At 63.4% G+C, this 55591-nt stretch carries 53 protein-coding genes and 2 pseudogenes (1 of these 55 cut by a window edge); 26 read left to right on the top strand and 29 right to left on the bottom strand.

Annotation, left to right across the window (positions count from 1 at the left end; translation table 11 throughout):
* Positions 1-273: the final stretch of a LytTR family DNA-binding domain-containing protein gene (locus DyAD56_RS04745; protein WP_102301603.1), read on the top strand. 432 nt of this gene lie to the left of the window's left edge; the window shows 273 of its 705 coding nt (coding positions 433-705); the start codon falls outside the window, past its left edge; the stop codon is at positions 271-273.
* A gap of 53 nt (positions 274-326) precedes the next feature.
* Here DyAD56_RS04745 and DyAD56_RS04740 read toward each other — a convergent pair whose 3' ends face one another.
* Positions 327-983, bottom strand: a complete 657-nt coding sequence (locus DyAD56_RS04740) for a hypothetical protein (RefSeq protein WP_102301602.1) — start codon at positions 981-983, stop codon at positions 327-329.
* 135 nt (positions 984-1118) lie between these two features.
* On the opposite strand from DyAD56_RS04740, the gene hemC reads away from it, so the two are divergent.
* Positions 1119-2036, top strand: a complete 918-nt coding sequence (gene hemC, locus DyAD56_RS04735; protein ID WP_102301601.1) for a hydroxymethylbilane synthase — start codon at positions 1119-1121, stop codon at positions 2034-2036.
* 55 nt (positions 2037-2091) lie between these two features.
* Here the strand turns inward: hemC and DyAD56_RS04730 are convergent, their stop codons facing one another.
* Together DyAD56_RS04730 and DyAD56_RS04725 are read right to left on the bottom strand one after the other, a co-directional pair.
* Complete coding sequence (locus tag DyAD56_RS04730; RefSeq protein ID WP_102301600.1) at positions 2092-2934, bottom strand: DUF481 domain-containing protein; 843 nt, start codon at positions 2932-2934, stop codon at positions 2092-2094.
* An 89-nt stretch (positions 2935-3023) separates the two neighbouring features.
* A complete protein-coding gene (locus tag DyAD56_RS04725) occupies positions 3024-3761 on the bottom strand; it encodes a hypothetical protein (RefSeq protein WP_146010438.1) in 738 nt (245 codons plus the stop codon).
* 332 nt (positions 3762-4093) lie between these two features.
* Here DyAD56_RS04725 and DyAD56_RS04720 point away from each other — a divergent pair, with 332 nt between their 5' ends.
* Together DyAD56_RS04720 and DyAD56_RS04715 are read left to right on the top strand one after the other, a co-directional pair.
* Complete coding sequence (locus tag DyAD56_RS04720; RefSeq protein ID WP_102301598.1) at positions 4094-5074, top strand: YafY family protein; 981 nt, start codon at positions 4094-4096, stop codon at positions 5072-5074.
* 85 nt (positions 5075-5159) lie between these two features.
* Positions 5160-6119 carry a patatin-like phospholipase family protein gene (locus DyAD56_RS04715; RefSeq protein WP_102301597.1) on the top strand — a complete coding sequence of 320 codons (960 nt, stop codon included), beginning with the start codon at positions 5160-5162 and terminating at the stop codon, positions 6117-6119.
* A 4-nt stretch (positions 6120-6123) separates the two neighbouring features.
* Here DyAD56_RS04715 and DyAD56_RS04710 read toward each other — a convergent pair whose 3' ends face one another.
* The 10 genes from DyAD56_RS04710 to DyAD56_RS04665 form a co-directional block, all read right to left on the bottom strand.
* The gene (locus DyAD56_RS04710) at positions 6124-6489 is read right to left on the bottom strand and encodes a DUF488 family protein (protein WP_102301596.1); all 366 of its coding nucleotides are present in this window, start codon (positions 6487-6489) and stop codon (positions 6124-6126) included.
* Between the two features lie 110 nt (positions 6490-6599).
* A complete protein-coding gene (locus tag DyAD56_RS04705) occupies positions 6600-7316 on the bottom strand; it encodes a glycosyltransferase (protein WP_102301595.1) in 717 nt (238 codons plus the stop codon).
* A gap of 413 nt (positions 7317-7729) precedes the next feature.
* Positions 7730-8602, bottom strand: a complete 873-nt coding sequence (locus DyAD56_RS04700) for a ParB/RepB/Spo0J family partition protein (RefSeq protein WP_199178886.1) — start codon at positions 8600-8602, stop codon at positions 7730-7732.
* A gap of 2 nt (positions 8603-8604) precedes the next feature.
* A complete protein-coding gene (locus DyAD56_RS04695) occupies positions 8605-9471 on the bottom strand; it encodes a ParA family protein (protein ID WP_102301594.1) in 867 nt (288 codons plus the stop codon).
* Between the two features lie 51 nt (positions 9472-9522).
* Complete coding sequence (gene rsmG, locus DyAD56_RS04690; protein WP_102301593.1) at positions 9523-10158, bottom strand: 16S rRNA (guanine(527)-N(7))-methyltransferase RsmG; 636 nt, start codon at positions 10156-10158, stop codon at positions 9523-9525.
* A gap of 184 nt (positions 10159-10342) precedes the next feature.
* Entirely contained in the window at positions 10343-10801 is a 459-nt protein-coding gene (locus DyAD56_RS04685) for an SPFH domain-containing protein (RefSeq protein ID WP_102301592.1), read from the bottom strand.
* A gap of 393 nt (positions 10802-11194) precedes the next feature.
* Positions 11195-12028 (bottom strand): pirin family protein, encoded by an 834-nt coding sequence (locus DyAD56_RS04680; protein ID WP_102301591.1) that lies wholly within the window; start codon positions 12026-12028, stop codon positions 11195-11197.
* Between the two features lie 126 nt (positions 12029-12154).
* Positions 12155-12832: a YecA family protein gene (locus DyAD56_RS04675; protein WP_102301590.1), complete on the bottom strand. Its 678-nt coding sequence runs from the start codon at positions 12830-12832 to the stop codon at positions 12155-12157.
* Positions 12833-12864: 32 nt separating this feature from the next.
* A complete protein-coding gene (gene xth / locus DyAD56_RS04670; RefSeq protein ID WP_102301780.1) occupies positions 12865-13644 on the bottom strand; it encodes an exodeoxyribonuclease III in 780 nt (259 codons plus the stop codon).
* 58 nt (positions 13645-13702) lie between these two features.
* The gene (locus DyAD56_RS04665; RefSeq protein WP_102301589.1) at positions 13703-15745 is read right to left on the bottom strand and encodes a M3 family metallopeptidase; all 2043 of its coding nucleotides are present in this window, start codon (positions 15743-15745) and stop codon (positions 13703-13705) included.
* Positions 15746-15856: 111 nt separating this feature from the next.
* On the opposite strand from DyAD56_RS04665, the gene DyAD56_RS04660 reads away from it, so the two are divergent.
* The 3 genes from DyAD56_RS04660 to DyAD56_RS04650 are packed head-to-tail and all read left to right on the top strand — an operon-like array spanning position 15857 to position 18486.
* Positions 15857-17572 (top strand): patatin-like phospholipase family protein, encoded by a 1716-nt coding sequence (locus DyAD56_RS04660; RefSeq protein WP_102301588.1) that lies wholly within the window; start codon positions 15857-15859, stop codon positions 17570-17572.
* A gap of 48 nt (positions 17573-17620) precedes the next feature.
* Positions 17621-18157, top strand: coding sequence for a gamma carbonic anhydrase family protein (locus DyAD56_RS04655; RefSeq protein ID WP_102301587.1), 537 nt, complete (start codon positions 17621-17623; stop codon positions 18155-18157).
* Entirely contained in the window at positions 18154-18486 is a 333-nt protein-coding gene (locus DyAD56_RS04650; protein ID WP_102301586.1) for a low molecular weight protein tyrosine phosphatase family protein, read from the top strand. The genes DyAD56_RS04655 and DyAD56_RS04650 overlap by 4 nt, the downstream gene beginning before the upstream one ends.
* A 6-nt stretch (positions 18487-18492) precedes the next feature.
* Here the strand turns inward: DyAD56_RS04650 and DyAD56_RS04645 are convergent, their stop codons facing one another.
* From DyAD56_RS04645 to aroE, 6 genes are all read right to left on the bottom strand, one after another.
* Positions 18493-19044, bottom strand: a complete 552-nt coding sequence (locus DyAD56_RS04645; RefSeq protein WP_102301585.1) for a hypothetical protein — start codon at positions 19042-19044, stop codon at positions 18493-18495.
* Between the two features lie 144 nt (positions 19045-19188).
* Positions 19189-19479 carry a hypothetical protein gene (locus DyAD56_RS04640; RefSeq protein WP_102301584.1) on the bottom strand — a complete coding sequence of 97 codons (291 nt, stop codon included), beginning with the start codon at positions 19477-19479 and terminating at the stop codon, positions 19189-19191.
* 58 nt (positions 19480-19537) lie between these two features.
* Positions 19538-20557 carry an energy transducer TonB gene (locus DyAD56_RS04635; RefSeq protein WP_102301583.1) on the bottom strand — a complete coding sequence of 340 codons (1020 nt, stop codon included), beginning with the start codon at positions 20555-20557 and terminating at the stop codon, positions 19538-19540.
* Between the two features lie 134 nt (positions 20558-20691).
* Positions 20692-22458, bottom strand: coding sequence for a peptide-N4-asparagine amidase (locus tag DyAD56_RS04630; protein ID WP_102301582.1), 1767 nt, complete (start codon positions 22456-22458; stop codon positions 20692-20694).
* Between the two features lie 129 nt (positions 22459-22587).
* Positions 22588-22866 carry a YkgJ family cysteine cluster protein gene (locus DyAD56_RS04625; protein ID WP_102301581.1) on the bottom strand — a complete coding sequence of 93 codons (279 nt, stop codon included), beginning with the start codon at positions 22864-22866 and terminating at the stop codon, positions 22588-22590.
* A 10-nt stretch (positions 22867-22876) separates the two neighbouring features.
* A complete protein-coding gene (gene aroE, locus DyAD56_RS04620; protein WP_102301580.1) occupies positions 22877-23707 on the bottom strand; it encodes a shikimate dehydrogenase in 831 nt (276 codons plus the stop codon).
* Between the two features lie 155 nt (positions 23708-23862).
* Here aroE and DyAD56_RS04615 point away from each other — a divergent pair, with 155 nt between their 5' ends.
* Entirely contained in the window at positions 23863-24120 is a 258-nt protein-coding gene (locus DyAD56_RS04615) for a hypothetical protein (protein ID WP_102301579.1), read from the top strand.
* A 172-nt stretch (positions 24121-24292) separates the two neighbouring features.
* Here the strand turns inward: DyAD56_RS04615 and DyAD56_RS04610 are convergent, their stop codons facing one another.
* Positions 24293-25777: a RimK family protein gene (locus DyAD56_RS04610; RefSeq protein WP_102301578.1), complete on the bottom strand. Its 1485-nt coding sequence runs from the start codon at positions 25775-25777 to the stop codon at positions 24293-24295.
* 357 nt (positions 25778-26134) lie between these two features.
* On the opposite strand from DyAD56_RS04610, the gene DyAD56_RS04605 reads away from it, so the two are divergent.
* Positions 26135-26608: a GNAT family N-acetyltransferase gene (locus tag DyAD56_RS04605; protein WP_199178885.1), complete on the top strand. Its 474-nt coding sequence runs from the start codon at positions 26135-26137 to the stop codon at positions 26606-26608.
* A gap of 591 nt (positions 26609-27199) precedes the next feature.
* Here DyAD56_RS04605 and DyAD56_RS04600 read toward each other — a convergent pair.
* On the bottom strand, positions 27200-27871 hold the full coding sequence (locus DyAD56_RS04600) for a hypothetical protein (RefSeq protein ID WP_102301577.1): 672 nt from the start codon (positions 27869-27871) through the stop codon (positions 27200-27202).
* Between the two features lie 160 nt (positions 27872-28031).
* Here DyAD56_RS04600 and DyAD56_RS04595 point away from each other — a divergent pair, with 160 nt between their 5' ends.
* The 9 genes from DyAD56_RS04595 to DyAD56_RS04555 all read left to right on the top strand — a co-directional run bounded on the left by DyAD56_RS04595 (position 28032) and on the right by DyAD56_RS04555 (position 35122).
* Positions 28032-28430, top strand: a complete 399-nt coding sequence (locus tag DyAD56_RS04595; RefSeq protein ID WP_102301576.1) for a lipoprotein — start codon at positions 28032-28034, stop codon at positions 28428-28430.
* The gene (gene dapF, locus DyAD56_RS04590) at positions 28430-29263 is read left to right on the top strand and encodes a diaminopimelate epimerase (RefSeq protein WP_102301575.1); all 834 of its coding nucleotides are present in this window, start codon (positions 28430-28432) and stop codon (positions 29261-29263) included. The genes DyAD56_RS04595 and dapF overlap by 1 nt, the downstream gene beginning before the upstream one ends.
* An 87-nt stretch (positions 29264-29350) precedes the next feature.
* Positions 29351-30034 carry a DUF484 family protein gene (locus DyAD56_RS04585; RefSeq protein WP_102301574.1) on the top strand — a complete coding sequence of 228 codons (684 nt, stop codon included), beginning with the start codon at positions 29351-29353 and terminating at the stop codon, positions 30032-30034.
* Positions 30035-30043: 9 nt separating this feature from the next.
* Positions 30044-30931: a tyrosine recombinase XerC gene (gene xerC, locus DyAD56_RS04580; protein WP_102301573.1), complete on the top strand. Its 888-nt coding sequence runs from the start codon at positions 30044-30046 to the stop codon at positions 30929-30931.
* A gap of 120 nt (positions 30932-31051) precedes the next feature.
* Positions 31052-32080, top strand: a complete 1029-nt coding sequence (locus DyAD56_RS04575; protein WP_102301572.1) for a sulfite exporter TauE/SafE family protein — start codon at positions 31052-31054, stop codon at positions 32078-32080.
* A 24-nt stretch (positions 32081-32104) separates the two neighbouring features.
* Complete coding sequence (locus DyAD56_RS04570; protein ID WP_102301571.1) at positions 32105-32437, top strand: GlpM family protein; 333 nt, start codon at positions 32105-32107, stop codon at positions 32435-32437.
* Between the two features lie 92 nt (positions 32438-32529).
* Positions 32530-33063, top strand: a complete 534-nt coding sequence (gene hslV, locus DyAD56_RS04565) for an ATP-dependent protease subunit HslV (protein WP_102301570.1) — start codon at positions 32530-32532, stop codon at positions 33061-33063.
* A gap of 70 nt (positions 33064-33133) precedes the next feature.
* A complete protein-coding gene (gene hslU / locus DyAD56_RS04560; RefSeq protein WP_102301569.1) occupies positions 33134-34471 on the top strand; it encodes an ATP-dependent protease ATPase subunit HslU in 1338 nt (445 codons plus the stop codon).
* Positions 34472-34507: 36 nt separating this feature from the next.
* Positions 34508-35122: a hypothetical protein gene (locus tag DyAD56_RS04555; protein ID WP_102301568.1), complete on the top strand. Its 615-nt coding sequence runs from the start codon at positions 34508-34510 to the stop codon at positions 35120-35122.
* A 144-nt stretch (positions 35123-35266) separates the two neighbouring features.
* Here DyAD56_RS04555 and DyAD56_RS04550 read toward each other — a convergent pair whose 3' ends face one another.
* A complete protein-coding gene (locus DyAD56_RS04550) occupies positions 35267-37540 on the bottom strand; it encodes a S9 family peptidase (protein ID WP_102301567.1) in 2274 nt (757 codons plus the stop codon).
* A gap of 124 nt (positions 37541-37664) precedes the next feature.
* Positions 37665-38363 (bottom strand): glutathione binding-like protein, encoded by a 699-nt coding sequence (locus DyAD56_RS04545; RefSeq protein WP_102301566.1) that lies wholly within the window; start codon positions 38361-38363, stop codon positions 37665-37667.
* Between the two features lie 147 nt (positions 38364-38510).
* Between DyAD56_RS04545 and DyAD56_RS04540 the strand changes: the two genes are divergently transcribed.
* Entirely contained in the window at positions 38511-38942 is a 432-nt protein-coding gene (locus tag DyAD56_RS04540; protein ID WP_102301565.1) for a hypothetical protein, read from the top strand.
* Between the two features lie 105 nt (positions 38943-39047).
* On the top strand, positions 39048-39929 hold the full coding sequence (gene rbsK, locus DyAD56_RS04535) for a ribokinase (protein ID WP_102301564.1): 882 nt from the start codon (positions 39048-39050) through the stop codon (positions 39927-39929).
* Between the two features lie 67 nt (positions 39930-39996).
* Here rbsK and DyAD56_RS24470 read toward each other — a convergent pair whose 3' ends face one another.
* The 6 genes and pseudogenes from DyAD56_RS24470 to rpmH all read right to left on the bottom strand — a co-directional run bounded on the left by DyAD56_RS24470 (position 39997) and on the right by rpmH (position 46978).
* The gene (locus tag DyAD56_RS24470) at positions 39997-42564 is read right to left on the bottom strand and encodes a DNA translocase FtsK 4TM domain-containing protein (protein ID WP_102301563.1); all 2568 of its coding nucleotides are present in this window, start codon (positions 42562-42564) and stop codon (positions 39997-39999) included.
* A gap of 186 nt (positions 42565-42750) precedes the next feature.
* A complete protein-coding gene (locus DyAD56_RS04525) occupies positions 42751-43098 on the bottom strand; it encodes a DUF805 domain-containing protein (RefSeq protein WP_102301562.1) in 348 nt (115 codons plus the stop codon).
* Between the two features lie 138 nt (positions 43099-43236).
* Positions 43237-44576: pseudogene (gene mnmE, locus DyAD56_RS04520) on the bottom strand (tRNA uridine-5-carboxymethylaminomethyl(34) synthesis GTPase MnmE).
* 103 nt (positions 44577-44679) lie between these two features.
* A complete protein-coding gene (gene yidC, locus DyAD56_RS04515; protein WP_102301561.1) occupies positions 44680-46371 on the bottom strand; it encodes a membrane protein insertase YidC in 1692 nt (563 codons plus the stop codon).
* Between the two features lie 57 nt (positions 46372-46428).
* Positions 46429-46827 (bottom strand): ribonuclease P protein component, encoded by a 399-nt coding sequence (rnpA, locus tag DyAD56_RS04510; protein ID WP_102301560.1) that lies wholly within the window; start codon positions 46825-46827, stop codon positions 46429-46431.
* 13 nt (positions 46828-46840) lie between these two features.
* Positions 46841-46978 (bottom strand): 50S ribosomal protein L34, encoded by a 138-nt coding sequence (rpmH, locus tag DyAD56_RS04505; RefSeq protein WP_019464789.1) that lies wholly within the window; start codon positions 46976-46978, stop codon positions 46841-46843.
* Positions 46979-47189: 211 nt separating this feature from the next.
* On the opposite strand from rpmH, the gene dnaA reads away from it, so the two are divergent.
* The 6 genes and pseudogenes from dnaA to DyAD56_RS24490 form a co-directional block, all read left to right on the top strand.
* Complete coding sequence (dnaA, locus tag DyAD56_RS04500) at positions 47190-48545, top strand: chromosomal replication initiator protein DnaA (protein ID WP_102301559.1); 1356 nt, start codon at positions 47190-47192, stop codon at positions 48543-48545.
* Positions 48546-48794: 249 nt separating this feature from the next.
* Positions 48795-49895, top strand: a complete 1101-nt coding sequence (dnaN, locus tag DyAD56_RS04495) for a DNA polymerase III subunit beta (protein WP_102301558.1) — start codon at positions 48795-48797, stop codon at positions 49893-49895.
* Between the two features lie 96 nt (positions 49896-49991).
* Positions 49992-51071 (top strand): DNA replication/repair protein RecF, encoded by a 1080-nt coding sequence (gene recF, locus DyAD56_RS04490; RefSeq protein WP_102301557.1) that lies wholly within the window; start codon positions 49992-49994, stop codon positions 51069-51071.
* Positions 51072-51148: 77 nt separating this feature from the next.
* Positions 51149-53566 (top strand): DNA topoisomerase (ATP-hydrolyzing) subunit B, encoded by a 2418-nt coding sequence (gene gyrB, locus DyAD56_RS04485; protein ID WP_102301556.1) that lies wholly within the window; start codon positions 51149-51151, stop codon positions 53564-53566.
* Positions 53567-53877: 311 nt separating this feature from the next.
* Complete coding sequence (locus DyAD56_RS04480; RefSeq protein WP_199178884.1) at positions 53878-55167, top strand: tetratricopeptide repeat protein; 1290 nt, start codon at positions 53878-53880, stop codon at positions 55165-55167.
* A 197-nt stretch (positions 55168-55364) separates the two neighbouring features.
* Positions 55365-55591: pseudogene (locus tag DyAD56_RS24490) on the top strand (energy transducer TonB); the annotation flags it as partial.

Here is a 55591-nt window from a genome sequence, read left to right as displayed (position 1 = left end):
GTGATCAGCCTGCTGGCGGAAGAAAAGTACGTGGTGGTACAGCATCGCGGCGGTCAGCTGCTGCTCGAAGATTCGCTGCGCCAGCTCGAAGAGGCCTATCCCGAAACCCTGATCCGCCTGCACCGCAACTGCCTGGTGCCCGCCCAGCGCCTGATCGGCCTGAAGACGCTTACCGACGGTCGCGTGCTTGCGCGGCTCGGTGGCACGGAGCTGATGCCGGAAGTAAGCCGGCGCAATCTACCGGCGCTACGCAAGCTACTGCGCATGGGGTGATTAGGCATGGGGTGATGCGGCGGCGCAGACGCGTCCACCGCATCATGCCGACGTCAACGCGCCGCCAGTTCGCTCATGGCAGCACCATCGCCCTGCGCAGCGTAGCCAATCAACTGCTTGACCAACACCCGTTCGCTCGAGGTCCAATGCAACGTGGTACGCAACGTGGCGTTGTCGGTGCCGAAGCGCACCGGATCGCTCACGGCAGCGGCGCGGTACCAGGCCAGCGCGACGTCGTGCTGGCCTGAGGCCATATACGTCAACGCCATGGCCATCGGCACCCATTGCGGGCGCTGTTCCGGACGCAGCGAGAGATTGCGCTGGAACGCTTCCATCGCACAAGCCGGATCGCCCAGGTTGATCATGCTCCAGCCATAGGCCCAGAGCAGTCGACGATCATTCGGCTTGATGCGCAAGGCGCGATGAAAATTGAGTTGTGCCGCATCCGCGCGATGCGTGCTCGCTGCCAGCCAACCTTCGTCGGTCAGCTTGCGCACCGGAGATATCTGCGGAAACGCGCCGGGATAACTCGATTGATTGAACGCCGAGGCTTCTGGTAGCCCGCGCGCTGTCACATCCGGGTCCGTATAAGGACGTCCGTCCGGCATGAGCACGGGCAACGTTGTACCGGTCATACCTGCATGGGCCGCGAGCGCGGCGAAGCCCGACATGGCAAAAACGATCGTGCAAACCATCCTGCGCATCTTCATGACAACACTCCTTGCTGTCCCCATCCCGACATCAGCATAGTCCCTGCTGCGACCGCATAGCTAATGCAGCCGCGACAGTAATTACGCCACAATGCAGTCCCCGGCGAAGCTGCACGCAACACCCACGAGACCGTCATGACACCGACCACGCTGCGTATCGCCACCCGCAAGAGCGCGCTCGCCCTTTGGCAGGCCGAACACGTCGCCGCGGAACTGCGGATCACTCATCCCGGCTTGATCGTGGAGCTGGTGCCGCTGTCGACACGCGGCGATGAAATCCTCGACAAGCCACTGGCCACTATCGGCGGCAAGGGCCTGTTCCTGAAGGAACTGGAAGTGGCCATGTTGGAAGGCCGCGCCGATCTGGCCGTGCATTCGCTCAAGGATGTACCCGCCGAACTGGAGCCGGGCTTCACCTTGCCCGCCATCCTGCCGCGCGCCGATTCGGCCGATGCGTTCGTGAGCAACGACTACGCCGACCTTCCCGCGCTGCCGCTGGGTGCACGCGTGGGCACATCGTCCTTGCGCCGGCAGGCGCAGTTGCGCGCCGTACGCCCCGACCTGACCCTGCTCGACCTGCGCGGCAACGTGGGTACACGCCTGTCCAAGCTCGATTCGGGTCACTACGACGCGATCCTGCTCGCCTGCGCGGGACTCGAACGCCTGGGGCTAGCCTCCCGCATTCGCAGTCGACTGGCCGCACCGGACTGGCTGCCGGCTCCCGGTCAGGCGGCCATCGCCATCGAAGCCCGCTCGGACCAGCCCGACGTACTCGCGTTGCTGCGTGCGCTCGACGATGCGCAGACGCGGTTGGCGGTTACCACCGAGCGCGTCATGAATCAGGCGCTGGGCGGTAGCTGCACCGTACCGGTGGGTGCGTGGTGCATTGTCACCGAGCACGGCCTGCACCTGCGGGGCATGGTGGGCGACGTCAGCAGCGGGCGCCTGCTGCAGGCTCAGGCCGACGCGGAAGGTGATCAGGCGGAAGCCTTGGGCAAGCGCGTGGCGCAAGCTTTGTTCGACCTAGGCGCCGGCCCGATGCTGGGTCACTGAGGCGGCGGGACGAGGGGAGAGCGGCACACGCCACTCATCCCCAGACCCACATGTCTCAGAAGTTGTAGAGCAGGTTCGTGGTCACCAGCGAATCGGTGCTCTGCGTGCCCGGCTGGACGTCGCTGTTGTAGCGAACCTGGTAGCCGAGCTTGAGCGCCACTTTGCGCGTCATGCTGACCGACAGCCCGATGTCGTTCTGGTAGTACTTGTTGTCCGAGCCTGCTTCGATCAGCAGCGTGTCTTCCAGCGCCGTGTTGTCGGTGAGGCGGTACTTGTAGTTGACCAGACCGCGGCCGACCGCTTCGCTTATGCTGTCCTGGTGAACCCTCACCGTCGCCGTGGTGCCGTCCGGCTGGGTGACCGACTGGTCGACATCGGCGGGACGATAGCGCTTGTAACCGGGGCCGACTTCGAAGGACAGCTCGGTGCGGTCCGTCTTCAGCGCGATGTAGCCGTAGCCCACCGAGACGATGCCCTGCCACAGGTTGGCGCCGAAATCGTCGTGCTCATAGCGAAGCGCGGTCACGATGTAGCTGCGCGGATCGAGCTTGTAACCCACCGAGGCGCCCGTGTCGTAACGGTTGGCCGTGGTGGTCAGGCGGTCGACGGTATTGCCCTGCTGGTCCTGCACCTGCACTTCGCCCTTGGAACGCAGACCGTTGAGGAAGAAGTTGTTCTTCCACAGATCGTTTTCCTGGTTCAGGCCGAGCTTGGCGTTGATGTTTTCCGAGCGGGAGTTGCCGTAGGAGGATGCGAAACCGAATTCGCCCGAACCCGTCCACCCGCCATTGTTGGCCGGATTGCCATTGGTGGTCGGATTGGATGACGTGTCGTCGGCCTGAGCGCCAAAACTGACCAGCGCCGCGAGCAGGGCGCCCGCCATCAGGGTTTTCTTCATTGCAATTGTTCCTTTTTCGTTAAAATCAGTAACAGCCCGCCACCTTAACGGGCCGGATTGAACTGCTTGTGAACCGGGGATGTGGGTGTTCAGCGCTGGCGCGCGACAGTCCCGTCAGAACTGTCTGGCAAGGCTGCCAGGGCCTCATCATACAAACTAAGCTCGGTCGCCATACCCGCCGTGCAGCTGACCGCCGCCAGCGAGGCCAGCGCCAGCCATCCCTGCCCGAAGCTCATCAGCAGCAGGGCAACACACGGCACCGCATAAACCAGAAGCGCGGCCAGGAAACGCCCCGGCTGCAATTCCAGGCGTCCCCGCGGGGTTTGCGCCCGTTGCAGGGCGGCCTGCCAACGCAGGCTTTCCACCAGGCCACGCAGCAGCGCGAGTACCAGCAGGCCGACGATCCAGGCCATGGGATGCAAGCCAGCCGGGTCGGTGTCCTGCCCGGCGGCGCACAGCCAAAGCCATAGCCCGCCTCCGTAGGTGGCGGATACCACCCGGCTCAGCGGCAATTGCGTAGCGAGGTGATGATCGATACCCGGCGCCTGCCTCCGGGCGTCCGCGTAGGCGGTGATGATCAGGCTGCCCAGGCTGCACAAGGCCATGGCGGCCCCCGAAAGACGCGTGGCCCAGAACGCATTGTCCCCGCGAGCCAGCCCGGCTACGGCAAGCACGGGCAGGCCGCACGCCAGCGCGATCAAGGCATCGCGCGTGGGCCTTGATCCCTTTTCGATGACCCAGCCATGCCAGTGCGGCATCCAGCGCGATTGGGCACAGGCCGCCATGACGCCCAGCACAATCAGCAACGTGCCGAGCGCAATCGGCACGAGGACATCGCCCCGTCCATCTGGATAAACCCCCACGGCCAACGCCAGCCCCAACACCATCCACAAACCGAAGCCGTCGAAGCCTGCGACATGAAGGAGCGTGGCCGGCAGCGGTCGTGGCCGCGCCCGGAGGGGGGCCTGTCCGTGGCTCGTCGTGTCGGCCCTTTGAGCGGATTGGCGCGGTTTCATAAGCGTGGTGTCTTCTGTGCGTGAAGGGTAGATCACGCGCGCGTGATCGCGGCGTGGTCTTACTCAATTTCATGGCCTAGTGGACTTGCGGCTTCCGCCAACCGTGCGCATGCTACGGGGAGGTAGCCGTCGAAAGTCATTTCATGGATCGTTACGAGCGCATTCTGACCCTGCACCGACTGCTTAAGTCGGCGCATTATCCCGTGCCCCTGCCTCGTCTTATGGACGAGCTGGAGTGCTCGCGCGCGACGCTTTACCGCGACGTGGCGTTCCTGCGCGACGCGCTCGGCGCGCCGATCGAGAGCGCAGGCGGTGAACATGCCGCGTTCCGCTATGCGGTCGGCGAAGGCGAGCGTTTCGAGTTGCCGGGCCTCTGGCTGACGTCCGATGAACTGGCGGCGTTGCTGGCCCTCAACGAACTGATCGGCCGCAGCGGGCCTGGCGTACTCGCCGGCGCGCTCGCACCGTTCAAGGCACGCATCGAACACTTGCTGTCCGACCAGGGCACCGGCAAGACGCTGCCCATCGAACGCATCCGCGTCATTGCCTGGGGCGAGCGCAAGCTCGACCAGCAGGTGTTCCGCGTAGTGGCCGGCTCGGTGCTCGAACGCAAGCAGCTGCGCTTCCGCTATCGCGCGCGCACCACCAATTCGGATAGTCATCGCCGTGTATCGCCGCAGCGTCTGACGCACTATCGCGACAACTGGTACCTCGACGTGTGGGACCACGACCGCGAGGCACTGCGCAGCTTTGCGGTGGATCGCATTGCCGAGCCGCAGGCGCTTGACGAGGCCGCCCGAGACGTACCCGAGCAAGAACTCAACGACGCGCTGGCATCGAGCTACGGCATCTTTGCAGGCAAGCCCAAGGCCTGGGCCACGCTGCGCTTTTCGCAGCATGCAGCGCGCTGGGTGGCGGATGAGCACTGGCATTCCCAGCAGAAGGGCGAGTGGCTGCCGGACGGCCGCTACGAGCTGCAGGTGCCTTATTCCAATTCCAAGGAACTGCTGATGGACGTGCTCAAGTACGGACCGGACGCAGAAGTGGTGGCACCGCTGTCGCTGCGCGAGGAAATGAAGATCCAGTTGCAACTGGCGCTGGGTGGTTATCAGAGCGAGAAGTGAGTAAATAGGTAGATGAAGCGGAAGAAAGCGTGGAAGCGCTCTCTCGCTATTCACTCCTCTCCACTCGTTTCTCGCCATATCGCCCATGCGCACCACTGATATCGCCGATCCCTCGACGCTTCCGGCCGACGTTGCCGCCACCAAGAAACCGACCGTCGCGCTCGCGCTTGGTTCCGGAGGCGCGAAAGGTTTGGCGCATATCGGCGCCATCGAGGAGATCGAAGCGCACGGCTACCAGATCGTCGCCATCGCGGGCACATCCATGGGTGCGCTCATCGGCGGCGTCTACGCCATGGGCAAGCTGGGCGTATACCGCGACTGGGTCTGCTCGCTGGCCAAGATGGACGTGCTCAAGCTGGTCGACTGGACACTATCCGGCGGCGGCCTCATCAAGGGTGAGCGCATCATCGAGACGATGCGCGGCCTGATTGGCGACGCCGCCATTGAGGACCTGCCGCTGGCCTATACCGCCGTGGCGACCGATCTGGACCGCGAACGCGAGGTCTGGCTCACGCGCGGTTCGCTGTTCGATGCGATCCGCGCCTCCATCGCCATTCCCACCCTCTTCCGTCCGCAGGTGCTGTCGGAACGGCGGCTGATCGACGGCGGCCTGCTCAACCCCGTGCCGGTCACGCCATTGATCCGCGAACCGGCGGACTACCTGTTTGCGGTGAGCATGGACGGTCCGCCGGACCCGGGCGCACCCGACGAAGTGTCTGCCACGCCAACCGTGGATAACGACAGCTATCGCTCACGCATCGGTGAATTCATCGGCAAGCTGATGCCTCATGGCACCGACAAGCCGCGTGAGCCGGGCATGTTGGAGCTGCTCATGCAGTCGATGGACTTGATGCAGGCCAATCTTTCACGCCTGCGCCTGGCGGCCTACGAGCCGGACCTGCTGATCCGCATGCCGCGCAACGTCGCCACGGTCTACGAGTTCTACCGCGCCACCGAGCTGATCGAGCTGGGTCGCAAGCAGGCGCGCGAAGCCTTGACGAACTGGCGTCCCGCACACACCGGCCAGTTCACCGGCCGACCGTAACGCGTCAGTACGCGTGTTCCTTTAGCAAGACATCGAGATAGCACTTCAGCGCCACGGCGTTGTTGTGTTCTTCATCGTGCGCGCCAAACAACAACGTCACGCGGTGGCGCGCTGCCTGCGTGAGCAGCGGTCGCCAGTACTCGGCAACCGCATCGAGCTCAGACGCGTAGCGATGGCGGAAAGTTTCCCAGCGTGCGGGATCATGGCCGAACCATTTGCGCAGGGCGGTGGAGGGCGCCAGCTCCTTGCTCCAGGCATCCAGCGCCGCATCGTCCTTCTTCAGGCCTCGCGGCCACAAGCGATCCACCAAGACACGATAACCATCGCTCTTGGCGGCCGGTTCATAGATCCGCTTGACGGCAATGCTCATGGGCGGGCGGCCTCCCGAAGCAAGAACCATCAGCATACGCCGATGAAGCGCTTGTCGAAGGCCGCTTGTTTATAGAAGCGCTTCTACTGCGCTCCTACGCAGAACGAAACTCAGATCTCTTCGACCCGGGTCACCTTGCCACGGCGCATCAACCACGCCACGCCACGCAGATCGGCAATGCCCACCCACAGGCGATCGAGCATGCCGTACTTGGACGTACCGGCCGTACGCGGGCGATGACCCACTGGCACGCTGTTGCTCTGGAAACCCGCGCGCTTCACCAGCGCCGGCAGATAGCGATGCATGTGATCGAAGTAGGGCAGACGCAGGAACACTTCGCGGTCGAACAGCTTGAGACCGCAGCCGGTGTCGGGCGTGGAGTCCCTGAGCATGCGCGAACGAACCGCATTCGCGACTTTCGAGGAGATACGCTTGTTGAAACTGTCGCGACGCGTCGTGCGCCAACCGGCGAACAGGCGAACGTCCGGCGTGCTTTGGTCACGCTGTGCGAGCAACTTGGGAATGTCGGCAGGATCGTTCTGCCCATCACCATCCAACGTAGCGATCCACGGCGAGCGCGCGGCATTCACACCGTTCCACACCGCCGTGCTCTGACCGCTGCGGGTCAGGTGGCGAACGATACGCAGCTCCGGATACTTCGACTTTTCCGCCGCCAATACAGCCACGCTGTCATCGCTGGAGTCGTCGTCCACGTACACAACCTCGAAATCAACCTTGCCGCGCAAGGCGGTGGCGATTTCGGCAAGCAGCGGCGGGATGTTGTCGCGCTCGTTGAATACAGGCACGACGACGGACAGTTGGGGCATGGGGAGGGCCTTATCTTGAACGGGGGGCGCGGGGCGCCAGGGCATTATTCTAGTGGGTGGAGGGCTTGGCGTCAGGGGCAAGGGGTCGCGACGGTGTCGCGGCGGGGTTTGCGCTGGCGGGGTGGGTTGCCCTCCGCTTCATTCGGGACGGGGGAAATGCCTGTGGATAACCATGGCCTTCGCTCCCTCGGTAGGAGGGCGAAACGCCCGCCGCGTAGGCGCCAGTTCGCCACAACGCGATAACCGAGCAATACCGCTACTGGATCCCGGCCTGCGCCGGGATGACGGCTAAAGATGAAACAGTAAGGCGAGCACCCAACCCTCTCCCCAACCCTCTCCCTGAAGGGGAGAGGGGGCAATCTCGCGCCACGTAGATTCGCGGCGGCAATCAAGCGAACAAGAGAACGTCCGCCTCAGCGAATCTTCCCCAAAATCCCATCCAGCTCATCATTGCTGTGATAGTGAATCACCAACTTACCTTTGCCCCCACGCCCCTGCGCCAACTCCACGCGAGTAGCAAAGCGCTCGCCCAACTCGCGCTCCAGCGCGTCCACATTGGGATCACGGGGGGACGCGCTTTTGGCTTTGCCCTTGGGCGCGGTCTGCGCACGGCGAGCGTGCTCTTCCAATTCACGCACGCTCCAGCCATGGCGGGAAGCTTCCAGGGCCAGGCCTTCGGCCATGCTCTCGGGCAGAGTGATCAGGCAACGGGCGTGGCCCATCTCCAGCTTGCCTTCGTCGAGCAGGCGCTTGATGGAGATCGGCAGTTCGGTCAGGCGCAGCAGGTTCGACACGGCAGCGCGCGAGCGGCCCACGGCGTCAGCGGCCTGCTGGTGGGTAAGGTCGAAATCGTCGATCAGGCGCTTGAGCGCGTCGGCTTCTTCCAGCGGGGTAAGGTCCTGGCGCTGGATGTTTTCAATCAACGCCATGGCCGGCACGGCCACTTCGGGCACGTCCTTCACCAGTGCGGGAAGTTCGGACAGCTGCGCGCGCTGCGCGGCACGCCAGCGGCGTTCGCCGGCGATCAGCTCGAACTGATTCTTGCCGATCTGACGCACCACCACCGGCTGGATGAGGCCCTGCGCGCGAATGGATGCGGCCAGTTCATCTAGCGCCTCGTCGTTCCAATGGCGGCGCGGCTGGTACTTGCCCGGCTGGATATGATGGATGGGCAGAGAGCGCAGCTCGCCTTCCTGCTCCAGTACCGAGGGCTTGCCGGGTTCGTCGTTGCCGCTCAGCAGCACATCGAGCCCACGTCCCAGGCCCCGTTTTTTCGCAGCGGACATGCTTACTCCTGATGGATATCGACGACGTCGTCGAGCGTCTCGTCTGAACCGGCGTGCAGCATCGGCGTGACCACGTCATGAGCCTGATCCTGCGCCGTGGAGTTCAGGCCGCGCTCGCGCCGGATCATCTCGCCAGCCAGTCCGATGTAGGCGATGGCGCCACGCGAACTGCGGTCGTACAAATGGATCGGCTGGCCGTGGCTGGGTGCCTCGGCGAGGCGCACGTTACGCGGGATGATGGAGCGCAGCACTTTGTCGCCGAAGTGCGAGGTGAGCTGTGCGGACACTTCGTTACCGAGGTTGTTGCGCACGTCATACATGGTGCGCAGCAGGCCTTCGATTTCCAGATTCGGATTGAGGCGATGGCGCACAGCCTTCACTGTGTCGAGCAGGCTGGAGAGGCCTTCCAGCGCGAAGTATTCGCACTGCACCGGAATCAGCAAGCCGTTCGCCGCTGCCAGCGCGTTGAGCGTGAGCAGATGCAGCGACGGCGGGCAGTCGATGAGGATGATGTCGTAGCGATCTGAAACTTTCGCCAGCGCGTCCTTCAAGCGACTCTCGCGGGCGATCGCGTCCATCAGCTTGAGCTCGGCGGCGGTGAGGTCACCGTTGCCAGGCAGCAGGTCGTACAACGCCTCGGTCTTGACGATGGCCTTGTCGATGGGCGCTTCGTCCAGCAGCACTTCGCAGCCGTTCGGCTTGGCCTCGCGCTTGTCCACGCCGGACGCCATGGTTGCGTTGCCCTGCGGATCGAGATCGACAAGCAGCACCTTGCGCTTGGCGGCAGCCAGCGCGGCAGCGAGATTGACAGCGGTGGTGGTTTTGCCGACGCCGCCCTTCTGGTTGGCGACAGCGATGATGCGGGCCATGTGTCGTCGAGACCGTGAACGAGTGAAAGGGGGGCTAGATTAGCAGCCTGATCAACCGACTGCCCGGCCGAGTACCACGAGATGGCGCTCGCCGCCTACGTCTGGGACGTTGAGCGTATGGATCGCCCGCACCTCGAATCCGGCGGGCACGCCCGGCAATTCTTCGTCCGGATGCTTGCCCTTCATGGCCAGCCAGATGCCCTCCTTGGTCAAAAGGTGACCACCCCAGGCCAACATGTCCTCGAGGCTGGCAAAGGCACGCGCGGTGATGCAGTCGAACTGGCCTTCCACCTCTTCCACGCGCGATTGCACAGCGCGCACATTCTCAAGTTTGAGTGAGCGGATGGCTTCGCGCAGGAAGCGAACCTTTTTGCCGTTGGAGTCGACCAGCAGCACCTGCCGTTCTGGCGCGGCGATAGCCAGCGGAATGCCAGGCAACCCAGGGCCGGTGCCTAGGTCGGCGAGCGTCTGGCCCTGCACATAGGGCAGAACCGCTAGCGAATCGACCAGATGGCGGCTCACCATCTCGCCCGGATCGCGGACGGCGGTGAGGTTGTACGTGGCGTTCCAGCGCGCCAGCAGCGCCTGGTAGTCCAGCAGCCGCTCCACAGCGCCGGCCGGCAACTGCACGCTAAGTGCAGCGATGCCGCGTTCCAGCCGGGTTTGCAGATCGTTGCGGGATGTCATCGGGGAAACGCCTTGATGAAACGGGGTCGCAAGTATCCGGGTGTGCCGCTCCGGACGCCAGTTGATAGGGTTTTGCACCGCGAAGGCCCAAAGAAAAAGCCCGCCGAAGCGGGCTTCAAGGGTCTCCCCTGTGGCGGGCGCTCTAAGGCCACCTTCGCCAAGGCCTATCCGGCAGCACTCCGGATCAGGCGAATTCCAGCTCCACGCGCGTCACCATCATGCCGCGCTCACGCAGGGCGCCATTCATGCTCTGCTTGAGGCGTGAACCCAGGTCGCGGCGATCGGCCTGGAAGGCTTCCGGCTCGTCGCGCAGCGCGGCCAGGGCGCCACCACGGATCAGTTGGTCGGCCTGCTCGATCACCGCATCGGCACGCTCGGGCTCCAGCACCTGCCAGTACACCGTGCCGCGCACGTCATGCGCGTTGGGCAGCAGCTCTTCGAAACGCAGCACTTGGCCGCTGAGGTTGATGCGGTGCTCCACGCGATCAATCAACGGGAGGGTCATGTGGCTACCCGGCTGCAGCAGGCGGTACGGCTTGCCTCGGCGATAGAGGCTATGCACCTGGTCGGCCGGTACGCGCTTGATGGCGATGGCGAACGTCGCGATCAAGGCCAGGACAATGAGAGTAATCAGGGCATTCATAATAATGAATACAACGAGTTATGTGTGTTTTCTTCGCAAAGTGCTGTAAGTAGATAGTACAGCCTGTTGCACCCCTTTAGATTAATCTAAATTTAACGACAGTCTAAGGTCGTTTTACAACCAGTCATCTGGCCTAACTCGCTGATTTTGTGAATCCGGCGGCAGGCACGGATGGGGATGCATCGATCTTGCCATCCGTGCCGCCACCGCCAGACTCCCCCTACTACGGAGGGCTTAACGGCTGAGCGGGGGAAGGCTTGAGGAAAGTGGCGACGCAACCACCACCAGCGAGCCATAAGGAAACGCCATCCCGATACGGCCCCACCGGCGGCCTGGGATGGCGTAGACAGGCTAAGCAGCAGGAGCCGCCCTTACAGGCGGCCCCTTCGAGGCTCAGAACTTGCCGGCGCGGAAGTCGGCAATCGCCTGGTGGATCTCTTCCGGCGTATTCATCACGAACGGCCCATAGCGGGTTACCGGTTCGTTGAGCGGATGGCCGGCGACCAACAGCACGCGCGCAGCCGTATCGCGGCCGGCAATGTGCAGATCACCGCTGCGCGAAAGCACCGCCAGTTCGCTGCGGGCCAACGGCTGGCCTGCCACGTCTGCGTCCTTACCGTCGAACACGTAGGCGAAGCCCGCGTGTCCTTCAGGCAGCGGAATGGTCACCGAGGCACCCGGCTGCACGGCGATGTCCAGGTAGATCGGCTGCGTGACGATCTCGGCTACCGGGCCGGTCAGGCCACCGAATTCACCGGCGATCACCTTCACTTCCACACCATCCGCCGGACGCGCGACCGGAATGCGCTCCGGACCGATGTCCTGATAGCGCGGCGCGATCAATTTGTCCTTGGACGGCAGGTTTACCCACAGTTGGAAGCCCCACATCAGGCCGTCTTCCTGCACGGGCATTTCCGAATGCAGAATGCCGCGGCCGGCGGTCATCCACTGCACGCTGCCCGGCACCAGATCACCACTGTTGCCATGGTTGTCGTGGTGCTTCATGTGGCCCGCAAGCATGTAGGTCACGGTCTCGAAACCGCGATGCGGATGCTCGGGGAAGCCGGCGATGTAATCGCCCGCCTGGTCGGAACGAAACTCGTCCAGCAACAGGAACGGATCGAGCATGTCCAGGCCGGGCTGACCGATGACGCGCTTGAGCTTCACGCCCGCGCCATCGGATGTATCGATGCCGCGCATGCGGCGGAGAATGCTGCGTTCGGTCATGTTGGTCTCCAAGAGATTGGACTGCCCACCATGATGGCGCTGCACCGCCTTGTACCCAAGATGCGCAGACGGAACGGATTGTTTCTCTAGGGAGAAAGGCTGGCCCGTGGGCCAACTTCCTTTCCGTCAGTGCACCCAATGCCCACTGCGCTGACGTGGCGGTGACGTGGACTCTTCCTTCTCCTCGGCAGGACGCACGGCGGCCTCGACCTCCGCTTCCGTCACCGGGTGTTCGGTCCAGTACTGGTTCACCGCGTTGAGCACACCGGGCACCTGTGTCAGGCACTCGTCGTATTCGTCGTCGCTCAGTTTTTCGAACTCGGCATCCGCACTGAGGATGCCTTCGTCCACGGCCAGCGCCATCACCGGTCCCAGCATCTCCATCAACTGGGGATCGTCCGCCAGGCGCTTTTCCCACAGGCCCGCGCGCAGATCGATGCCGCGACTGAAACCCTCGCACCAGCCCGCCGCCGAAAGCACCGGGCCGGCTTCTGTGTCCACTTCGCCGAGGATCGGCTCGTAGGCGTCGACGTCGAGTTCGGCGCCGATCGAATCATTGAGCTTGGCCAACAGCGCCAGCACGCGATTGCCTTCGGATTCGTCGCCGAAGGGCTCGTGCAGCACCTCGGGCAACCACTCCTCAGGCAGTACGTGCGTGGGGCCCACCGTCAACGCGGAGAGCAGCCCGTGCACACCATCGAGCAGGAGGTCGTCCTCGCCCACATGGCCGCGCAAGTATTGGTCCAGTTCCTCGAGTTCTGCATCGCCTAACGAAGTGGGCCATTCAGTCTTGGGTGTATTCATCAGCTGCCTGTTGTGCGGTGTTGCTATGTTTCTTAGATATCCAGATCAACTGTTACCGGCGTGTGATCGGAAGGACGTTCCCAGGTTCGCGGTGTACGGTCGATGGCGGCCGCTGTTGCCGCCGATTTCAGGGCATCACTGACCAGGATCAGGTCAATGCGCAAACCCATGTTGCGCCGGAACGCACCCTGACGATAGTCCCACCAGCTGTAGTGTTCACCAGCCGGCTCGAACAAGCGGAAGCTGTCGTGCAGGCCAAGATCGGTGATCCGCTTAAGCGCATCGCGCTCCGGCGGCGAGCACAGGATGTCTTCGCCCCACGCTGCCGGGTCGTGCACGTCACGGTCGTCCGGCGCGATGTTGAAATCACCCAGCACCACCAGCTTGGGATAGCGCTCGATCTCGCGCGACAGAAACTCACGCATCTTCGCCAGCCAGTCGAGCTTGTACGCGTACTTCTCGTCGCCCACGGCCTTGCCGTTGACCACGTAGAGATCGACCACGCGCACGCCACCGATGGTGGCGGCGAGGATACGCCGCTGCGGATCGTCCAGATTCGGAATGTCGGTGACGACATCCTCGAACTCGCCGTGCACGTCAGCGCGCGCCAACAATGCGACGCCGTTGTAGGTCTTCTGGCCGGAGAACACCGCGCGATAACCGGCGGCCGCCAGCTCATCGACCGGGAACTTGGCGTCCTCGAGCTTGGTTTCCTGCAGCGCAACGATGTCGGGCTGCGCATCGGCCAGCCACTGGGTGAGGTGCGGTATGCGCACCTTCAGCGAATTCACGTTCCACGAAGCGATTTTCATGACGACATTGTAAGCGATGACCAACGGAAGACCGCCGCACGAGGTGCGGCGGCGTTTTTCAAGCCAGACCGTGGCTTTTCAGCAACGCTTCCGGTTCCGGCGCGCGGCCACGGAAGGCGATGAAGCTTTCGATGGCAGGCCGGCTGGCGCCGACCGACAAGACTTCCTTGCGGAAGCGGTCACCCGTGCCACGGTCGATCACGCCATTCGCCTCGAACTCGCCGAAGGCGTCGGCGCTGAGCAGTTCGGCCCACAGATAGCTGTAGTAACCGGCTGCGTAGCCGCCCGCGAAGATGTGCGAGAACGCGTGCGGGAAGCGCTGCCATGCCGGCGGATGCAGCACGGCGACGTCGTGGCGCACTTCTTCCAGCACTTCCATGGTGCGAGCGCCCTTGGCCGGGTCGTATTCCAGGTGCAGCAGGAAATCGAACATGCCGAATTCCAACTGGCGCACCAGGAACAGGCCAGCATGGAAGTGGCGCGCAGCCAACATGCGCTGGAACAGTTCGTCGGGCAGGCGCTCGCCAGTTTCGTAGTGGCGGGCGAACAGGTCGAGCGCTTCACGGTTCCAGCCGAAGTTCTCCATGAATTGGCTAGGCAGTTCCACCGCATCCCATTCCACGCCGTCGATGCCGCCGATGGAAGGCAGCGCAATCTCGGTCAACAAGTGGTGCAGGCCGTGACCAAATTCGTGGAAGAGGGTGAGTACGTCGTCGTGTGTGAGCAGCGCAGGGCGACCTTCGGTCGGCGGCGCAAAGTTGCAAGTGAGGAAGGCGACAGGTAGTTGCTCATTCTCGCCATCACGGAAACGGGCGCGGCACACATCCATCCATGCGCCGCCGCGTTTGCCGGTGCGTGCGTAAAGATCGACGTAGGCACCGGCGAACACGCGGCCGTCGGCGTCGCGCACGTCGTAATAGCGCACGTCCGGATGCCACACGTCAACGCCGTCGCGCGCGCTGAGGGTGATGCCATAAAGCCGCTGGGTGAGGCCGAACAGGCCTTCGATCACCGCCGGCAGCGGGAAGTAGGGCTTGAGCTGTTCTTCGTCGAGGTCGTATTCGCGTTGGCGCAGCTTCTCCGAGGCGTAGCCAACGTCCCAGGATTCGAGGTTGTCGAGCTTCAGCTCCGTGGTGGCGAACTCGCGCAGGTGGTTGAGCTCCTTGCGCGCCACCGGCTTGGCGCGATTGGCCAGATCGCGCAGGAAATCCATCACCTCGGCAGGCGACGCGGCCATCTTGGTGGCCAGCGATTCCTCCGCTGCGTTGTTGAAGCCGAGCAGTCGGGCAGCCTCATGGCGCAGCGCCATGATGCGTTCGATGCGCCCGCTGTTGTCGTACTTGGCAGCCTGGGGGCCCTGGTCGGAGGCGCGCGTCTGGTACGCCCAGTACACGCGCTCGCGCAGGCCACGGTTGTCGGCGTAGGTGAGCACAGCCTGCACACTCGGCTGCTTGAGCGTGACTAGGTAACCGTCGAGCTTCTGCTCTTTGGCATATTGGCGCAGCACCGCTCGACCAGACTCGGGGATGCCGGCGAGGTCGCGCTCGTCGGTGATGTGCTCGTGCCACGCGTCGGTAGCGTCGAGCACGGCATTGGAGAACTCGGTGGAGAGACGGCTCAGTTCCACGCCAATCTCGCGGTAGCGGGAACGCGCCGGCTCTTCCAGTGCGACGCCGGACAGGCGGAAGTCGCGCAACGCGTGCTCCACCAGCGCGCGCTCAGCGCGCGGCAGGCCGACGAACTCTGGCGCGTCGGCCAGGGCTTGGACGGCCTGATACAGCTCGCGATTCTGGCCAACTTCGATGGCGTGGTCGGTAAGCTTTTCCTCGGCTGGCCCGTAGACCTCCCGCAGTGCCTCACTGTCCGCCACCGCATGCAGATGGCCTACCGGCGCCCAGGCGCGTGCCAGGCGCTGCTCCAGGCGTTCCTGGGTAAGCATGACGCTCGCGAAATCGGGCGCGGCGCCGGGCTTGGTCAGTGCCTCGATGCCAGCGCGGTAATCGGCCAGCAGGGCGTCGATGGCGGGGGTGACGTGCTCGGGGCGAATCTGCGAAAACGCCGGCAGGGTGTCGTCGGCCAGCAGCGGATTGGTCTGTTCCATGGTGTCTCCTGAATGCCCTGCCAGCGTGGCGACCCAATGGGTCGAAATCAAGCCGCCGTCACACTCCCCACGTCACGATTTGTCACAACACCAGCCTTACCATCCCGCGCCATGTCTAAGCCCGATTTTTCCGCCCTGCTGCGTCGAAGCGACGTGTTCGGGCACCTCGGGGACGAGGCGCTGGCCGCGCTGGTTCCTGAACTGCAATGGTTTTCCCTCCCCGGAGGTCGCACCCTGTTCAAGCAGGGCGATCCGGCGGACGCGCTTTACTTCGTGGTCAGCGGCAGCCTTGGCGTATTCGCCGGGCCCACCGAATGGGTACGCCTGGTGGCAGCCGGCGACAGCATCGGGGAGATCGGGCTGATCACCGGCGAGCCGCGCCACCACACCGCAAGGGCGCTGCGCGACAGCGAGCTGCTGCGACTGGATCTGGCCGCGTATGAGGCGCTGATTCAACGTCATCCGCAGGCCATGCTGGGCGTGGCACGGGTCGCCATTGGCCGCCTGCAGGAACGCATGCGGGGCGACGAGAGCCCCGGCATAGCGCACACCTTCGCTCTACTGCCCGCCAGTGCCGACGTGCCCGCCCGCTCGCTAGCTATGCAGCTGGCGATGGAGCTGGAGCATTGGGGCACCTGCGTGGTGATCGACGCCGAGCACGGTGCCGGCCGGGGCAGCGACTGGTTTGCCGAGCGCGAAGCGCAGGCGCGCTTCGTCATCTATCTGGACAGCTTGGGTGACAGCCTGTGGCGAGAGCGCTGCCTGCGGCAGGCGGATGTGTTGCTGTTGCCAACACTAGCCGCGCAACCGTCGCGGCCGTGGCCAGAAGCGATGCCAATGGACCCCTCGCGCGCCGGCCATCGCCCCCGCCATCTGATCCTGCTGCACCCGGGGCGCCAACCGGCATTGGGCGCGGCGAAGCGATGGCGCAGCGAGTTCAGTGGAGAGCTGCAGCATCACCATATTGGTGGCCGGGCGGACATCGCGCGGCTGGCACGCGTGATCAGTGGCAATGCCCGCGGACTCGTGCTGGCCGGCGGTGGCGCACGCGGCGTGGCGCACCTAGGTGCGCTGCGCGCGCTGTACGAAGCAGGCCACACGTTCGACGCCGTGGGCGGCACCAGCATCGGCGCAATCATCGGCGCCAGCGTGGCGGCGGGATGGGAACTGGATACTACGATCGATACGCTGCGACGCGCGTTTGTGCAGGGCCGCCCGCTGTCGGACTGGACGCTGCCCATCGTCGCACTCACACGTGGCCGCCGCGCGGCGCTGATGCTGCGCCGCGCCTTCGGCGCGCTCGACATCGAAGACCTGACACTCCCGTTCTTCTGTGTGTCGACGTGTCTGTCCGGCGATGGCATGAAGGTGCATCGCGACGGCCCGCTATGGCTGTGGCTGCGCGCGTCGAGCGCCATTCCCGGCGTACTGCCGCCAGTGCTGCACCACGGTCGCGTGTTCGTGGACGGCGCGCTGGTCGACAACCTGCCCACCGACGTGATGGCGGATGACGGCCTCTCGCACATCACCGCCATCGATATCCGCGCAGAAATTTCCCTGCTCACCACCGCTGAGGAATTCGCCACGCCACCATGGTGGCAGCTGTTGCTGGGGCGGCAGGACATCCAGCGCCCTGGGCTGGTTTCAACCTTGGTGCGCGCCGCCATGGTCAACAGCGAAGGGCCGAGCGAGCATCGTCGCGAACGCGCTGACCTGCTGCTGACGCCGCCACTGGAACATATCGGCATGCTCGACTGGAAGGATTGGGAGCGGGCGATGGAAGCGGGGTACCGCTACACCAAGCGCGTGCTGGAGGAGCAGGGTTAATCCGTACCACTCACGGCGCGACCGGAATCGGCGAGGTACCATAGGCCCATGGATCCTATACGCAAATACAAGGGCATCTGGCCCACGCTGCACCAGCGCGTCTATGTCGACCCTGCGTCTACGGTGATCGGCGCGGTCGAGTTGTTCGACGACGTGTCCATCTGGCCGGGCGCGGTGTTGCGCGGTGACGTCAACTACATACGCATCGGCGCGCGCACCAGCGTGCAGGACGGCGCGGTCGTGCATGTCACGCACGATGGCCCGTATACGCCCGGCGGCCAGCCGACCATCATCGGTGAAGGCGTCACCATCGGGCATGGCGCGGTAATCCATGCCTGCACCATTGAGGACTACTGTCTGATCGGCATGCACGCCACCGTGCTCGACGGCGCGGTCGTGATGAAGCACGGCTTCGTCGGCGCAGGCAGCGTGATCCCGCCGGGTAAGGTGGTGGGTGAGGGCGAGTTGTGGCTGGGCAACCCGGCCAAGCTCGTACGCGTGCTTAGCGATCAGCAGATCGAGCAGCTGCATTACTCGGCGGACCACTACGTGCGCCTGAAAGACGAGTACCTCGCGGCGCAATGACGGCACCACGACGCGTGCTGTTCCTGTGCAGCCGGCACCGGCTGCGCAGCCCCACCGCAGCCTTGGTGTTTGGCGAGTGGGAACACTTGCAGGTCGATTCGGCCGGTTTGGCCGACGATGCGGAAACTCCGCTTTCCGCCGAACAGTTGGATTGGGCCGAGCTGATCGTGGTGATGGAGGCCTCGCATCGTCGGCGCCTGCAGGTACGGCATGGCGCGCGGCTCCAAGGCAAGCGCATCGTGTGCCTGGATATTCCTGATCGCTACGACTTCATGCAGCCCGAACTGGTCGACCTGCTGCTTAAGAAAGCAGGTCCCTTGTTGCGCTGAAGGCGATTACGGCATCGAACCGTTACCGGCCGACTGCGGCTGCGCCTGCATCGCCGCGGCACGTGCTTCGTCCTGACGGGTCTGGATCTGACGCTGCGCATCCAGCTTGCCACCCAGCAACGACAGTATGTAGTTGGTGCTGTCGAATTCGCGCAGCAACGACAGTTCGCGCTGGGCTTCATCCAGGCTGTTGTCGTTGATCGCGCGCTCTACGTCGGCGGAGGCAGAAGGGAAGGTCTCATGCAGCGCGTCCATTGCCGACTTGTTCTGCGGATCGAGCTGCAGCACGCTGAGGTAGAACTCATACGCGTTGCTGCCGGCCGGCGCGACGAGGCGCTTCTCGGTCACGGCGGTCTTGGCTAGGTCGAGCAGGATGCCCACACCGTTGTCGTCGGTGCCAGCCGCGGATGATGCACTGGCCACGCCGGTGCTGCCTGTGCCACCCGATGCCGACCCCGTCGACCAGAACCAGATGCCGCCGCCAATAACCAAGAGCACGATCAGCGAAACGACAGCGAGCACGCGTGGGCGTGCTGCAAGGGAAGCGAAACGAGACATGGCACCGCTACATGGTGTTACCCGCGCACAAGCGCACCTGCCCCTCAGGCGTCCCGGCGGAAGCCTGTCACATTAGTGATACATCATGTCAGCGATGTGACTCGTGCACCTCACGAACGCATGCACGACAACGTCATCAACAGCTCAGCTGAAGCGTCCGCCAGTGATGCGACCATCCTTGTCGAGCTCCGCGTAATAGCGGCTGTTGTTGGAGCGGTACTCCATCGTGCTCACCGTGCCAGGCAGCATCAACTGCACGTCAGGATAAGTGGTACGGAACTGATCGGGCGTCGGACGCGTGGCGATGAAAGCATCGAATGCCTTCATGTCAGTGACGTAACCATGCACGGGCGTGGGCATGGCGGGTGTCGATGCCTGGCATCCACCCAGGACAACGGCAATGGCGAGAACGGCAGGGGCGATGAAGCGCTGCATGGCGTGACTCCTTGATAGGCCACGTATGATTATGCGCTTTCGTGCCTGAGCAACGGCCTCACAGACGGAATTCGATGCGCTGACGCACCTGCGCAGCCACCGGCTTGCCGTCTTGCATGCCCGGCGAGAACTGCCAGCGCGACACGGCACTGAGCGCCGCGCGATCAAACACGTACTTGGGGTCGGCATCCGTCACGCTGGCACTGGTGACGCTACCGTCGGGTTGGACCATGAAGGTGACATCCACCCAACCTTGGCGGCGCGTGCGTTTCGCATCAGGCGGATATGCGGGCGCGACGCGATGCGTCAGCACCGGAGCGCTCCCGCCCGTGGCATCTGCCATCGTTGGTGCCATCACTGGAACACGGGCATGCACTGCCGATGCGGGCGCAGCTTCCACTGGCGTGGACGGCACATGCAGTGACGCCATGGTCTGTGCGGAAGATGCCGGCGCATTGGCGGGCTTGGCCGGTGGAATGACCGGTGCGGCTGCCGGTGGGAGGGCGGCCACTGGAGCGACCGTTCGTGAAGGCGTCGGCGGCGTCGGCGCGCGGCGGTTGGCCTGCTGCTGCGCCTGTTGAGCTTGCTGCGCCACCGTCGCGCGCTGTGCCTGCAGCTTGGATTGCAGCAGAGTGAGCGTGTAATTGTGCGGATCGGCACGTGTCAGCAGATCGATCTCGCGCTGCGCTTCGGTGGCGTCACCCGCATCAATAGTCTGCTCGGCGGCGTTGGCTGCAAACGGGAACACTTCGCGCAAGGCATCTTGTGCCACGCGATTGCCCGGCTCGCGCTGAAGCACCGCCAGATACAGTTCGAACGCGTTGTTGCCGGCAGGAGCGAGTAGGCGCTGAGCCGTCATGGCGTCGCGCGCACGCTGCAGCAATTCATCAGTGCCCAGCATCGTGTGCACGACCGGGCCGGAGGCTGCCGCGACATCGCTGGTTGGTTGCTCGGGGGCATTGCCGTGCCTGATCTGCCAGTAGATCACTCCACCGGCGGCAGCGATCAATGTAATGAGGATCGGCAGACTGTAGCGAACGACACCCTGGGCGCGACGACGCGACGAAGCGGAAGACATGAGTCACACAGACAATCGAAGCCGGCGCGCCGGCAAGGCGCGCAAGCTTAGGGATCACATATTGCGGGGATGTTGCTCCGCGTCACGAAGCGCAAGCCGACCCACGCACGCGGCGCGGGTCGGCAAGGCTACCGTCAGCGACCCGGCAACAGACTGCTGTCTGGCGATCCATCAGGATGCGCAAACCAGGATACGCGGTTAACCCTGTCTGGGCAGCCCTTGCCCGAGTCATAGCCGGTCACGGCGCCGGCCTGCGTAATGACCGATGCGCGATAGCAGCTGCCCAGTGTGTCGCGGAAGACAAACGCCTGTGAACTCTGCTGACCGCTGTGGCCGGTCACGCTGCCACTGGCGTCGATGGCGAGCGTGTCGGTTGAATCGACGGTGTTGTCGACATCAGCCCCATAGACGGTCAAGCCCAACAACCGCAATTCGTCGCGCTGCCGATACCCCTGATGCACGGTGGACGCAGCGCTGGAGCTGCCGTCGCTAGCCAACAGCTGGTTGTAGTCGAGCGAGAAGGGATAGTCGAAATGCTCGTGCCGTTCCGCCGTCAGGAAGTTGCCGAGGCGACTCTGACTCGTGCTGTCCGACCAGGTGCGCTGCCACGTCTGCTGACGGTAGGTGCTGCTGTTGATGGTGAAGGTCTGCTTGTCATCGAACCCGGTGTTCTGCGTCACCGTGCTGGTGATGCGACCATGCGACGTGTTGGCATAGCCCTCGATGACGAAGCGACGGTCGAGCTTGGTGGTGATAGCACCGTCGATATTACCGTTGCTCGCCGTCGCCAGCGTGCTGCCGATAGTTGGCGTCGGCGCCTGCCCCGTCAATGTGTTGCGCGTGACCTTGCCGGTGACCTGGGTGGCATGCGCGTCGCGATAGACAAGCAATGCGGCGGTGGCGGAGAAGTAGCTGTTCGCACCCGCCACCTGCACGGCCACTTCATGCGGGTTGCCGTCGCTGAGCTGGCCGGCGAACGGCGTGAGGTCCACGCGGTATGGCAGGAAGTTCAGCGTCTGCACACCCGGCGTCGGTCGCCACAGATAAGGATCGATACCGCCCGTATAGACCCATGGATACACCGGCGCGACGCCGGCCGGCGTGCCGTCGATGCTGATTTCCGCCTCGCGAAAGTTACCGCCGCCGCATTCATTGGTTTCCGTGGCGTAGGCATCGGGTACGCAGGTGTACCAGAACTCGTCGTTGCTCTGGCTCTGGGTGAAAACATCCAGATAGGCGCGCTCCACGTTAGTGGGCAGGGTGAGCGTGCGTGCCAGCTTGTCACTCGACGTATTGAGCGACGTCGTACTACCCACCGGATCGCTACCGAGCGGGTACACCGCGTCCGGCGCGACGGCGGCACGCGCACCGGCCGATGCCGGATAGAACAGCAGGCGCGCCGTGCCATGAATCACGCCGGTGTAAGTGCTGTTCACCACATTGCCGATGATCGCCTGTCCCTGGCCCACGCTGCGCAACAACGCCGAGTAGTCGGTGAGATCGCGCTCGACGTGCCATGCCGGCGACACCGCGGCCGAGGGTTCCTGTGTGGTTCCGAAATAGAGGTTGACGCCGCCCAGCCACAGGGTGGCCGTGCGGTCGTATTGGCGGCCAGCCGTGACGGAGAAGTCCGCCTCCAGCACCACCTTGGCCCACGCGCCGGTGCACGAGGTAGGGGGCGTATAGCTATAGGGACGAGCATTGAAGTCGTCGAACGTTACGTTGGTGAACAAGGTCACCACACAAGGCTGGCCCGGCGGACGCGGCACGGTCGGGTCCGCCGTGGCGACATTGGTGGAACCGACGACCGGATCAGCAACAGCTCGCGCAGCAAAACCGCCAGCCAATGTTGCCGCCAGCACGCCCACCGCCAGATGGCGGACCAAAACCCCAGGCACCATGACGTTCTCTCCCCGTAATGTGCCCCCTGCACCGGGAAAACTAGCACGGCGAGATGTGGGCCAGACGTCTATACGTCCGCACTCCGGGCATGCAGGTTCTTGCGACCGCCTGCCGGCGTGAAGGCTTTGTCAGTCTGAACGAGTGGCTGCCTCGAGCGCGTCCAGGTAGGCCATGGCGCGGTCGCGTGAATCGCCACACATGGCAAGGTCCGGCCGCAGGCCGGCGCACACCGCCGGACGTTCAGGCTGGCCGAAGATGGCGCAGCGGTTGTCGTCGGTCAGCTGTATGCAGCGCATCCCAGCCGGCTTGCCGTTGGGCATGCCGGGAATGGGTGAAGAAATCGACGGCGCGATACAGCACGCACCGCAGCCCGCCCGGCAGCTCAACACACTCGCCGGGCGTGACATACCAGCGTGCTCAGCCGTACTGCTTGCGCAGATCGGCGTAGACGGGATCGGTATCCGGACGCTTGCCATGCCACAGTTCGAAGGTATCGGCCGCGGTTTCGATCAGCATGCCGAGGCCATCGAAGGCGTATCGCGCACCAGCCGTGCGCGCCCAAGCCAGGAAACTGGTGGCTGCCACGCCGTAGGAGAGGTCATAGCAAAGCGCACGGTTGCCGACGATGGCGAACGGCAAGTCGAGCGACTTGCCCAGCACACCGGCTGAGGTCGCATTGACGATGAGGTCGAACGCGCCCAGATCGGCCAGGTCTTCCCAGTAGCGCGTGTGTGCGCGGGCCGGTTCGCCAATGGCGTCGGCCAGCGCGTCGGCAGCCTCGGGCGTGCGATTGACGATGGTCAACGTATCCACGCCAGCATCCAGCAACGACCACGCTACGCCGTGCGCCGCGCCACCGGCGCCGAGCAGCAGGGCGGTATGGCCGCGCAGGTCCACGCTATGGCGCTCAGTAATGTCGCGCACCATGCCGGCGCCGTCGGTGTTGTGGCCGGCAACGCGGCCACCGGGCAACGCGGTGAGCACGTTGGCCGTGCCCGCCCGGCTGGCAGCCTGGCTACGCTCGTCAGCCATCGCGAAGGCCGCCGTTTTGTGCGGCAGCGTTACGTTCGCACCGCGGCCACCGTTGGCGAAGAACTCGCGCACGGCCGTTTCGAACTCGCCCGGTGCCGCGTCGATGGTGCGGTACTCCAGGTCGATCCCAAACTGGCGCGCGAACGCCTGGTGGATCTGCGGCGACAGCGAATGGCTGATGGGGTGGCCGAATACCGCGAACTGTCCTGCACTCATGCGCGCTCCTGATGAAAGTCGATGCCGCTCCAGAAGCGGCTTCCGGCTCGGCCGGACCGCCTATTTTAGCTCCGCAAGCCGCGCCGCGTGTGGCATCGCAGGTTTTGAGATCAGCGCCGGGCACGCTTGCCTCAACACGACGACGGACTACCGCCATGCGCCCCAGCACTCGAACTGCCCATCACGAACGCCTGCTTGGCGCTGCCCTGCTGTGGCTGCTGGCCGGCGCTGCGCTGTTGCTGACCACGCTGGTGCCTGCCCATACGGACACGTTCGGCTGGACGCCCGCGTTCTGGCTGGCGGGCGCACCGCTGGTGGTGCTGCTAGCGCTGGAGCCGTCGCTGCCCCGTCAACTGTTGGGCCTGCTGGTCCGTCCGCGCCGTCGTCCGGCCGCGCGGCTGATCTGGAACTGACCCGATAACGAATCTACTTGGCAGTGGATGCCGCGGCAGGAACGTCGCGGCGTGGGGCTCCTGACGATGGCCTGGGATGGCTGGGCACCTCGCTGGAGCGGCGCGATGGATCGCGCCCGCGTGACGGCAGTTCAAGGACGGGCTGCCGGAATCACCCCACTATGGATGCAGGCTATTTGGTATCGCCGGAACGCTTGAGCTCCATGCGCCGCAGGAACTCCTGCATGATGCGGCGATAGAGTTCTTCACCGAGGTATTCGTCCTCGACGCCCGCGTCGATGGACGGGTTGTCGTTCACCTCGATCACCACTGGCTTGTCGCCGATACGCTTGATGTCCACGCCATAGAGACCGTTGCCCACGGCCTGCGTAGCCTTGAGCGCCAGCTTCACCACATCGGCCGGTGCCTTTTCGATCGGGAGCGTTTCCGATTCGCCAGACTTGGACGCACCCTTGGCACCGTGGTTGTAGATCTGCCAGTGGCCACGCGACATGTAGTACTTACAGGCGTACAGCGGCTCGTTGTTGAGCACGCCGACGCGCCAGTCGAACTCGGTGGGCACGAACTCCTGTGCAATCAGCAGCGCGCTGTGCTGGAACAGCTCGCCCGTCGCCTTGCTGAGCGCCGCTTCGTTCTCCACCTTCACCACGCCGCGCGAGAACGAGCCGTCGGGAATCTTCAGCACCAGCGGAAAGCCGAGCTTCTCCGAAACCTCTTTCAAGCCCTTGGCGTCATCGCGATAAAGGATTTCCGTGCGCGGCACGGCGAGCTTGCGCGACACCATCAGGTCGTTGAGGAAGATCTTGTTCGTGCAACGCAGGATCGATGTGGGGTCATCCATCACCACCATGCCTTCCTTCTCCGCGCGATGCGCGAAGCGGTAGGTATGGTTGTCGCTGGCAGTGGTTTCGCGGATGAACAGGCCGTCGTATTCCGCTAGCCGTTGGTAATCGTTCTTGCCGATGGGGTCGACTTCGATGCCCAGTTCCTTGCCCGCAGCGATGAACAGCTTCTGCGCCTTTTTGTTCGATGGCGGCATCACCTCATGCGGGTCGACCAACATGGCGATGTCGTAGCGAAACTGCTTGCGCGCCTTGGGCTTGCGCCAGAGCTTCTTGCTGAAGCGATCCAGCTCTTCGGCGAAGGCGTCTTCCTGTGCGTCGTCCAGCGTGTGCAGGCCCACCGGCTTGATGGCACTGATCTGCCACATGCGGTCGCGCTCGAATTCGATACGCAGCAGCGGGCAGGGAAACATTTCGAATACCTGGCGCGCCAGGTCCTGCAGCGCAGGGTGAGCCGTCTGCCCGAAGTAGACCAGGATCCCGAAATCAGTGGTGTCTCGGCCGCCGGCCGGCAGGAAATGGGTGAGCTTGGAACTGAGGTCCTCGATCTCCAGGCCGTACAGCGAGCGGCGGCGCAAATCGTTCACCGTGCGCACTGACGGCATCACGCGATGCCCGCGCGCCTCGGCTAGCAGCGAAACGTAGTAACCCGCGCCCAGGTATTTGTAGCTGCGGCACAGGTTGATGACGTGGGTGCGCTCGTCGTCGACGCCGACAGGTTCGCGCAGGTAATCCATCGCGGTAACCACGTCCGCGGACGGGTAGTAGACGCTCCAGTCGGAGGCCTTCTCGACAACAAGGACGAGACGAGTCATGACACCTCTGTCAGATAGAACTGAGGAGTGTCGTCACGCGGGGAACGGGGCGGCACGGCGCAAGTGGCGCAGTGTGCGCACATGCGCGGCGCGACACAAGACAGCCCTCCGGGCGGACTCATAGGCGGTTCAATTTCCAGGCGACGGGGGCGCCCCTTCCCGAAATGCCAGGAAAATCATGACCGGTTCCGTCACCACATCGCGCCCTGACATCCACCTTTTCGTTACATCCTGCGCGACGCGGCGCCCGAAGATTGAACACGCTCTGAAATCCGCCACAAGTCATCGTTGCCCCCAGGGGAAGGGGGGACTACAGTGCGCGCCTTGTTTCATTGCGCGCCAGCGGAACCGCCCCTGATGACACCCATGCCCGCGACCGCCGCTGTACGTGTGCGGCGCGCAGAACTCTCGGATCTCGACGACCTCGTTGCCCTGGAAGAGAGCAGCTTCGCCACCGATCGCCTGAGCCGGGCCCAGTACCGACGTCATCTGGACAGCGAAAGCGCGCAAGTACTCGTCGCCAGCGCCAATCACCGCCATTTCCTGGGCACCGCCGTGGTGTTCTTCCGCAAGGGGACTCATGTGGCGCGGCTGTACTCCATCGCCACCAAGGCAGAAGCGCGCGGCAAGGGTGTGGGCTCGGCTTTGCTCGAAGCTGCGGAGAAACTCGCGGCGCGGCGTCGTTGCACGTCGCTGCGCCTGGAAGTGCGCATCGATAATCAGGATGCGATCCGGCTGTATGAGCGGTTGGGGTATGCCCGCATTGGGCGATATGCGCGCTATTACGGGGATGGGGCGGATGCTTGGCGGTATGAGAAGGTGTTTGGCTGATTGCGAAGACGCTTCTGCGTGATGCGATAGGGCAGGGTGCTCGCCTCGCCTTTCTGAGGCGCATGCGCAATGCACTAGAGCAGGAGCAACGCGACCCGCCGTGATGCGATGTGCAGCGAAGCTGCACGAGCCGTCTGCTTGTTGCTTTTGATCTTCCGGGTCCCCGTATGAGGCGGCGGCCGGGTGGAGAGATGGCCCCGTAGGGGTGGCTGGCAGGGATGCCAGCCACTTTTCGCCGGGGCAGGAGCTCCGTCGAAAAGCCCGGAACCCGACCGCGTACCTATCGGGCGTCAGCCCGATAGGCGACTCATCCGGGGTGCCCTTTCTTTGGGTTACTTTTCTTTGGGCAAGCAAAGAAAAGTGACTCGGCCTCCGGCAGGAGGGCGAAACGCCCGCCGCGTAGGCGGCCAGGTCGCCGTAACGCGACAACCAAGCGATACAGAAACTGGATGACCAGCCATTCGGCTGTTGAAAAGCGCTTCCGGCCTGCGCCGGGATGACGATAACAACGGTGAGGCTAGATTGATCCCCCACCCCAACCCTCTCCCCAAAGGGCAGAGGGAGCAGTCTTGCGGCAGAAACGCGCCCCCATCAAAACGGCTGCGCGATCCTCTGCACCGTAGCCTCATCCGGCCTAGCCACCAACGCCCCCGTCCGCATCAAACTCACCGAGTAATGCCCCTGATCCACCAGCGGCAGAAACACGCCGCTGCCGAACAGCACATCCACATCCGGCACCCAACTCGGGTATTGCTTATGCAGGTCGAGTAGATCGAAATCACCGGCCTCGCGGAAATCGACCACGGTGCGCGGCGCGTGCATCTCGTCATTCGGGTCGTCATAGCGCCCCGACAGGCGATCAAGGCGATACATCGGCGGCAGCAGCGGCGTCTTCCACTTCAGCACCACCGCTTCCACGCGCCAGGCATCACCGGCCACCTGCACGCGCCGGCTGGTGCCGTCCGGCCAATGCAGCACGAGCAGCCAGCGCTGCGGGGAAAGGATGTGTGCGTCGATGTCGACCACGGGTGCTTCTTCGGTAAGCAGGCGGTACCCGCGCAAGGCGAAGCCCATGCCGGTCAGCGCCAAAGTGATCGCGAACGCCACGAGCAGCAGCACGGCGCGTCCCGCCGCCGCCAACCGCTGTCCGTGGTCCAGTCGGTGACGCAACGCCACTAACTGGAAGAGGGTGACCATCAGCGCGACCACTGCCAGGATCAGCAGGATCGTCGCGGGGAGGCGCAGCAGCGCGGTCCAATCCATCGTCGTACGTCTTTGTGCACTCAAACCGCGCGCGGGCGGCGACGGCGGCATCATAGCGGCTGGCGGGGTCTGGACGGCGGGCTGAACCGAGCGTGTCTGTTTGCTCGCTACGTTTTCTAGGCTTGCCTATACTGCGGCGGTTCCCGCCGGATACCCCGACATGCGCCGATCCCTCCTGCTGCTCCCGCTGTGCTCCGTCCTTGCCCTGCTCGCCGGGTGCGGCAACAAGGGACCGCTGTACATGCCCAAGGCGACTCCAACCGCCACCGTTCATCCGGCCACGCCGGCAGCGCCTGCGACACCGGCTGCCAAACCGGCCGCGCCCGCTGTCATCACCCCCGTGACACCTGCGCCGGTGCATGGCTTCGTGACCGACATGACGGCATTCAACACCTTCATCGCCGCGCACCCGACACCGGATCAGTTCCATGCGGCGTATCCAGACGTGCTGCTGGTGCTGCCGGGCACGATCGCCACGCGCGAGTTGCGTACCAACAACAGCCGCTATTTCGCCGAAGTGGATACCAACGGCCGGATTACCGGCGGCAAGTTCATGTAATGAGGCTTTCGTTTTCCAAGATGCACGGCATCGGCAACGACTTCGTCATGGTCGATTGCCGCCAACGCCCGTTTCCGCTCGACGGAGCACAGATCCGCGCTATCGCCGATCGCCACACGGGCGTGGGCTTTGATCAGCTGATCAGCATCGAGCCGCCGCGCGATGCCTCGTGTGCGTTCTACTACGGCATCTGGAACGCCGATGGCTCGCTGTCGGGCCAGTGCGGCAACGGCGTGCGCTGCGTAGCCGCATGGCTGCATCGCGCAGGCGAACTGTCCATCGGCGATACGGTGCGATTGGAAAGCCCCTCCGGCCCAGTCACGGTGCGCCTTACCGGCCCGAACGAGGTGACGGTGGATATGGGCGTGCCCGCGCTGGAACCCGTGCGGATCCCGTTCCGCGCCGACCTCACGGCGGATCGCTACGCCATCGGCGTCGACGGCGAAATGCTGGAAATCGGCGCGCTATCGATGGGTAACCCACATGCCGTGGCCGTGGTGCCGGATCTGGAAGCTCCCAGCCTGGAGCGCCTCGGCCCTCTGCTGACCACGCATGAGCGGTTCCCGGAAGGCGCCAACGCCGGCTTCGTGCAAAAGATCGACCGCGGCCAGTTGAATCTGCGCGTACATGAGCGCGGCAGCGGGTGGACGCTCGCCTGCGGTACGGGCGCCAGCGCGGCCATGGCCGTGCTGCGTCTGCGAGGTGAGGTCGACGAGCGGGTCAAGGTCACCCTGCCAGGTGGCACGCTGACCATCGACTGGGCTGGGCCGGGGAATACCTTGTGGATGACCGGGCCGGCGACCTTCGTTTTCGACGGCGAGTGGTTGGGCTGACAGCATTTTTTGTCCATATCGGTTGAAAGCCAGTAGCCGGGCGTCGCACACTCGGGCTCGCGACGCATCGACTCCGCTGAGGTAGAAATGTCCGACACCGCCATCGCCGACACGCTTTCCGCCAGCGACGTCGCGGCTTATCTGCGCCGTCACCCTGAATTTCTCAGTGATTACCCCGATATCGCCGCGCAGCTCACCCTGCCGCGCGAGCAGGGCCGGGTCGCGTCGCTGGCCGTCTACCAGCTGCAGAGCCTGCGCGAGAAGAACGCGGAGTTGGAAAAGCAGCTGGCCACGCTGATTTCCATCGCCGCGGACAACGAGCGGCTGATGCAGCGCGTGCACGAGCTCAACCTCGCCGTGTTGCGCGCAGGCACGCCCGCGGTTGCGGCGCGCAGCGTGGTGGCACGGTTGTCGGAGGACTTCCAGACGGATCAGGTGCGCCTGATGCTGTTCGGCCCCGTGGGCCTACCGCCCGCCGACTGGCTGGTGCACGTGCCGGGTGGGCGTTCTCAGGTGCCAGAGTTCGCTGACTTTCTCTCGCACCACGAACCCGTCTCTGGCCGTCTTTCAGCGGAACGCCTGTACCGCTTGTTTGGCGACCACGCGCCGGAGATCCGCTCGGCCGCGATGATGCCGTTGGGCGAATTCGGCATTCTGGCGATTGGCAGTGGCGACGCCGACCATTTCCAGCCAGGTATGGGCACGGTGTTTCTGAAGATGATCGCTGCCACGGTTACCACGGCGCTGCGTCGCTCGCAGGAAGTCCTCTAAGCTCTACCCATGGCCACACCGCAGGATCACGTCGACACCTGGCTCACCCGGCTTGCGGGGGAACGACAGGCATCGCCGCATACGGTCGATGGCTACCGCCGCGATCTGGCCAAGCTGCTGCGCTGGATGGAGGCACAGGGCGTCACCAGCTTCAGCGCGCTCGAATCCAATCGCCTGCGCGGTTTCGTGGCGGCGGAGCATCGCGCCGGCCTGTCGCCGAAGAGCTTGCAACGCTTGTTGTCCTCCTGCCGCAGCCTGTTCCGCCAGCTCACGCGCGAAGGGCTACTCGACCACGATCCGCTGGCCGGTGTACGCGGTCCCAAAGTGCATCGCAAGTTGCCGCAGGTGCTCGATGTGGACGAAGCAACCTCGCTGGTGGAAGCGCCAGCCGAGGGGGCGCTGAACCTGCGCGACCGCGCAATGCTGGAGCTGTTCTATTCCTCTGGCCTGCGCCTGTCCGAGCTTACTGGCCTGCGTTGGATCGACCTCGATCTTCAAGCCGGCGAAGTCCGCGTGCTCGGCAAGGGCAGCAAGACGCGCATCGTGCCGGTCGGTCGGCATGCGGTGGCGGCGCTGCGCGCGCTGGGTGAGGCGGAGAGCATGGTGCCCGAGCAGCCTGTGTTCAAAGGCCGCGGTGGGGCGCCGATCAATCCGCGCACCGTGCAACTTCGGTTGAAGACGCTGGCGCTGCAGCAAGGCCTCGCCAAGCGCATCCATCCGCACTTGCTGCGCCATACCTTCGCCAGCCACATGCTGGAATCCTCGGGCGACCTGCGCGCCGTGCAGGAGTTGCTGGGCCACGCCGACATCGCCACGACACAGATCTACACGCACCTGGATTTCCAGTACCTGGCGCGTGTCTACGATGCCGCGCATCCGCGCGCCAAGCGTAAATAGGCGAGGGTGTTGGTCATGACCGTAGGCCGACCCGCCGCCCGCTAAGCGGGTTCTAATCGGCGCTCCGTAGCATCGACCGCTGTTTATGCGGATGCCGCGCGCATCCATGGTCGATTCGCCATGTTCTCCTGGTTGCTTCTCCTCTCCGGCGTTGGCGTTGCCGCTTTCGTCATCAGCACACTGAGCGGTGGTGGTGCGGGCCTGATATTGCTGCCCATCCTGCGTATGGGCCTGCCGGCGGCGCAGGTGCCTGCAGCTTTGTCGATCGGCACGACGGTCAGTTCGGCCTCGCGCATCGCGCTGTTCTTCGCGTATATCGACTGGCGCATCGTGCGCTGGTTCGTGCCGGCGGCGATTCCATGCGTGTGGCTGGGCGCATGGCTGCTCACCTATGTGGAGCCCGCCTACCTGGAAGCCGCGCTTGGCTTGTTCCTGGTGGGCAACCTGCCGCTGCTGCTGCGTCCCTCGACGGCACCTGCCCGGCCTAGCGCGCGGCCGCTGTGGAGCTTGTGCCTGATCGGCGGAGCGGCCGGCTTTGTCTCCGGGCTCACGGGCGCGGTCGGGCTGCTATTCAACCGCTTCTACCTGCGCTACGGCTTGGAGAAGGAACAGATCGTGGCCACGCGGGCAGCCAACGAGATCATCCTGCACCTGATCAAGTTGGTGCTGTATGGCCTGTTCGGTTTGCTGACGACCGAGGTGTGGCTCGCCGGCGGCATCGTGGCGGCCGCGGCGCTACTCGCGGCGTGGCTGGCGCGACGTATCCTGCCGCGGCTGAGCGAATCGCTGTTCAAGCGCATCGGCTATGCAGCCATGGTGATATCCGGCTGCTTCATGTGCAGCAACGCCATGGCAGAACTCGCCGATCGCCACGGCATCGCTCTGCAAACGTTCCGCACACGCCAGGGCTTCGATAGCCGACTGGACTGGGCCGGCACGCGGCTCACGCTGGAGTTCAAGTACAGGAAGGGCTTCGAACTGGAGCGGGAAATCGACTGGGCCGAGCTTCCCGATGATCACAAGCTACTGGCCACGCCGCTGATCGCCGGCGCCGATCGCGTGGTGGTGGAGGCGACGCACTCATTGCGCGGGCGCTCCTACGAGTTGTATGTGTATCGCGACGGGCGGCTGGCCAAGCACAGGTTCTGAGCCGTCGGACCACCCGGAGCATCCATGAACCTGCTCGTGAAATCCCTGGTCGGCGCACTGATGGTGTTGCTGATTGGCCTACTTTCCCGCACCCGCAACTACTACATCGCCGGTCTGCTGCCGCTGTTTCCCACGTTCGCTCTGATGGCGCACTACATCGTGGGCAGCGAGCGCGGCACGGCAGACCTGCGCGCCACCATCCTGTTCGGCATGTGGGCGGTGGTGCCTTATCTGGCCTATCTAGTGTCACTGTATTGGCTGGTGGCACGCATGCGGCTGGTGCCAGCGCTGGGATCGGCGTTGCTGGTGTGGTGCCTAGTGGCGGGGTTGCTTGTCGTGGCATGGAATCGCCGCTAGACCGCTCCGGGGTGGCCGGAGTCCAGCGGTCCGGCTTGGATTCCGCCCACACGGCCCCACCTCTGGCGAATTCACTCTTTACGGAGTCCCCCATGGAATCCTTTCACGCCACGACCATCGTCTCGGTACGCCGCAACGGGCGCATCGTGATCGGTGGCGACGGCCAGGTCACCCTCGGCAACACGGTGATGAAGGCCAATGCCCGCAAGATCCGCCGCCTCGGCAAGGGCAACGTGCTGGCCGGTTTTGCGGGTGCCACCGCTGACGCCTTCACCCTGTTCGAGCTGTTCGAGCAGAAGCTCGACAAGCACGGTGGCAACCTGACCCGTGCGGCCGTGGAACTGGCCAAGGAATGGCGCACTGATCGCCGCCTGGGTCGTCTGGAAGCCATGCTCGCCGTGGCCGACAAGGAGGCTTCGCTGCTCATCTCTGGCAACGGTGACGTGCTGGAACCCGAGCATGGCCTGATCGCCATCGGCTCGGGTGGTCCGTATGCGCAATCGGCCGCACTGGCGCTGCTGGAGAACACCGAGATGGATTCGCGTGCCATTGTCGAACGCGCACTGAAGATCGCCGGCGACATCTGCATCTATACCAACCACAACACCTCGATCGAGGAGCTGTAAGCGCACGGCGCGACAGCATCCGCCGTCGTGCCTCGCACGACGCGTTGAAGATCAACCTTCCGGTGACCCCATGTCCGAATTGACACCCCGCGAAATCGTCAACGAACTCGACCGCTACATCATTGGCCAGCACGACGCCAAGCGCGCCGTGGCCATTGCGCTGCGCAACCGCTGGCGCCGCATGCAGCTCGAGCCGACCATGCGTGACGAAGTCACGCCCAAGAACATCCTGATGATCGGCCCGACCGGCGTGGGCAAGACCGAAATCGCCCGCCGCCTTGCCACACTGGCCAACGCGCCGTTCGTGAAGGTAGAGGCCACCAAGTTCACCGAGGTGGGCTACGTGGGCAAGGACGTCGAGTCCATCGTCCGCGATCTGGCTGACGTGGCCTACAAACTCACCCGCGAGCAGGCCATGAAGCGCGTGCGCACTCAGGCCGAAGATCGCGCCGAGGACCGCATCCTCGACGCCCTGCTGCCGCGCCGCCAGACGCCCACTGACTGGACCCACGACACCGCACCCAGCGCGGAACAGAACGACACCCGCCAGAAACTGCGCAAGCAACTGCGCGAAGGCGCGCTGGACGATCGCGAGATCGAGCTGGATTTCGCAATGAATGTCGGCGTGGAGATCATGTCGCCGCCGGGCATGGAAGAAATGGGCCAGCAGCTGCGCCAGATGTTCCAGAACATCGGTGGCGCCAAGACCCAGCAGCGCAAGGTTGCCATCAAGGCGGCTCGCCCGATGCTGATCGAGGAAGAAGCCGCCAAGCTCCTCAACGAGGAAGAAGTGCGCGCCCAGGCCATGCAGGCCGCCGAGCAGAACGGCATCGTCTTCATCGACGAGATCGACAAGGTGGCCCAGCGCTCCGAATTTGGTGGCGCAGGCGTAAGCCGCGAGGGTGTGCAGCGCGACCTGCTACCACTGGTGGAAGGCTCCACGGTGTCGACCAAGTACGGCCCGATGAAAACCGACCACATGCTGTTCATCGCCTCCGGCGCGTTCTCGCTGGCCAAGCCGTCGGACCTGATTCCCGAGCTGCAGGGCCGTTTGCCGATCCGCGTGGAGCTGTCGGCGCTGTCGGTCGAGGACTTCAAGCGGATCTTGCGCGAGCCACATAACGCGTTGACCAAACAGTACGTCGCACTGTTGGGCACCGAGGGCGTGACGGTGAATTTCACCGACTCTGGCATCGACCGACTGGCCGAGGTGGCTTTCCAGGTGAACGAGCGGACCGAGAACATCGGTGCACGCCGTCTTCACACGGTCATGGAGCGGCTGCTGGAGAAGATCTCCTACGAAGCTGCCGATAAATCCGGCGAAAACTACCTGATTGACGCCGAATATGTCGATAAAAACCTGGGAATGCTGGTCGAGGACGAAGATCTGTCACGTTACATCCTGTAAACAAGGGGAAAGCCCCGGGCTGGTAAAATTTTGACCATGGGAAATGTGATTGAACTGAAGACCACCGGCCAGCGCGCCCAGCTCCGCGAGGCGCAAGAGCAGCACCAGCTGGTTCGGTTGTGGCGCGGCGAACTCGAACACGGCAGCTTCTGTGGTTACGTGGGCGGTGTGGGTCGCGAATTTTTTCTGCTGTGGGTCGTCGGCGACGGCATCACCTATGACGGCATGTATGTGATGCGTCACCGCGACGTGTCCGAGCTGGAAGCGCCGGACAAGCATGCTCCCTTCATGGAGAAGGCGCTTGTCCTGAAACACCTGATGCCGCGGCCCCCGCGGGGCTTCCCGCTGGACGACATTCGCAGTGTCATCCAGGCGGCCGCCGCCCAGGCACCGGTGATCGGCGTGCACGTGGACAGCGAGGACGAGTCAGAGGTCTGCTACATCGGCCGACTGATCAGTGTGGAAGAGGACGGCTTCAACATGCAGGAGATCTCGCCCGACGCGGAATGGCTGCGCGAGGCGTCATTCTTCTCCTGGGACGAGGTGTCCACCGTCAGCATCGAGGATGGCTACGCCACGTCGCTGCTCGCCGTGGCCGGCACTCCGCCGCCGCTGGAACAGGGTGATTCGGGTGTGGGTCACGCCCAATAAGTACCGGTTGGTAGGAACGAACGAAAAAGCCGCCCCTGGGGCGGCTTTTTTATGCCGTGTTGTACGCGCGGCCGCCGCCAGAGCATCAACCACGTTTCCTATTCGTCATTCCGGCCTACGCCGGAATGACGAACGAGAAGCGGGTTATCGCGTCGTGGTAGCCGCCGCCGGCTGCACCACCGGCTTCGGCACCACTGGCACCGCCGCTCCCTTCACCTGTTGCTGGAAGAAATTCTCGATCAGGTGATAGACGTGGCTGCGCTGCCCCGGCAGGTTCAGGCCGTGCTTGGCGCCCGGGTAGGCCATGAACTGGAACTGGGTGCCGCGCTTCTGCAATTCCGCCATCAGCTCGGTCGAGTTGAGGAACAGCACGTTGTCGTCGGCCATGCCGTGGACCAGATACAGCTTGCTGGTCAGGCCATCCAGCCACGCCAATGGGGAGCTGCGGGTGTAGCCGGCGTCGTTGTCCTGCGGGCGGCCGAGGTAACGCTCGGTGTAGAAGGTGTCGTACAGGCGCCAGTTGGTCACCGGCGCCACAGCCACACCGCCCGCCAGTTCGTTCGAGGCCTTGGCCAGCATCATGGTCGTCATGTAGCCGCCGTAGCTCCAACCGAACACGCCGACATGCTTGCCGTCCACCCAGGGCTGGGACTTCAGCCAACGGATGCCGACCAGTTGGTCGTCCACCTCGGCCGCGCCAAGCTGCTGATAGATCACGCTGTCGAACTGCCGCCCGCGGCGCGCCATGCCGCGGTTGTCCAGGGTGAACACGACAAAGCCCTGGTTGGCCATGTACTGGTTGAAGTAGTCGCCCCACGCATTGGCGACCAACTGCGCGTGCGGGCCGCCGTAGTACATGTCGAACACGGGGTACTTCTTCGAGGGATCAAAACCGGCCGGCTTGTACAGGCGGTAGTACAGGGTTTGCCCGTCGGCCGCCTTGAGCGTGCCGAATTCCGGCTTGATCAGGCTGTCGCGGTAGGGCCAGAACGGATGTTTCTCGTCGAGCTTGTTGGGCTCGATCCAGGTAACCAAGCTGCCGTCCGCCTTGTGCAGGCTGACCTGTGGCGGCGTATCCACGCTGGAGAAGTTGTCGAGGTAGAAGCTGCCGTCCGGCGCGAAGGTGGCTGCATGCGTGCCCGCGTCCTGACTCACGCGCACCGGCGCACCCGCGTTGCTGCCGTCGAGCTTGAGCGCGTAGACCTGCTTCTCGGGCACCGCATCCTTGTTCGAGGCGACGAACACCGTGCCGGCGTGTTCGTTCACCGCCAGCAGGCCATCGATCTGCCAGTCGCCTTGGCTCACGGCATGCTTGAGTGTGCCGTCCAAGCCGTACAGATACAGATGGTGGAAGCCGCTGCGCTCGCTGCCCCACAGGAAGCTCTTGCCGTCCTTGAGGAAGCTGAGGTCGTCGTTGAGGTTGATCCACGTGTCGCTGGTTTCGGTGAGCAGCGTGCGCTGCGCCAACGTTTTCGCATCGACCAGGCGCAGATCCAGCTTCTGCTGGCTGCGCGGCATGCGCTGGTAGCTGACGTGCTTGCCGTCCGGCAACCAATTCACGCGGACCAGATAGATGTCCGGATCCTTGCCCAGGTCGATCCAGCGCGGCTGGCCGCCGGCCGGGGACACCAAGCCTAGTTTGACCGCGACGTTCGGCGTGCCGGCGGCAGGATAGCGCTGGTCGATCACGTCGGTATGGTCGGCATACAACTCGGTGCGTTTGGTCACCGGCACCTTGGACTCGTCGTAGCGCTCGAAGGCGATGGCGGAGTCGTCAGGCGCCCACCAGTAACCCGTGCTGCGGTCCATTTCCTCCTGCGCGACGAACTCGGCCTCGCCGTTGTGCACGGTACCGCCGCCGTCGTGGGTCAGCTGCTTCGCCTCGCCACTGGTCAGATCGATAACCCACAGATTCTGGTCGCGCACATAGGACACGTAGTGTCCCTTTGGCGAGATTCGCGGATCGATCACGTTATCGCCAGTGTCGAGCTGCCTGGGCGCCGCATCCGGTGTCGCCAGCGTGTAGACGTAGAGCTTGCCGTTGATCGGGATCAACAGCTGCTTGCCGTCCGGTGACCACTGATAGCTCACGATGCCGTGCAGGCCTGCGGTGCGTTCGCGCTCACGGCGCGCCTTTTCCGCATCCGACAGCTGCTCACCGTTGGGTTCCAGCTTCTTCGAGTCCACCAGCAGGCGGGTCTTGCCGCCCTTGAGGTCGTACTCCCACAGATCCAGCTGGCTCTGATCGTCCGGTTTGGCGCGCAGGAAGGTGACACGGCCGCCATCCGGCGATATCTGCAGGCCGCGCGGCGCGGCACCGGCAAGGCTGCCACCGTCGAAGATGCGTTCGATCGTGAGTTTTTCGGCCATGGTCGGCAGGGCCACCATTGTCAGGGCGGCAAAGAGGAGGGCGCGCATGGGTACTTCCTTGGGCAACGCGTCGTACGTAAGAACAAGCGGCGATTAGAACGCGTTGCGCGCGTGGAAGCCAGTGATTTGCCGTAAAAAGCGGTGCATTTCGCGCTGAATGCACCGCGTGAAGTCAGTTTTTCGCACCCTGTCCGAACAGGACCTTGCGCGCATCCTCGTCCGTGGTCAGGTCAAACTTGCCCTTGATCTCGTCACCAATAGCGTAGGCGCGCTTGGTCGCGGGACGCTCGCGAATGGCCTCGAACCAGGCCTTCAGGTGCGGGAAATCCTCCAGCACCATGCCTTGGTTTTCGTAGGGCACGATCCACGGATACGCGGCCATATCGGCAATGGTGTAGTCCTTGCCCACGATGAAGGCGCGGCCGTGCAAACGCTTGTCCAGCACGCCATAAAGGCGCCGGGTCTCGTTGACGTAACGGTCGATCGCGTAGGGGATTTTCTCCGGCGCATAGCGGTTGAAGTGGTGGTTCTGACCCAGCATCGGGCCTAAACCACCCACCTGCCAGTACAGCCATTCCAGCACCGTGTATTTGCCGCGCACATCGGTAGGCATGAAGCGGCCCGTTTTCTCGGCGAGGTACTGCAAGATCGCGCCCGACTCGAACACGCTGATCGGCTCACCGCCGCCCATCGGCGAGTTATCCACCATCGCAGGCATGCGGTTGTTTGGGGAAATGGCCAGGAACGCGGGCTGGAACTGCTCGCCCTTGCCGATGTTCACCGGTTTAATGGTGTAAGGAATGCCCGTTTCTTCGAGGAGCAGCGTGATCTTGTGCCCATTGGGCGTGGGCCAGTAATGCAGTTCGATCATGGCGGCTCCTAGGAGTAAACGATTCGGGGCGGACGTTTTGTTGATGTTCGGGGCGATAGGGTGGGAATCAACCCGAACCCGCCGCAGCCATCGTCAACCACCGCAGCGCCACCGCGTTCCCGGCAGGACATCCACAGGAGAGCCTCCATGAATCGCCTTCCCGCATTCGCCGCTTTTGCATTGGTCGCCGCCCTGTCAGGCCAGGCCTTTGCCCAGCAGGCCGCCCCGTCGACCGCGCCGGCCGGCAATCAGCACATGCACAAGTTCGACGCGCAGTCGCAGTTGCAGCACCTGACCAAACAGCTCCAGCTCACGCCGGATCAGCAGGCCAAGATCGGCCCGCTGCTGCAGCAGCGCGACCAGCAACTGCAGGCAATGCAGGGTGACGCCAGCCTGAAACCGGCTGACCGTCGCGCCAAGGCACAGTCGATCATGCAGGACACGCAGAGCCAGATCGGCGGCGTGCTGACGCAGGAACAGAGCGACAAGTGGAAAGCCATGCGCGAACAAGCCATGGAGCGCGCGCAGGAAAAGCGTGGGCAGAAGGTGCCTGCGGCGGCGAGCAGCAGCGGCGGTTGAGCGAAGCGATCACGGCGCTGATCCTTTGAACCCCGCGAGATATCTTGCGGGGTCGCCATCCCGTATCCTCGCTCATCCCCGCATTGAGGCTCGGATGGAGTAGGTATGGCACGCGTCGTCGTGGTCGGCAGTATCAACATGGACCTGGTGACGCTGGCACCGCGCTTCGCCGCACCCGGCGAAACCATCCTCGGCGAGCGTTTCCTCACCGTGCATGGCGGCAAAGGTGCCAACCAGGCTGTGGCCGCCGCGCGTCTCGGCGCGGACGTCGCCCTGGTTGGTGCGGTAGGCGACGATGCGTTCGGCGCGCAACTGCATGACGGCCTGGCTCGCGAAGGCGTGTCGCTGGAGCATGTCGTCCGCATCGCCGACTGCGGCAGCGGCACCGCCTCCATCACCGTCGCCGAAGGCGACAACCACATCATCATCGTCCCCGCCGCCAATGCGCGCGTAACACCCGCACAGATCGAACACGCGCAATCCACGCTGGCCAGCGCAGACGCGATCCTGGTGCAAATGGAGATCCCGCTGGAATCCGTCGAAGCCACGCTTCGCCTCGGCCAGCGCCTGGGCAAGCCGGTGATCCTCAACCCCGCACCCGCGCAGAAGCTGCCGGTGGAATGGCTGAAACTCGCGCGCTACCTCACGCCCAACCAGCACGAACTCGCCATCCTGCTGGGTGCCGACGGCGACGAGGATTTCCGCTCGCTGATGCAACGCGCACCCGCGCCCGTGGTGCTCACGCGCGGCAGTGATGGGGCGTGGTTCCGCGATGGCGGCGAACCTACCCACCAACCCGGCTTCAAGGTGGACGTGATCGACACCACCGGCGCCGGCGACACATTCAACGCGGCGCTTGCGGTGTTCCTGCACGAAGGCTTACCCGAAGCCGTGCGCAAGGCTTGCGCCGCCGCTGCACTTTCGGTCACACGCCTTGGCGCGCAGGGAGGTATGCCGACACGTGCCGAACTCGACGCGTTGCTTTAAGCAGCGCGCATCCTCTACCCAGTGGTAGGAGCGCACGTGTACGCATCACGACGACTGCACGTGGCAATCAGTCCGACGGCCCCGGCGCCAGCACTTCGCGCTGACCGTTGATACCCATAGACGACACTAATCCCGCGGCCTCCATCGCTTCCACCAAACGCGCGGCGCGGTTGTAGCCGATGCGGAACTGGCGTTGCACGAAGGAAATGGAGGCGCGACGCGAGCGCAGCACGAAGGCGGCGGCTTCGTCATAGAGCGGATCGAGTTCGGGATCGACGCCGTCCTCGGTGAACAGTTCACCTGATCCTTCGCTGGGTGGTCCTGCGAGAATCTCGTCCTTGTAATCGGGTTCGCCGTAAAGCTTTAGGTGCGCGACGATGCGATGCACTTCTTCGTCAGCAACAAAAGCGCCGTGGATACGTTGTGGATAACCCGTACCTGGCGGAAGGAACAACATGTCACCCTGGCCAAGCAGGCTTTCTGCACCCATCTGATCAAGGATGGTGCGTGAGTCGATCTTTGAGGACACCTGGAAGGCGACGCGCGTGGGGATGTTCGCCTTGATGAGGCCGGTGATCACATCCACCGATGGGCGCTGTGTGGCGAGAATGAGATGGATGCCTGAGGCGCGTGCCTTCTGTGCAAGGCGCGCGATGAGTTCTTCGATCTTCTTGCCGGCAACCATCATCAGGTCGGCCAACTCGTCGATCACCACCACGATCATCGGCAGCGTGTCGAGTAGTTCCGGCACTTCCGGATGTGCGGGAAACGGATTCATCAATGGACGTCCAGACGCCCGCGCCTCCCGCACCTTCTGGTTGAAGCCGGCAAGGTTGCGCACGCGCAGGTCGGACATCAGGCGATAGCGATTCTCCATTTCAGCCACGCACCAAGCCAGCGCGTTGGCGGCAAGCTTCATGTCGGTGACCACGGGCGCGAGCAGATGCGGAATGCCCTCGTAGACCGAGAGTTCGAGCATCTTGGGGTCGATCATGATCATGCGCACGTCGTCAGGCGTGGCTTTGTAGAGCATCGACAAGATCATCGCGTTCACCGCGACCGATTTGCCCGAACCTGTAGTGCCGGCCACGAGCATATGCGGTGCCTTGGCCAGGTCGGCCACCAGCGGTTCACCGGTGATGCCCTTGCCCATCGCGAGCGTGAGTAGCGAATCCGCATCGCGGTAGGCGGGTGAGTCGAGGATTTCGGACAACGCAATCATCTGGCGCTGTTCGTTGGGCAACTCCAGGCCCATGCAGGTCTTGCCAGGGATGGTTTCGACCACGCGAATGGACGTCCGTCCAAGACCACGCGCGAGATCCTTCATCAGCGCAACGATCTGGTTGCCGCGCACGCCCACGGCGGGCTCGACCTCGAAGCGGGTGATCACCGGGCCGGCCGATGCACCGACGACGGTGACCGGGACCTTGAACTCGCGCAGGCGTTGTTCGATCAGCTCGCCGGTTTCGGCGAGCTGCAAGTCATCGATGGCTGCGAAATCCTGGCGCGGAGCGGCCAGTAGGGAGAGCGGAGGCAGCATGGCCGTCGAACGTTGGCGCGCGGGAGCCGATGGTTGCGGCGAGACGACGCTGGTCGGTGTGCCGACGGCCGCGTCGTCATTGGCTGCCCAACGGCGGCCCGGCGCCACGGGCGTAACCGCCAGTGGCGCGCGCGCCGCGGGAAGATCCATGTCGAAGGACTCGTCCTGCAGCTCGTCCGCCGTTTCCGGCTCGAACGGCGCCGGGACTTGAGCATCGATGGATACTGGCGAAGCCTCGACGTTCGGCAACGATTCCACCGGAACCGGGGCCATCATCGGGGCCGCGACGTGGAGAGATGCTTCCACCGCCGCCGTGGCAGCAACGGCAGGGAGCGCGCTTGCTTTCGCGATCACCTGGCTCGCGGCCGTCGCTGGAGCGGGGCGGGTCAGTGGCACTTTCGCTGCCAGCGGGGCTGCACGTCCATGCCTTGGTGTGAGCCAGGGTTCGCGAATCACTTTCTCTTGCTGCGCGGCATAGCGAACGCGCGAGACCGGCGCCCGCGATGACAACTCCGAAGGTTCCATAGCTGGCGCGGGCTTTGGTGCGGCGGCAGATACGGGGGCAGCCTGGGTTCGACGTGTAGCGGCAGGTGCCGCCCGGCGCGCGCGCGCGCCGCCGCGTTCGGGGCGTCGCACCGCGCCGCCGGAACGACGGACGGTAAACGTCTTGCCCCGTCTAGATGCGATCATCTCAAGCACGCGCTGCAGCTGCGCAGCGATGACATCGATGCCCGCGGAAACACGCTTGAACATCGCCAGCCATGTCACGCCGAGATACCACGGCAGGGCCATGGCGATCACCGCCAGCATGGCCAGCGCGCTCAACCACCCTCCAAGCAGCCCGCCGACAGCATGCGACAAGGCACGGCAGATCGCGCCGCCAGCATCAGCAGCATCGGTGTACTGATCGATCAGCAGGCCTTCGAGCGTTGCGCTCGCTAACAGCACCAACAGTGCGCCAAGCCAGAAACGGATCGTCCCTTCACCACCACCTGACAACGTGCGCCGCTTCAGCAGACTTCTGCCGACACGCCAGATCAGGGGAACAAGCCAGAGGGTGGACAGCCCGAAGGCGCCGAATAAGAAATGGAGCATGCCTGGGACGCCGAGTCGCTCGCTTGCAAACTCAGCATGTTAGCGCCAATGCATAAGGCCCGTCAGCAGATTGCTCGGTAACGGGCTGTTATTGCTGGCCTATTGCGGCGACCAGATGTCATCGTGGAGCATCAACTTCGATAGGCCAAAAAGAAAGCCGGCCTTTCGGCCGGCTCTCTTGGATCGTTACGCGCCCTTCGGATTGGCGCCGTACTCGTTGGTGCCTGGCTGACTGTCCTGCGCGAGCAGGTAGATCAGATACAGGCTGACGATCGGGATCAGGGAAATCAGTACGAACCAGCCCGACTTGCCGATATCGTGCAAGCGACGGACGGTGACGGCCAGCGACGGCAGCAGCGTGCCCAGTGCATAGATCGCGTAGAGGATGCCGAAGATGCTGCTGACCTTGGTGAGGATCACCAGCACAACCAGCGCAATGCAGTTAAACAGCGTGTACATCCAGTATTCCTGGCGACGCGCGCGACCGTTGAAATCAGCGTAATGCTGCTTAAGAACCTTCAGATACCATTCCATGGAACTGCCTCTTTGTTGGGGCTCAAGACCTGGCGCAGGCCAAACAAGACCTTACGCACTGGCGCCCGATGATGCCAGAGGGAATAAGACTTCTCTATAAGGGAAATCTGACAAATGTGAGAACGACGACGACAGTCCCTATTTGCCAATGCAGAAGGAGCTGAAAATGGCCCCCAACAGGTCGTCGCTGGTGTAGGTGCCGGTGATTTCGCCTAGCGCATGCTGGGCTTGGCGCAGCTCTTCGGCGGCAAGCTCGCCGGCCCGGGTGGTCCGCAGTACCGAATCCGCGTGGCCCAGGTGCCCGGCGACCTGTTCCAGCGCCAGCACGTGACGGCGACGCGCACTGAACGCGCCTTCGCCACCGCCTGATCCAGCGAGTTGCTTGAGGTGATCGCGTAAGGTGTCCAGGCCGATCCCGGTTTTGCGGACGCCCACACCCAGATCGCATCGGTGCGTATCTCGTATCGGGCGGGGTGGTCGTCCAAATCGATCTTGTTCACCAGCACGATGCGCTCCACGCTGGCCGGAAGATCGGCGAGCAGGGCGAGGTCATGCCCGACATGCGGGGCGTCGGTGACTAGCAGCGCGACATCTGCACGCGCGAGCTCGCCGTGAGCGCGACGCACACCTTCGCGCTCGACCGGGTCATCCGTTTCGCGTAAGCCTGCCGTATCAGCCAGTTCTAGCGCGATGCCGTCGAGGTTCAACTGCTCGCGCAGTACGTCGCGCGTGGTGCCAGCGATGTCAGTCACGATGGCGCGGTCGCTGCCGGCAAGCGCGTTCAGCAAACTGGACTTGCCCGCGTTTGGACGTCCGATGATGGCAACCCGCAGACCGTCGTTGAGGCGCACGCCGCGTTGAGCCTCAGATAGAAGCTCATCCAGCTGCGCACGCAAGGCGTGCAGCTGCCGCATGATGGCGGGATCGGCGAGGAAATCGATTTCCTCCTCGGGAAAGTCGATCGCCGCTTCCACGTGCACGCGCAGCGCGATCAAGGCCGCCAGAAGATCGTGCACCTTGCGCGAGAACACGCCTTCCATCGATTGCAGCGCTGCACGCGCCCCTGCCTGCGAACGCGCGGCGATGAGATCGGCCACGGCTTCTGCCTGGGCGAGATCGAGTTTGCCGTTGAGAAAGGCACGCTCGGTGAACTCGCCGGGACGCGCCAATCGCGCGCCCATCGCACATACGCGCCGCAGCAACGTATCGAGCAGCACCGGGCTGCCGTGGCCCTGCAGTTCGAGCACGTGCTCACCGGTGTAGGAGGCGGGCGCGGGGAAGTAGAGCAGCAGTCCGCGGTCGATCAGTTCACCATTGCGCTCACGAAAAGCGGCGAAGTGCGCGTGGCGCGGATCGGGATCGCGCCCCAGCAGCTCGGCGGCTATCTGCGGTACGGCCGGACCCGACACGCGGAGCACGCCAACACCGGCGGCGCCCGAAGCACTGGCAATGGCGGCAATGGTGTCGGCGTAGGGCATGAGCGAATTATGCGGGCTGGTTGTGAGGGTGGGCGAGGCGTTTTGTCGAGCCAACAAAGAAAAAGGCCGCTTTCGCGGCCCTTTTCCCTAAAGCGGTAAACAATCAGGCTTCCTTCGCCTTCTCGTCCGCGCGCTCAACGCTGCGCGTGATCAGCCACTGCTGCGTCAAGCTGGTGAGTCCGTTGATGACCCAGTACAGCACCAGACCTGCCGGGAAGAACAGGAACATGAAGCCGAACACCACCGGCATCACCTTCATCATCTTCTGCTGAGCCGGGTCCATGCCCGCTGCAGAGGGCGACAGCCACTGCGTGGCCAGCATGACCAGGATATAAAGCACCGGCAGCACGAAGAACGGATCGGGCGCGGACAAGTCGTGCACCCAACCGAAGAACGGCGCATGGCGCAGCTCCACGCTTTCCATCAGCACGCGATACAGGCCGAAGAACACCGGCATGGTGATCAGCACCGGCAGGCAGCCCGACATCGGGTTGACCTTCTCCTTCTTGTACAGCTCCATCATGGCCTGCTGCATCTTCATCTTGTCGTCGCCGTAACGCTCCTTGAGGGCGTTTACGCGCGGCTGCAGCTTGCGCATCTTGGCGCCGGACCGGAACTGCGTAGCGGTGAGCTTCCACAGCGCAGCCTTCAGCAGCAGAACCAACAGGATGATGGCCACGCCCCAGTTGCCGCTAATGGAGTGGAGCTTCGACAACAACCAGTGCAAGGGCTGCGCGACCACGGTGAGCATGCCGTAGTTGGTGGTCAGGTCGAGACCCGGGGCCACCAGATCCAGCGTGCCCTGCAACTTGGGACCGACATACAGGCGCGAGGTGCTGCTCAGGCTCTGGCCGGGCGCGACGCTGAGTGCTGGGCCGACTGCGCGGATCAGGTACACCGGCTGCGCGGTGTCCGGATTGATCACGCTGGTGCTGTAAGTGTTGGCGTCCTGCGCCAAAGGGATCCACGACACAAAGAAGTAGTGCTGCAACATCGCCGCCCAGCCGCCAGTGATGGCGTGGTTGAGTGGCTTCTTCGCAAAATCGGCGAAGGGCAGCGTCGACATCTTGTCTTCCGGGCTGTACCAGGCAGCGCCATAGAAGCTGTGCGAGGACGGATCGCTGAAGTTCTGCCACCAGCTCTTCTGCTGCGCCGGGGCCACGCGCTGCAATTGCTCGTACGCATTGCCGGCCCACACGGTGCTGCCGCCGTTGTCGATCTTCTGGTCGACGGCGACGGTATAGCTGCCGCGCTTGAGTGCGAAGGTCTTGGTGACCTTGAGGCCCGCCGCATCCTGCCAGGTCAGATCGACCTTCAATTCGTCCTGGCCCTGGGCCAAGGTGTAGCTCGTCTGCGCGACAGAGAATACGGCGCGGTGATCGGGTGCATCGCCCTGATTGCTCACCAGGCCGCTCTGCGCCACGAAGTACTGCGCGCGGTCGTCATCGAGCAAGCGCACCGGTGCGGGCTCGGGGTTCTGCTTGGTGACTGGCGCCACCGGGTAGTGAAGCAGTTCCGAACGCACCACGCTGCCGCCGCGCGTATCGATGGTCAGGCGAAGCACATCGGTGCTCACCGTGATCAGCTGGGCGGATGCCTCGCTGACCGTGCCCGGTACGGCAGCGGCGGAGGCCGTCGACGAAGTGGCGCCAGGCACGCTGGTGTCGGTGCCGGCCGTCGCCGCAGCGACGGGGGCAACCGGCGGTTGCGGGCCGTAATCCTTCTCCCAGGCCTGGAACAGCAACCAAGCCACAGCCAGCAGGGCAAAGATGAGGAACGTGCGCGTTTGATTCATCGCGGAGCAGATCCGGTGCATCCCGCGACGCCGTGCCGCGGAAGAGGGTGGAGAAGGTCAACGCACGATTGTGCCGGTCGGGTCGCCCGGCTTCAACGTGATCTCGACTTTGGCGGAACGCAATTTCTTCCACAGCTGCTGTAGTTCGGCGAGCAGCTCCGGGCCCGGCAGGCCGCAGGCCTGCTCGCGCGCCATCACCATGAGGTCGACGGACGGAAGCTCAAGACGGGCGCGTCGAAACGACTCGCGTACGAGGCGCTTGATGCGGTTGCGATCGACGGCTCGCTTGGAGACGCGCTTGGAGATGGCCAGACCCAGGCGAGGATGGCCCAGGTCGTTGACCCGATAGCGCACAGAAAAACAGCGGCCGCCGAGGCGGCCGCTGGTATGACGCAGAGCTGCAAAATCACCGGCGCTTCGCAACCGCGCTTCACGCGGCAGGCCGGCGGCACGCATGCTGGCGAGCCGCTTACGGGATCAGACGCTTGCGACCCTTGGCGCGACGCGCGTTCAGGATCTTGCGGCCATCGGCCGTGGCCATACGAGCACGGAAGCCGTGGGTGCGGGCACGCTTGAGCTTGCTGGGCTGGAAGGTCCGCTTGGACATGGCTTCCTCCGAATAAGTTGATAAAAAGGTTGGAAATTATGGGGGGCAATAAAGCGCCCTGTCAAATGGGATGTTTTCAGGGTTGACAAAAACCTGTTGACTGCCTGTGGATATCCGTGTGGATATCCGTACCAACAAGCTGGCTTCCTGCTGTTAGACTTTCCGGTCCACCCCGCGCGAAAGCGCTCCTTCCAGTGGTTGAAGACTTCCCATGAGTGACCTGTGGCGGCGCTGTCTCGAGCGTCTCGAGGGCGAATTGAACGCCGAAGACCTGCATACGTGGCTGATGCCCCTGCAGGCGCGCGACGACACCCATGGCCTGAAGCTGTACGCACCCAATCCGTACACGCTGGAGACGGTGCGCGAGCGCTATCTGGCCCGCATCGAAACGGTGATCAGCCAGCTCACAGGCCATGACCTGACTGTGCGCCTGGAAGTGGGCTCCAGTTCGCCCCGCGCTACAGCAACCGGCAAGCCCCCTACGGGGCCCGCCCAGGCTCCGGTCAAAGCGGAGCCCGCCGTAGCGGAGGTGCCCTCAGCCACCTTTAACCACAACCTGGACCCGCACTACACCTTCGAAACCTTCGTTGAGGGCAAGTCGAACCAGTTGGGCAAGGCTGCCGCCATGCAGGTAGCGATGAATCCGGGCCGCGCCTATAACCCGTTGCTGCTTTACGGCGGCACCGGCCTGGGTAAAACCCACTTGATGCACGCTGCCGGCAACCTGATGCGTGAGCGCAACCCGGAGTTCAAAGTGCTGTATCTGCGCTCCGAGCAGTTTGTCGGCTCAATGATCGAGGCACTGCGCACCAAGAGCATGGACGAGTTCAAGCGCCGCTTCCGCTCGGTGGACGCACTGCTGATCGACGATATCCAGTTCTTCGCTGGTAAGGACACCACGCAGGAAGAGTTCTTCCACACGTTCAACGCGCTGTTCGAGTCCAAGCAGCAGATCATCCTGACCTGCGATCGCTATCCGAAGGAAGTGGACAAGCTGGAGCCACGCCTGAAGTCCCGCCTGGGTTGGGGTCTGTCGGTAGCGATCGAGCCGCCGGACTTCGAGACGCGCGCTGCGATCCTGTTGTCCAAGGCGCATGACAAGGGCGTGGCGGTAGGGGAGAACGTGGCGATGCTGCTGGCCAAGCGCATCCGTTCCAACGTGCGTGACCTGGAAGGCGCGCTCAACACTCTGGCGGCCCGAGCCAACTTCTACGGCAAACCGATCACCATCGATTTTGCAGAAGAGACTCTGCGCGACCTGCTCGCCACGCATGCGCAGGCAGTCACGGTGCCCAATATTCAGAAGACAGTGGCCGACTACTACCAAGTCCGCCTGCAGGACCTGTTGTCCAAGCGACGCGTGCGCTCGTTGGCGCGCCCCCGACAGATCGCTATGGCACTGTCCAAAGAACTTACCGAGCACAGCCTGCCTGAGATCGGCGAAGCGTTCGGCGGCCGTGACCATACAACGGTGCTGCACGCCTGCCGCACGATCAAGAAGCATTGCGAGACGGACACACGTATGCGCCAGGATTGGGAACAGCTCATTCGCATCCTGACCGGCTAAAGGCGGTGCGGCTGTGCACGGATTGCTTGAAAAGTACTGTGGCAACCTGTGGATAATAGGTGGACGATTTGGACCTCCAAGTTATCCACAATCGACCCACAGTGATCAGGCTCTTTGGAACACAGCCCGATAATCAGCTTAAGCATTGATTTATAAGGGTAATTTCTGATTTTAGAGTTATCCACGCCGCCTACCACTACTACAGAACTTCTTTTAAAAACAGAAAAGCAGGATTGGGGAAGCGCATATATGCAATTCAGCATTCAACGAGAAGCTCTACTCAAACCGTTGCAACAGGTCGTCGGTGTCGTCGAACGCCGTCAGACCCTGCCGGTTCTAGCCAACCTGCTGGTGAAGGTCGCCGACGACAAAGTGTCGTTGACGGGTACAGATCTGGAAGTGGAGATGATCGCTACGACCTCGGCTGACAAGCTGGTCGACGGCGAGATCACCATTCCAGCGCGCAAGCTGTTCGACATCGTTCGTGCACTCCCCGATGGAGCGCAGATTGAGCTGAAGCTCAATGGCGATCGCGTAGCCATGAACGCGGGACGAAGCCGCTTCACGTTGGCAACGCTGCCGGCCACTGAGTTCCCGACAATCGATGAGATAGAGCTGGTTGAGCGGGTTACGCTGCCGGAAGAAGTGCTGCGCGATCTCATGGAACGCACCGCGTTCGCCATGGCCAACCAGGACGTGCGCTATTACCTCAACGGCATGCTGTTGGATCTGCAGGAGCACACGCTTCGTTGCGTAGCTACCGACGGTCATCGTCTGGCATTGAAGGAAACCAAGCTGGACAGCAAGGTTTCCACTCGCCGCCAGATCATCATTCCGCGCAAGGGCGTGAATGAATTGATCGGTCTGTTCGAAACAGGCGATGGGGAGATCGAACTGGAGTTCGGCCGCAATCACCTGCGTGTTCGTCGCGGTGATGTGACCTTTACCTCAAAGCTGATCGATGGTCGTTTTCCGGATTACGAAGCGGTGATTCCGCTTGGCGCCGACAAGCACGCGACGCTCGACCGCGAAGTGCTGCGAGGTGCGTTGCAGCGTGCGGCGATTCTTTCCAACGAGAAGTACCGCGGGGTGAAGCTGGAGCTGTCGCCAGGCAAGCTGCGGATCGTGGCGCACAACCCGGAGCAGGAAGAGGCCGTGGAAGAGGTCGAGGCCGATACGACCGTGTCGGATCTGGCTGTGGGCTTCAACGTGGGTTATTTGCTCGATGCCCTGGCGGCGCTGCGTGGTGAGAAAGCTCGCCTAAACCTGCGTGATGCCCAGTCGAGCTGCCTAGTGCAGGAAGACGACAGCGATCAGGCGCGCCACGTGATCATGCCGTTGCGCCTCTGATGTTGATTTCCCGTTTGCCCCAACGGGGCAAGCCGAACGCGAACGCCGGAGCCGTCGAAAGACGCTCCGGCGTTCTTGCTTCGGGAACCCGCTGACATGCGGCTTGAAACACTGCGAATTCGTGGTCTGCGCTGTGTTACGGACGTCGTGATTCCCCTGGAACCCGGGGTGACCGTGTTCGCGGGAGCAAATGGCGCCGGAAAAACCAGTGTGCTCGAAGCGGCTTATCTGCTCTCGCATGCCCGATCGTTCCGATCGGGCGCGAAGGACGCTCTGCTCCAGCGCGGAGCCGAATCGCTGTCTATTTTTACCGAGCTTCGGCACGACGATGGGCGAACCCACCGTTTGGGGTTGGGGCGGCAGGGCGCTCGCTGGGAAGCCCGCATGGACGGGGAGGTCGTCAGCCTTAGCGAACTGGTAGGGGAGTGCGCAGTCGTTTGTTTCGAGCCGGGATCTCACGACTTGATCGCCGGTGGCGCAGAAGAACGGCGGCGCTACCTCGATTGGGGCGTGTTCCACGTGGAACACGAGTTCATGCTCGCCTGGAGGCGCTACCAGCGCGCCCTGAAGCAGCGCAATTCACTGCTTCGAGCGAGTTCTCCGGTCTCAGAAGCCCTGTTCCTGCCCTGGGAGGCTGAGCTAGACGCCACCGCGACCGTGATCGATCGTCTTCGAGATCTGTATTTAGCCGCGCTTCGCCCCCATATCGAGAGGGCGATGAATGGACTACTGCCGGAGCTCGGTGGCGTCGAACTTAGATATCGTCGCGGTTGGGCGGACGACAGCGCTTTGGGTTCATTGCTGGCCAGTCACCGTGGCAGGGATTTGGCGCGAGGGCACACCACGCTGGGCTCCCATCGCGCCGATTGGTCTCTCGTTTTCGAACACGCACCCCAGCGGGAACACTTGTCCCGCGGTCAGGAGAAGTTGACCGCTTTAGGGTGCACGCTCGCGCAGGCGGCCCTGTACGCGGAACGGCGAGGTGAGTGGCCGGTGGTATGCCTGGACGACCTGGCATCGGAACTAGACAAGCTCCATCAGGCGGCCGTTGTGGAACAGTTGCTCTCAGTGGGTGCTCAGGTACTGATTACGGGAACAGAGGTTCCGGAAGCACTTCAAGGCAGCTCGGCGCGTGTGTTCCACGTGGAACAAGGGCATCTCAGCCCCCTGCTATAATCAACCAATTGTGTCCCCAGCCCGGCCTTACTTGGCGCCGCCCGGGCGGGATGAGGCGCCCAGGAATCGGTCACCGAATGAACGATACAACCTACGATTCGAGCAACATCAAGGTCCTGAAAGGTCTGGAAGCGGTGCGCAAGCGCCCCGGCATGTACATCGGCGACACCGATGACGGCACCGGCCTGCACCACATGGTGTTCGAAGTCGTCGATAACTCGATCGACGAAGCTCTCGCTGGTTATTGTGACCATGTGACCGTAACCATCCTGGACGATGGCTCGGTCAGCGTTAGCGACAACGGACGTGGCATTCCGGTCGACACACATCCGGAAGAAGGGCGTTCCACTGCAGAAGTGGTCATGACGGTGCTGCACGCAGGCGGCAAGTTCGACGCCAATTCGTACAAAGTGTCCGGCGGCCTGCATGGCGTGGGCGTGTCGGTGGTGAACGCGCTCAGCTCGCACCTGTGGCTGACCATCTACCGCGAGGGCAAGGAGTACCAGCAGGAGTACGCCCATGGCGAGCCCCAGTACCCGATCAAGCCGGTAGCCGACTCCAGTAAGCGCGGCACCACAGTGCGCTTCCTGCCCAGCACGGGCACGTTCACCAACGTGGAATTCCACTACGACATCCTGGCCAAGCGTCTGCGTGAGCTGGCGTTCCTCAACTCAGGCGTCACCATCGACCTGAAGGATGAGCGGGGCGAAGGTCGCCACGATACCTTTGCCTATGAGGGCGGCATCAAGTCGTTCGTGCAGCACCTCGCTCAGCTCAAGACCGCGCTGCATCCCAACGTGATTAGCCTCAGCGCCAACCAGGACGGGATCTCGGTGGAGCTGGCCATGCAGTGGACCGACTCCTACCAGGAGACGATGTTCTGCTTCACCAACAACATCCCTCAGCGCGATGGCGGTACCCACCTCACGGGCTTTCGCGCCGCGTTGACGCGCTCTCTGCAGGGCTACATCGAGAAGGAAGGCCTGGCCAAGAACGCCAAAGTAGCCCTCTCGGGCGACGATATGCGCGAAGGCCTGATCGCCGTACTGTCGGTGAAGGTGCCTGACCCGAAGTTTTCCTCGCAGACCAAGGACAAGCTCGTTTCCTCCGAGGTGAAGACCGCGGTGGAGCAGGCCGTCAACGAAAAGCTGGGCGAGTTCCTGCTGGAACACCCGAACGAAGCCAAAGCCATCGCGTCCAAGGTGGTCGATGCCGCGCGTGCTCGCGAGGCCGCCCGCAAGGCTCGCGAGATGACCCGCCGCAAGGGCGCGCTGGATATCGCCGGCCTGCCGGGCAAGCTGGCCGACTGTCAGGAAAAGGATCCGGCGCTGTGCGAACTGTTCCTGGTCGAGGGTGACTCCGCAGGCGGCTCGGCTAAGCAGGGCCGTAACCGCAAGACGCAGGCCGTACTTCCGTTGAAGGGCAAAATCCTCAACGTTGAAAAGGCCCGCTTCGACAAAATGCTGGCCTCTGCCGAAGTCGGCACGCTGATCACCGCGCTCGGCACGGGTATCGGCAAGGAGGAGTACAACCCGGACAAGCTGCGCTACCACCGCATCGTCATCATGACCGACGCGGACGTGGACGGCTCGCACATCCGCACGCTGCTGCTTACGTTCTTCTACCGCCAGATGCCAGAGCTGATCGAGCGTGGCCACATCTACATCGGCCTGCCGCCGCTCTACAAGATCAAGCAGGGCAAGAACGAGATGTACCTGAAGGACGACGCGGCACTCAACGGCTACCTCGTCTCCAGCGCCGTCGACGGCGCCGGGCTGGAGCCCACGGCTGATGCATTGGCGATCTCCGGCGAACCGCTGGAGAAGCTACTGCGCGATTACCAGCTCGCGCTAGACCAGATCGAACGCCTTGGTCATCGCTTCGATGCAACCGTGCTCACCGCATTGCTTGAACATGCACCGCTGGAACCGGCGCTGTGGAATGACAGCGTGGCCATGCTGGCTTGGTTGAAGGGCGTGGAATTGCGCTTGGCCGCGAGTGGTCTGGGCAAACCTCGTTACCGTATCGCGCTGCGCCCCGCGGAAGGCGAGCAGCCTGCCGCCATCGAGGTGGTGCGTGATCAGCACGGCCTGAGCCACACGTGGCTGTTGCCGCAGCCGTTCTTCGGCAGCGCCGAGTTCCGCCCAATCCTCCATGTGAGCCAGCAGCTGGCCGGCCTGGTGCAGGTGGACGCCGTGGTTCGCCGAGGCAACGGTTCGCGCGGCGTGCAAAGCTTCGCCGAAGCACGCCACTGGTTGTTGGAAGAGGGCAAGAAGGGCCGCATGATCCAGCGCTTCAAGGGTCTGGGCGAAATGAATCCGGAGCAGCTGTGGGAAACCACCGTGAACCCGGAAACTCGCCGTATGCTGCAGGTCGGCATCGAAGACGCTTTTGCCGCCGATCAGATGTTCTCCATGCTGATGGGCGAGGCCGTGGAGCCGCGTCGCGACTTCATCGAAGCCAATGCACTGAAGGTGGCAAACCTGGACATTTGAACTACTGGCCGTCGGCGATGCGGAGCCATTCGCATCGCCGACGGGCTTTCTTTTTGCGGCATGTACTAATGCATTAGTACATTATCTAAAGTTAGAAAAACTACCGCCGATAGCGTGTTTCCAGGCCAAAAAGTCACGGGTGACAGGGGGCTTGGACTTGAAAATCATGCCCAGTCGTCGGCGTATGTTTCAACTTATTGATTTTTAACAATCTTTGTTGCCGCGGTGCGACTTGTTATCTGCAGCCTAGTCAGGTTACGCTCAGCGATCCCCCGCGTTGTAACCGCGTGAAACTTACACTGAGGACTGCCATGAAGCGTGTTCCACTGATCAAGATGCTTGCCGGTACGGCGCTGGCCCTGGCCGTGGTGAGCACGCCGGTCATCGCGGGCGATAGCTCTTCCAAGGACAAGAAGGAAGTGCTGTACCCCAACGCCACGCGCAAGGAACCGAAGCTGGACCTCACCAGCGAGAAAGATCAGAAGGCGATCAACGACGGCCTCGACGCGGTCAACAACCAAGACAAAGACAAGGCGATCCAGATCCTTCAGCCGATCGTCGACGGCAGCAAGAGCAAGTACGCCCAGGCGCTGGCCCTGCAAGGCCTCGCCAACGTGCACTACAACGACGGCGACGTGAAGGGCGCCATCGATTTGCTCAAGCGCGCGCTCGACAACGGCACCATGCCGAACGACACCTTCTTCCAGCTCGAGTACATGCTCGCCCAGTTCTATCTGGCCGATGAGCAGTACCAGCTGTCCATCGACACCGTCGACAAGTGGCGTGCGGAAGGTAAGAAGGAAACCGCCGAGTCGTACGCGCTGCAGGGCAATGCCTACTACCGTCTCGAGAAGTACCCGGAAGCGATTGCCGCCATCAAGAAGGCGCAGTCGATGACCGACAAGCCGAACGACAGCTGGAACCAGATCCTGATGGCCAGCTACTCCGAAACGGGTCAGGGTGACCAGGCTGCCCAGGTGGCCCAGCAGCAGCTCGCTGCCAATCCCAATGATCCGAACGCGCTGACCAACGCCGTCGCCGTGCTCATGCAGGCCCAGAAGTATCCAGAAGCCATCTCGCTGATGGAGAAGGCCCGGGCCAACGGTCAGCTCAAGACCGAGAAGGATTACGTCAACCTCGCCAAGCTCTACCTGGTCTCCGGGCAGAACAGTGGTGACCAGAAGGAACCGGCGACCAAGGCCGCCGCTGTCCTTCAGGAAGGTCTGAGCAAGGGCATCGTCACTCAGACGGCCGAGAACTACCAACTGCTGGGCGCCGCCAACTACATGTCCGACAACACCTCGGGTGCGCTGGCCGCTTACCAGAAGGCTATCCCGATGGCGAAGGACGGCGAGGCGAACATCCGCGCTGGCCAGCTGCTCATCCAGGACAGCAAGTTCAGCGAGGCCAAGGGCCTCATCCAACAGGGCATCGACAAGGGCGTGCAGCACAAGGGCACTGCTTATATGTTGCTGGCCGAAGCGTGCCGTGGCCTGAAGGACAAGCCGGGCACGATCGCAGCCATGGAGAAGGCGGCACAGGACCCCGAAACCGAAGCAAAAGCAAAGGCTTGGCTGAAGGCGCAGGGTGCTAGCAAGTAAGGCAGACGTGTAACAACTGCGAGGCAGATAGACGTCCATTTGTCTTCCTCACAAGTGCTATACAAATGCCATGTGCTGTTGTACCGTTGAATCCTTTCCGTGCTCCCGTCTAGTGGCAAATGTCATCCCTATGGATCGATTTGCCACTGGAAATCGTGACCACGTCTCACCGATCAATTAGCTCCAGATAGTGACAGATGGCCTCAAGTAACGATGCAACCGGCCAAGGGCCGTTCAATTGGAGGCGTACCTGGGCGCTGGCCGTAGCCATAGCGCTTCATGCGTTCGCGTTCCTGTTGTTGGTGGCGCCTATGGCACCGCCAAAGCAGGTACAGAAAGAAAAAGAACGCACGGTCCAGGTGAACTTTATCGAGCCGCCGCCGCCGCCGCCGCCACCGCCGCCGCCGCCGCCGGAGCCGCCGAA

Source organism: Dyella sp. AD56 (assembly GCF_002878475.1).
Classification (GTDB): domain Bacteria; phylum Pseudomonadota; class Gammaproteobacteria; order Xanthomonadales; family Rhodanobacteraceae; genus Dyella.
This window is presented reverse-complemented; position numbering and strand designations above follow the sequence as displayed.

What these genes read in the sequence shown, in the direction of transcription:
- dnaA (WP_102301559.1), top strand. Translation starts at nt 47,190, where the DNA reads ATGAGTGACCTGTGGCGGCGCTGTCTCGAGCGTCTCGAGGGCGAATTG.
- dapF (WP_102301575.1), top strand. Translation starts at nt 28,430, where the DNA reads ATGAGGCTTTCGTTTTCCAAGATGCACGGCATCGGCAACGACTTCGTC.
- DyAD56_RS04685 (WP_102301592.1), bottom strand. Translation starts at nt 10,801, where the DNA reads ATGAATGCCCTGATTACTCTCATTGTCCTGGCCTTGATCGCGACGTTC.
- hemC (WP_102301601.1), top strand. Translation starts at nt 1,119, where the DNA reads ATGACACCGACCACGCTGCGTATCGCCACCCGCAAGAGCGCGCTCGCC.
- DyAD56_RS04675 (WP_102301590.1), bottom strand. Translation starts at nt 12,832, where the DNA reads ATGAATACACCCAAGACTGAATGGCCCACTTCGTTAGGCGATGCAGAA.
- DyAD56_RS04630 (WP_102301582.1), bottom strand. Translation starts at nt 22,458, where the DNA reads ATGGTGCCTGGGGTTTTGGTCCGCCATCTGGCGGTGGGCGTGCTGGCG.
- DyAD56_RS04610 (WP_102301578.1), bottom strand. Translation starts at nt 25,777, where the DNA reads ATGACTCGTCTCGTCCTTGTTGTCGAGAAGGCCTCCGACTGGAGCGTC.
- DyAD56_RS04730 (WP_102301600.1), bottom strand. Translation starts at nt 2,934, where the DNA reads ATGAAGAAAACCCTGATGGCGGGCGCCCTGCTCGCGGCGCTGGTCAGT.
- DyAD56_RS04540 (WP_102301565.1), top strand. Translation starts at nt 38,511, where the DNA reads ATGAATCGCCTTCCCGCATTCGCCGCTTTTGCATTGGTCGCCGCCCTG.
- xth (WP_102301780.1), bottom strand. Translation starts at nt 13,644, where the DNA reads ATGAAAATCGCTTCGTGGAACGTGAATTCGCTGAAGGTGCGCATACCG.
- gyrB (WP_102301556.1), top strand. Translation starts at nt 51,149, where the DNA reads ATGAACGATACAACCTACGATTCGAGCAACATCAAGGTCCTGAAAGGT.
- DyAD56_RS04640 (WP_102301584.1), bottom strand. Translation starts at nt 19,479, where the DNA reads ATGCAGCGCTTCATCGCCCCTGCCGTTCTCGCCATTGCCGTTGTCCTG.
- rnpA (WP_102301560.1), bottom strand. Translation starts at nt 46,827, where the DNA reads ATGCGTGCCGCCGGCCTGCCGCGTGAAGCGCGGTTGCGAAGCGCCGGT.
- DyAD56_RS04665 (WP_102301589.1), bottom strand. Translation starts at nt 15,745, where the DNA reads ATGGAACAGACCAATCCGCTGCTGGCCGACGACACCCTGCCGGCGTTT.
- rsmG (WP_102301593.1), bottom strand. Translation starts at nt 10,158, where the DNA reads ATGACATCCCGCAACGATCTGCAAACCCGGCTGGAACGCGGCATCGCT.
- DyAD56_RS04695 (WP_102301594.1), bottom strand. Translation starts at nt 9,471, where the DNA reads ATGGCCCGCATCATCGCTGTCGCCAACCAGAAGGGCGGCGTCGGCAAA.
- DyAD56_RS04615 (WP_102301579.1), top strand. Translation starts at nt 23,863, where the DNA reads ATGCGCCCCAGCACTCGAACTGCCCATCACGAACGCCTGCTTGGCGCT.
- DyAD56_RS04600 (WP_102301577.1), bottom strand. Translation starts at nt 27,871, where the DNA reads ATGGATTGGACCGCGCTGCTGCGCCTCCCCGCGACGATCCTGCTGATC.
- DyAD56_RS04625 (WP_102301581.1), bottom strand. Translation starts at nt 22,866, where the DNA reads ATGTCACGCCCGGCGAGTGTGTTGAGCTGCCGGGCGGGCTGCGGTGCG.
- DyAD56_RS04710 (WP_102301596.1), bottom strand. Translation starts at nt 6,489, where the DNA reads ATGAGCATTGCCGTCAAGCGGATCTATGAACCGGCCGCCAAGAGCGAT.
- DyAD56_RS04680 (WP_102301591.1), bottom strand. Translation starts at nt 12,028, where the DNA reads ATGACCGAACGCAGCATTCTCCGCCGCATGCGCGGCATCGATACATCC.
- DyAD56_RS04605 (WP_199178885.1), top strand. Translation starts at nt 26,135, where the DNA reads ATGACACCCATGCCCGCGACCGCCGCTGTACGTGTGCGGCGCGCAGAA.
- dnaN (WP_102301558.1), top strand. Translation starts at nt 48,795, where the DNA reads ATGCAATTCAGCATTCAACGAGAAGCTCTACTCAAACCGTTGCAACAG.
- DyAD56_RS04705 (WP_102301595.1), bottom strand. Translation starts at nt 7,316, where the DNA reads ATGCCCCAACTGTCCGTCGTCGTGCCTGTATTCAACGAGCGCGACAAC.
- DyAD56_RS04740 (WP_102301602.1), bottom strand. Translation starts at nt 983, where the DNA reads ATGAAGATGCGCAGGATGGTTTGCACGATCGTTTTTGCCATGTCGGGC.
- DyAD56_RS04585 (WP_102301574.1), top strand. Translation starts at nt 29,351, where the DNA reads ATGTCCGACACCGCCATCGCCGACACGCTTTCCGCCAGCGACGTCGCG.
- hslU (WP_102301569.1), top strand. Translation starts at nt 33,134, where the DNA reads ATGTCCGAATTGACACCCCGCGAAATCGTCAACGAACTCGACCGCTAC.
- DyAD56_RS04650 (WP_102301586.1), top strand. Translation starts at nt 18,154, where the DNA reads ATGACGGCACCACGACGCGTGCTGTTCCTGTGCAGCCGGCACCGGCTG.
- DyAD56_RS04545 (WP_102301566.1), bottom strand. Translation starts at nt 38,363, where the DNA reads ATGATCGAACTGCATTACTGGCCCACGCCCAATGGGCACAAGATCACG.
- DyAD56_RS04550 (WP_102301567.1), bottom strand. Translation starts at nt 37,540, where the DNA reads ATGCGCGCCCTCCTCTTTGCCGCCCTGACAATGGTGGCCCTGCCGACC.
- DyAD56_RS04575 (WP_102301572.1), top strand. Translation starts at nt 31,052, where the DNA reads ATGTTCTCCTGGTTGCTTCTCCTCTCCGGCGTTGGCGTTGCCGCTTTC.
- DyAD56_RS04555 (WP_102301568.1), top strand. Translation starts at nt 34,508, where the DNA reads ATGGGAAATGTGATTGAACTGAAGACCACCGGCCAGCGCGCCCAGCTC.
- DyAD56_RS04570 (WP_102301571.1), top strand. Translation starts at nt 32,105, where the DNA reads ATGAACCTGCTCGTGAAATCCCTGGTCGGCGCACTGATGGTGTTGCTG.
- DyAD56_RS04700 (WP_199178886.1), bottom strand. Translation starts at nt 8,602, where the DNA reads ATGTCCGCTGCGAAAAAACGGGGCCTGGGACGTGGGCTCGATGTGCTG.
- DyAD56_RS04480 (WP_199178884.1), top strand. Translation starts at nt 53,878, where the DNA reads ATGAAGCGTGTTCCACTGATCAAGATGCTTGCCGGTACGGCGCTGGCC.
- xerC (WP_102301573.1), top strand. Translation starts at nt 30,044, where the DNA reads ATGGCCACACCGCAGGATCACGTCGACACCTGGCTCACCCGGCTTGCG.
- DyAD56_RS04595 (WP_102301576.1), top strand. Translation starts at nt 28,032, where the DNA reads ATGCGCCGATCCCTCCTGCTGCTCCCGCTGTGCTCCGTCCTTGCCCTG.
- DyAD56_RS04635 (WP_102301583.1), bottom strand. Translation starts at nt 20,557, where the DNA reads ATGTCTTCCGCTTCGTCGCGTCGTCGCGCCCAGGGTGTCGTTCGCTAC.
- DyAD56_RS04645 (WP_102301585.1), bottom strand. Translation starts at nt 19,044, where the DNA reads ATGTCTCGTTTCGCTTCCCTTGCAGCACGCCCACGCGTGCTCGCTGTC.
- DyAD56_RS04715 (WP_102301597.1), top strand. Translation starts at nt 5,160, where the DNA reads ATGCGCACCACTGATATCGCCGATCCCTCGACGCTTCCGGCCGACGTT.
- DyAD56_RS24470 (WP_102301563.1), bottom strand. Translation starts at nt 42,564, where the DNA reads ATGCTCCATTTCTTATTCGGCGCCTTCGGGCTGTCCACCCTCTGGCTT.
- hslV (WP_102301570.1), top strand. Translation starts at nt 32,530, where the DNA reads ATGGAATCCTTTCACGCCACGACCATCGTCTCGGTACGCCGCAACGGG.
- yidC (WP_102301561.1), bottom strand. Translation starts at nt 46,371, where the DNA reads ATGAATCAAACGCGCACGTTCCTCATCTTTGCCCTGCTGGCTGTGGCT.
- recF (WP_102301557.1), top strand. Translation starts at nt 49,992, where the DNA reads ATGCGGCTTGAAACACTGCGAATTCGTGGTCTGCGCTGTGTTACGGAC.
- DyAD56_RS04720 (WP_102301598.1), top strand. Translation starts at nt 4,094, where the DNA reads ATGGATCGTTACGAGCGCATTCTGACCCTGCACCGACTGCTTAAGTCG.
- rpmH (WP_019464789.1), bottom strand. Translation starts at nt 46,978, where the DNA reads ATGTCCAAGCGGACCTTCCAGCCCAGCAAGCTCAAGCGTGCCCGCACC.
- rbsK (WP_102301564.1), top strand. Translation starts at nt 39,048, where the DNA reads ATGGCACGCGTCGTCGTGGTCGGCAGTATCAACATGGACCTGGTGACG.
- DyAD56_RS04655 (WP_102301587.1), top strand. Translation starts at nt 17,621, where the DNA reads ATGGATCCTATACGCAAATACAAGGGCATCTGGCCCACGCTGCACCAG.
- aroE (WP_102301580.1), bottom strand. Translation starts at nt 23,707, where the DNA reads ATGAGTGCAGGACAGTTCGCGGTATTCGGCCACCCCATCAGCCATTCG.
- DyAD56_RS04660 (WP_102301588.1), top strand. Translation starts at nt 15,857, where the DNA reads ATGTCTAAGCCCGATTTTTCCGCCCTGCTGCGTCGAAGCGACGTGTTC.
- DyAD56_RS04525 (WP_102301562.1), bottom strand. Translation starts at nt 43,098, where the DNA reads ATGGAATGGTATCTGAAGGTTCTTAAGCAGCATTACGCTGATTTCAAC.